The sequence below is a fragment of the Desulfofundulus luciae genome, assembly GCF_030813795.1.
Lineage (GTDB): Bacteria > Bacillota > Desulfotomaculia > Desulfotomaculales > Desulfovirgulaceae > Desulfofundulus > Desulfofundulus luciae.
Window position 1 is genome coordinate 1 of the sequence record NZ_JAUSUX010000018.1, and the last position, 53,655, is coordinate 53,655.

56 protein-coding genes, 1 rRNA gene and 1 other RNA gene are annotated in these 53,655 nt (G+C 55.7%); 11 read left to right on the forward strand and 47 right to left on the reverse strand.

The features are described 5' to 3' along the window. Positions 1-97: 97 nt before the first annotated feature. Positions 98-538 (reverse strand): Fur family transcriptional regulator, encoded by a 441-nt coding sequence (locus J2Z49_RS10490; protein WP_307402882.1) that lies wholly within the window; start codon positions 536-538, stop codon positions 98-100. A 402-nt stretch (positions 539-940) separates the two neighbouring features. On the opposite strand from J2Z49_RS10490, the gene J2Z49_RS10495 reads away from it, so the two are divergent. Continuing rightward, positions 941-1,984: a potassium channel family protein gene (locus J2Z49_RS10495; RefSeq protein WP_307402883.1), complete on the forward strand. Its 1,044-nt coding sequence runs from the start codon at positions 941-943 to the stop codon at positions 1,982-1,984. 139 nt (positions 1,985-2,123) lie between these two features. Here J2Z49_RS10495 and J2Z49_RS10500 read toward each other — a convergent pair whose 3' ends face one another. Next, complete coding sequence (locus tag J2Z49_RS10500) at positions 2,124-2,819, reverse strand: DUF554 domain-containing protein (RefSeq protein WP_307402884.1); 696 nt, start codon at positions 2,817-2,819, stop codon at positions 2,124-2,126. Positions 2,820-2,950: 131 nt separating this feature from the next. Next, on the reverse strand, positions 2,951-3,403 hold the full coding sequence (locus J2Z49_RS10505) for a ferritin-like domain-containing protein (RefSeq protein WP_307402885.1): 453 nt from the start codon (positions 3,401-3,403) through the stop codon (positions 2,951-2,953). Positions 3,404-3,499: 96 nt separating this feature from the next. Here J2Z49_RS10505 and J2Z49_RS10510 point away from each other — a divergent pair, with 96 nt between their 5' ends. Next, positions 3,500-3,736, forward strand: coding sequence for a glutaredoxin family protein (locus tag J2Z49_RS10510; RefSeq protein ID WP_307402886.1), 237 nt, complete (start codon positions 3,500-3,502; stop codon positions 3,734-3,736). Positions 3,737-3,828: 92 nt separating this feature from the next. Here J2Z49_RS10510 and trxA (J2Z49_RS10515) read toward each other — a convergent pair whose 3' ends face one another. The 21 genes from trxA (J2Z49_RS10515) to J2Z49_RS10615 all read right to left on the reverse strand — a co-directional run bounded on the left by trxA (J2Z49_RS10515) (position 3,829) and on the right by J2Z49_RS10615 (position 22,872). Continuing rightward, complete coding sequence (trxA, locus tag J2Z49_RS10515) at positions 3,829-4,146, reverse strand: thioredoxin (RefSeq protein ID WP_307402887.1); 318 nt, start codon at positions 4,144-4,146, stop codon at positions 3,829-3,831. A 66-nt stretch (positions 4,147-4,212) separates the two neighbouring features. Continuing rightward, positions 4,213-4,410: an FmdB family zinc ribbon protein gene (locus tag J2Z49_RS10520; RefSeq protein WP_307402888.1), complete on the reverse strand. Its 198-nt coding sequence runs from the start codon at positions 4,408-4,410 to the stop codon at positions 4,213-4,215. A 38-nt stretch (positions 4,411-4,448) separates the two neighbouring features. Next, the gene (locus J2Z49_RS10525; RefSeq protein ID WP_121451128.1) at positions 4,449-4,622 is read right to left on the reverse strand and encodes an indolepyruvate ferredoxin oxidoreductase subunit alpha; all 174 of its coding nucleotides are present in this window, start codon (positions 4,620-4,622) and stop codon (positions 4,449-4,451) included. Between the two features lie 181 nt (positions 4,623-4,803). Further along, positions 4,804-5,571: a helix-turn-helix domain-containing protein gene (locus J2Z49_RS10530; protein WP_307402890.1), complete on the reverse strand. Its 768-nt coding sequence runs from the start codon at positions 5,569-5,571 to the stop codon at positions 4,804-4,806. 92 nt (positions 5,572-5,663) lie between these two features. Continuing rightward, complete coding sequence (locus J2Z49_RS10535) at positions 5,664-7,364, reverse strand: peptidoglycan D,D-transpeptidase FtsI family protein (RefSeq protein WP_307402891.1); 1,701 nt, start codon at positions 7,362-7,364, stop codon at positions 5,664-5,666. A gap of 47 nt (positions 7,365-7,411) precedes the next feature. After that, a complete protein-coding gene (locus tag J2Z49_RS10540; protein ID WP_307402893.1) occupies positions 7,412-8,641 on the reverse strand; it encodes a peptidase U32 family protein in 1,230 nt (409 codons plus the stop codon). Between the two features lie 31 nt (positions 8,642-8,672). Next, entirely contained in the window at positions 8,673-9,704 is a 1,032-nt protein-coding gene (mltG, locus tag J2Z49_RS10545; RefSeq protein WP_307402895.1) for an endolytic transglycosylase MltG, read from the reverse strand. An 80-nt stretch (positions 9,705-9,784) separates the two neighbouring features. After that, on the reverse strand, positions 9,785-11,356 hold the full coding sequence (locus tag J2Z49_RS10550; RefSeq protein WP_307402896.1) for a VanW family protein: 1,572 nt from the start codon (positions 11,354-11,356) through the stop codon (positions 9,785-9,787). 203 nt (positions 11,357-11,559) lie between these two features. Next, entirely contained in the window at positions 11,560-11,859 is a 300-nt protein-coding gene (locus J2Z49_RS10555) for a DUF1292 domain-containing protein (protein WP_307402897.1), read from the reverse strand. A gap of 99 nt (positions 11,860-11,958) precedes the next feature. Then, positions 11,959-12,396 (reverse strand): Holliday junction resolvase RuvX, encoded by a 438-nt coding sequence (gene ruvX, locus J2Z49_RS10560; protein ID WP_307402968.1) that lies wholly within the window; start codon positions 12,394-12,396, stop codon positions 11,959-11,961. Positions 12,397-12,445: 49 nt separating this feature from the next. Then, complete coding sequence (locus tag J2Z49_RS10565) at positions 12,446-13,393, reverse strand: aldo/keto reductase (protein ID WP_307402899.1); 948 nt, start codon at positions 13,391-13,393, stop codon at positions 12,446-12,448. A 27-nt stretch (positions 13,394-13,420) separates the two neighbouring features. Further along, on the reverse strand, positions 13,421-13,690 hold the full coding sequence (locus tag J2Z49_RS10570) for an IreB family regulatory phosphoprotein (protein WP_121452497.1): 270 nt from the start codon (positions 13,688-13,690) through the stop codon (positions 13,421-13,423). 176 nt (positions 13,691-13,866) lie between these two features. Continuing rightward, complete coding sequence (gene alaS, locus J2Z49_RS10575) at positions 13,867-16,503, reverse strand: alanine--tRNA ligase (RefSeq protein WP_307402901.1); 2,637 nt, start codon at positions 16,501-16,503, stop codon at positions 13,867-13,869. Between the two features lie 292 nt (positions 16,504-16,795). Next, positions 16,796-16,984 (reverse strand): YtxH domain-containing protein, encoded by a 189-nt coding sequence (locus J2Z49_RS10580; RefSeq protein ID WP_121452496.1) that lies wholly within the window; start codon positions 16,982-16,984, stop codon positions 16,796-16,798. 29 nt (positions 16,985-17,013) lie between these two features. After that, the gene (locus J2Z49_RS10585; RefSeq protein WP_013823098.1) at positions 17,014-17,187 is read right to left on the reverse strand and encodes a hypothetical protein; all 174 of its coding nucleotides are present in this window, start codon (positions 17,185-17,187) and stop codon (positions 17,014-17,016) included. 98 nt (positions 17,188-17,285) lie between these two features. Continuing rightward, the gene (mnmA, locus tag J2Z49_RS10590) at positions 17,286-18,407 is read right to left on the reverse strand and encodes a tRNA 2-thiouridine(34) synthase MnmA (RefSeq protein WP_307402903.1); all 1,122 of its coding nucleotides are present in this window, start codon (positions 18,405-18,407) and stop codon (positions 17,286-17,288) included. Continuing rightward, entirely contained in the window at positions 18,408-18,797 is a 390-nt protein-coding gene (gene nifU, locus J2Z49_RS10595; protein ID WP_307402905.1) for a Fe-S cluster assembly scaffold protein NifU, read from the reverse strand. A 17-nt stretch (positions 18,798-18,814) separates the two neighbouring features. Further along, a complete protein-coding gene (gene nifS / locus J2Z49_RS10600) occupies positions 18,815-20,041 on the reverse strand; it encodes a cysteine desulfurase NifS (protein WP_307402907.1) in 1,227 nt (408 codons plus the stop codon). A gap of 26 nt (positions 20,042-20,067) precedes the next feature. Further along, positions 20,068-20,505 carry an RrF2 family transcriptional regulator gene (locus J2Z49_RS10605; RefSeq protein ID WP_307402909.1) on the reverse strand — a complete coding sequence of 146 codons (438 nt, stop codon included), beginning with the start codon at positions 20,503-20,505 and terminating at the stop codon, positions 20,068-20,070. Positions 20,506-20,628: 123 nt separating this feature from the next. Further along, complete coding sequence (locus J2Z49_RS10610) at positions 20,629-21,915, reverse strand: replication-associated recombination protein A (RefSeq protein WP_307402911.1); 1,287 nt, start codon at positions 21,913-21,915, stop codon at positions 20,629-20,631. A gap of 201 nt (positions 21,916-22,116) precedes the next feature. After that, the gene (locus tag J2Z49_RS10615; RefSeq protein ID WP_307402913.1) at positions 22,117-22,872 is read right to left on the reverse strand and encodes a carbonic anhydrase; all 756 of its coding nucleotides are present in this window, start codon (positions 22,870-22,872) and stop codon (positions 22,117-22,119) included. 454 nt (positions 22,873-23,326) lie between these two features. Here J2Z49_RS10615 and J2Z49_RS10620 point away from each other — a divergent pair, with 454 nt between their 5' ends. The 4 genes from J2Z49_RS10620 (at position 23,327) to J2Z49_RS10635 (ending at position 25,717) form a co-directional block, all read left to right on the forward strand. Further along, positions 23,327-24,094 carry a sulfite exporter TauE/SafE family protein gene (locus J2Z49_RS10620; protein WP_307402915.1) on the forward strand — a complete coding sequence of 256 codons (768 nt, stop codon included), beginning with the start codon at positions 23,327-23,329 and terminating at the stop codon, positions 24,092-24,094. Positions 24,095-24,175: 81 nt separating this feature from the next. Beyond that, positions 24,176-24,667, forward strand: coding sequence for a DUF3159 domain-containing protein (locus tag J2Z49_RS10625; protein ID WP_307402916.1), 492 nt, complete (start codon positions 24,176-24,178; stop codon positions 24,665-24,667). Then, positions 24,664-24,969, forward strand: coding sequence for a hypothetical protein (locus J2Z49_RS10630; protein ID WP_307402917.1), 306 nt, complete (start codon positions 24,664-24,666; stop codon positions 24,967-24,969). Before J2Z49_RS10625 ends, J2Z49_RS10630 begins: the two co-directional genes overlap by 4 nt. A 7-nt stretch (positions 24,970-24,976) precedes the next feature. Further along, positions 24,977-25,717 (forward strand): phytoene desaturase family protein, encoded by a 741-nt coding sequence (locus J2Z49_RS10635; protein WP_307402919.1) that lies wholly within the window; start codon positions 24,977-24,979, stop codon positions 25,715-25,717. Positions 25,718-25,742: 25 nt separating this feature from the next. Here J2Z49_RS10635 and J2Z49_RS10640 read toward each other — a convergent pair whose 3' ends face one another. Together J2Z49_RS10640 and J2Z49_RS10645 are read right to left on the reverse strand one after the other, a co-directional pair. After that, on the reverse strand, positions 25,743-27,134 hold the full coding sequence (locus J2Z49_RS10640; protein ID WP_307402921.1) for a sensor histidine kinase: 1,392 nt from the start codon (positions 27,132-27,134) through the stop codon (positions 25,743-25,745). Then, positions 27,135-27,830 (reverse strand): response regulator transcription factor, encoded by a 696-nt coding sequence (locus tag J2Z49_RS10645; protein ID WP_307402923.1) that lies wholly within the window; start codon positions 27,828-27,830, stop codon positions 27,135-27,137. Positions 27,831-28,101: 271 nt separating this feature from the next. Between J2Z49_RS10645 and J2Z49_RS10650 the strand changes: the two genes are divergently transcribed. Then, positions 28,102-28,521, forward strand: a complete 420-nt coding sequence (locus tag J2Z49_RS10650) for a PepSY domain-containing protein (RefSeq protein ID WP_307402925.1) — start codon at positions 28,102-28,104, stop codon at positions 28,519-28,521. A gap of 23 nt (positions 28,522-28,544) precedes the next feature. Then, the gene (locus tag J2Z49_RS10655; protein WP_307402927.1) at positions 28,545-29,003 is read left to right on the forward strand and encodes a phosphatase PAP2 family protein; all 459 of its coding nucleotides are present in this window, start codon (positions 28,545-28,547) and stop codon (positions 29,001-29,003) included. Between the two features lie 340 nt (positions 29,004-29,343). Here J2Z49_RS10655 and J2Z49_RS10660 read toward each other — a convergent pair whose 3' ends face one another. The 7 genes from J2Z49_RS10660 to J2Z49_RS10690 form a co-directional block, all read right to left on the reverse strand. Then, positions 29,344-29,619 carry a transcriptional regulator gene (locus J2Z49_RS10660; protein ID WP_307402928.1) on the reverse strand — a complete coding sequence of 92 codons (276 nt, stop codon included), beginning with the start codon at positions 29,617-29,619 and terminating at the stop codon, positions 29,344-29,346. A gap of 182 nt (positions 29,620-29,801) precedes the next feature. Next, the gene (gene trxA, locus J2Z49_RS10665; RefSeq protein ID WP_407650085.1) at positions 29,802-30,131 is read right to left on the reverse strand and encodes a thioredoxin; all 330 of its coding nucleotides are present in this window, start codon (positions 30,129-30,131) and stop codon (positions 29,802-29,804) included. A 106-nt stretch (positions 30,132-30,237) separates the two neighbouring features. Continuing rightward, complete coding sequence (locus J2Z49_RS10670) at positions 30,238-30,954, reverse strand: tRNA threonylcarbamoyladenosine dehydratase (protein ID WP_307402931.1); 717 nt, start codon at positions 30,952-30,954, stop codon at positions 30,238-30,240. A gap of 70 nt (positions 30,955-31,024) precedes the next feature. After that, positions 31,025-31,209, reverse strand: a non-coding RNA gene (gene ssrS, locus J2Z49_RS10675) — 6S RNA. A gap of 63 nt (positions 31,210-31,272) precedes the next feature. After that, positions 31,273-33,075, reverse strand: a complete 1,803-nt coding sequence (gene aspS / locus J2Z49_RS10680; protein WP_307402934.1) for an aspartate--tRNA ligase — start codon at positions 33,073-33,075, stop codon at positions 31,273-31,275. Between the two features lie 16 nt (positions 33,076-33,091). Further along, positions 33,092-34,375, reverse strand: coding sequence for a histidine--tRNA ligase (hisS, locus tag J2Z49_RS10685; protein ID WP_307402936.1), 1,284 nt, complete (start codon positions 34,373-34,375; stop codon positions 33,092-33,094). Positions 34,376-34,633: 258 nt separating this feature from the next. Continuing rightward, positions 34,634-35,392, reverse strand: a complete 759-nt coding sequence (locus tag J2Z49_RS10690; RefSeq protein ID WP_307402937.1) for an AAA family ATPase — start codon at positions 35,390-35,392, stop codon at positions 34,634-34,636. Positions 35,393-35,517: 125 nt separating this feature from the next. Between J2Z49_RS10690 and J2Z49_RS10695 the strand changes: the two genes are divergently transcribed. Beyond that, complete coding sequence (locus tag J2Z49_RS10695) at positions 35,518-35,793, forward strand: DUF896 domain-containing protein (protein ID WP_307402939.1); 276 nt, start codon at positions 35,518-35,520, stop codon at positions 35,791-35,793. Between the two features lie 37 nt (positions 35,794-35,830). Here J2Z49_RS10695 and acsA read toward each other — a convergent pair whose 3' ends face one another. From acsA to J2Z49_RS10735, 8 genes are all read right to left on the reverse strand, one after another. Beyond that, a complete protein-coding gene (gene acsA / locus J2Z49_RS10700) occupies positions 35,831-37,522 on the reverse strand; it encodes an acetate--CoA ligase (protein WP_307402941.1) in 1,692 nt (563 codons plus the stop codon). Between the two features lie 159 nt (positions 37,523-37,681). Continuing rightward, positions 37,682-38,311, reverse strand: coding sequence for an MBL fold metallo-hydrolase (locus J2Z49_RS10705; RefSeq protein ID WP_307402942.1), 630 nt, complete (start codon positions 38,309-38,311; stop codon positions 37,682-37,684). 39 nt (positions 38,312-38,350) lie between these two features. Next, positions 38,351-38,800 carry a D-aminoacyl-tRNA deacylase gene (gene dtd / locus J2Z49_RS10710; RefSeq protein ID WP_307402944.1) on the reverse strand — a complete coding sequence of 150 codons (450 nt, stop codon included), beginning with the start codon at positions 38,798-38,800 and terminating at the stop codon, positions 38,351-38,353. A 23-nt stretch (positions 38,801-38,823) separates the two neighbouring features. Then, positions 38,824-40,992 (reverse strand): RelA/SpoT family protein, encoded by a 2,169-nt coding sequence (locus J2Z49_RS10715; protein WP_307402945.1) that lies wholly within the window; start codon positions 40,990-40,992, stop codon positions 38,824-38,826. A 38-nt stretch (positions 40,993-41,030) separates the two neighbouring features. After that, a complete protein-coding gene (locus J2Z49_RS10720) occupies positions 41,031-41,549 on the reverse strand; it encodes an adenine phosphoribosyltransferase (RefSeq protein ID WP_307402947.1) in 519 nt (172 codons plus the stop codon). 1 nt (position 41,550) lies between these two features. Next, positions 41,551-44,418 (reverse strand): single-stranded-DNA-specific exonuclease RecJ, encoded by a 2,868-nt coding sequence (gene recJ / locus J2Z49_RS10725; protein WP_307402949.1) that lies wholly within the window; start codon positions 44,416-44,418, stop codon positions 41,551-41,553. Positions 44,419-44,534: 116 nt separating this feature from the next. Continuing rightward, positions 44,535-46,244 carry an FAD-dependent oxidoreductase gene (locus J2Z49_RS10730; RefSeq protein ID WP_307402951.1) on the reverse strand — a complete coding sequence of 570 codons (1,710 nt, stop codon included), beginning with the start codon at positions 46,242-46,244 and terminating at the stop codon, positions 44,535-44,537. A 134-nt stretch (positions 46,245-46,378) separates the two neighbouring features. Further along, positions 46,379-46,657, reverse strand: coding sequence for an acylphosphatase (locus tag J2Z49_RS10735; RefSeq protein WP_307402953.1), 279 nt, complete (start codon positions 46,655-46,657; stop codon positions 46,379-46,381). 416 nt (positions 46,658-47,073) lie between these two features. On the opposite strand from J2Z49_RS10735, the gene J2Z49_RS10740 reads away from it, so the two are divergent. After that, the gene (locus J2Z49_RS10740) at positions 47,074-47,427 is read left to right on the forward strand and encodes a hypothetical protein (RefSeq protein WP_307402955.1); all 354 of its coding nucleotides are present in this window, start codon (positions 47,074-47,076) and stop codon (positions 47,425-47,427) included. Here J2Z49_RS10740 and J2Z49_RS10745 read toward each other — a convergent pair. Then, positions 47,405-47,599, reverse strand: coding sequence for a DUF6485 family protein (locus tag J2Z49_RS10745; RefSeq protein WP_307402957.1), 195 nt, complete (start codon positions 47,597-47,599; stop codon positions 47,405-47,407). The two genes, J2Z49_RS10740 and J2Z49_RS10745, sit on opposite strands and share 23 nt — an antisense overlap. Before the next feature lie 163 nt (positions 47,600-47,762). Beyond that, positions 47,763-49,298: a YifB family Mg chelatase-like AAA ATPase gene (locus J2Z49_RS10750; protein ID WP_307402958.1), complete on the reverse strand. Its 1,536-nt coding sequence runs from the start codon at positions 49,296-49,298 to the stop codon at positions 47,763-47,765. 233 nt (positions 49,299-49,531) lie between these two features. Between J2Z49_RS10750 and J2Z49_RS10755 the strand changes: the two genes are divergently transcribed. Then, positions 49,532-50,146, forward strand: a complete 615-nt coding sequence (locus J2Z49_RS10755; RefSeq protein ID WP_307402961.1) for a hypothetical protein — start codon at positions 49,532-49,534, stop codon at positions 50,144-50,146. 10 nt (positions 50,147-50,156) lie between these two features. On the opposite strand, the gene J2Z49_RS10760 is transcribed toward J2Z49_RS10755, so the two are convergent. From J2Z49_RS10760 to rrf, 4 genes are all read right to left on the reverse strand, one after another. Further along, a complete protein-coding gene (locus tag J2Z49_RS10760) occupies positions 50,157-50,927 on the reverse strand; it encodes an acyl-CoA dehydratase activase (RefSeq protein ID WP_307402962.1) in 771 nt (256 codons plus the stop codon). Positions 50,928-50,954: 27 nt separating this feature from the next. Next, entirely contained in the window at positions 50,955-52,226 is a 1,272-nt protein-coding gene (locus J2Z49_RS10765) for a double-cubane-cluster-containing anaerobic reductase (protein WP_307402965.1), read from the reverse strand. A 112-nt stretch (positions 52,227-52,338) separates the two neighbouring features. Next, complete coding sequence (locus J2Z49_RS10770) at positions 52,339-53,289, reverse strand: glycosyl hydrolase family 18 protein (RefSeq protein ID WP_307402966.1); 951 nt, start codon at positions 53,287-53,289, stop codon at positions 52,339-52,341. A 274-nt stretch (positions 53,290-53,563) separates the two neighbouring features. Next, positions 53,564-53,655 (reverse strand): 5S ribosomal RNA (gene rrf, locus J2Z49_RS10775); the annotation flags it as partial.

Sequence of the window (53,655 nt, forward strand, 5' to 3'; positions counted from 1 at the left end):
AGCTTGATTTTTGGTGTTTTTTGGGCGCGTGAGGTCTCATTTCTTTTTCAGGGGGCTGATCCCCTTCTGGTGCCTACTGAAATTTTACACGGCCAACCTATTTTTGACATGCAGGGCAGAGGCCGTAAAAATCAACGGTAAAGGTTTCAACCCAGAAGCCTTCTATTTTTTTGGGAGGCGTTAGAGCTGGCAACCCGACTGGCAAATCGTAAACCCTGCCGCAGTTACGGCAAAGAAAATGATTGTGAGGTTTAGGATTCGGATCAAAACGCTTCCGCTCAGAGTCGATAGTAAGCTCCTGGATTCCCCCCTCCCGTCGAAGCACTTCTAAAGTTCCGTAAACCGTAGCCAGGGAAATAGAGGGCAGGCGCGGCTTAAGCTCCCGGAAAATTTCCTCTGCCGAAGGATGAGAAGTATTTCCTTCCAAAAAAGCCAAAATGGCCAGCCGCTGCGGGGTAGCACGCAAGCCGAAGCGCTTGAGCTTTTCGGCCAGGGCTGGTATGTATTCTTTTCTTCCCTTGTAGCTGCCTCGTTCCACAACCCTCGTCCTTCCCGAAGACAAGAATTGGTGAAAAAAACCCAGCGTTCGGCCCCAGTTTTGTTAAAGATTCATCTGCCGGATCTTTTTTGAAATGATTTTAATTTTAAATTCATTCCATATTATAAAGTTGACTCCTTCTTTTGTCAAGCTCATTTTCCGCAGTGATTCGCATTAACATTTTAAATGCTATAACCCATCGGCCTGAACGGCAGAACTGATAATCACCGCATACACGTTAAGAGAATTACCACGTTTCACGCCGAACACCTCCTGGAAAGGAAAAACCCGGTAAAATAGTCGGGCGTACGGATATTTTGCGGTTCCTGTTGCCGAAAAGGAAGGGAAATGTGGTGATGTGTGCAGAAAAAAATTATATTTCAGGTATGAGGAGGTCGACGAATGCGCCGCCCGAAACATACCAGTAGCAGTCATGCGGGAAGCGACGAGCGTATCGTCGCCGGGGCGCTGCGTTTTCTCGCGTACATTTCTGCTCTTGAAACCGTCATTTTTGTTATGGGCGTTCTCTTACTCACGCGTTTTGAACACTTAAGCCCGTTCGAAGCCTTTTACCTGGCTATCATTACTCTTACCACCGTTGGTTACGGTGATTATTATCCCGTGTCGGAACCGGGAAGGCTGGTGGCCTTAGTCCTGGCCGTTACCGGGGTCGGTTACCAGTGGCTTTCCTTATCAACAGTCGTGGCCATCCTGGTGGAAGGACACATCATCCGTTTTTTGGGGGAAAAACAAATGGAGCGCAAGATCGCCAGGCTTAAAAACCACGTGATAATTTGCGGCCTTGGACGCGCCGGTATGAGTGCCGTGAGACAACTCGAGCGCGAAGGAGTTCCTTTCGTCGGTATTGACCTTAACGAACGGCAGGTGGAATCCTTGCGGGAACACGGCCACCTGGCCATACCTGCCGATGCCACTGAGGACGAGACCCTCAAGGCAGCCGGCGTGGAACGGGCCAGGAGCCTCATTGCCGCGCTACCCCACGACCCGGACAACATTCTCATCGCCATGGCCGCCAAAGATCTTAACCCCAGCATCCGGGTGGTGGCCCGTGCCGACCGGCCAGAGAACATCAAACGCCTTAAGCGCGCCGGTGCCGACTGGGTTACCGCCGTAGGTGTTCCCGGTGGCACGCGGCTGGCTCTGGCCGCGCTCAAGCCTGCCGCGGTGGATTTTGTCTCCAGCATCCTCGAGCATCGCAACACTGATTACAAGCCGGAGGAATTGCTGATTGACGAAAGCTCACCGCTGGCCGGATGTTCCATTCGCGAGTCCCGTTTAAAAGAAGATTACGGCGCGCAGGTCTTAGCCATCATCCGGGAAAACGCCACCATCGTTAACCCTGAGGCTACAGAGAAGATCCAGCCAGGGGACATGATCATCGTTTTTGGGGACATAGAGAAGCTGGCTCCCCTTGCCTTTGGCTAGCAGACTGGTGCGCCTCGCCTGCACCTGCCTTTTACCACCAGGTCAACGCCCCTGCCGGGCGCACAAAAAAAACCGTTGAAAACGGTCTTCCACGAAAACCCTGCCTCCGTTCATCCCCTGATTGAAATCAATCCTAATTTTAATACTGCCTTGTCATTTCAATAACGGCTGTGATAATGGCTGCAATAAAAATGGCGGGTAAAAGGTTTCCTACTTTAATCCGGGCAGCCTTGATCATATTCAACCCAATAGCCACAATGAGGAGGCCACCGGTAGCGGTAAGCTCGGCCACCACCCAGGGGCTTAAGCCTGCACCGGCAACACGGGCGGCAAGGGTTATAGCACCCTGGTAGAGAAACACCGGAATAGCGGAAAAAAGCACCCCGATGCCCATAGTGGAGGCAAAAATTGCAGCGGCAATACCATCAAGCATTGCCTTGGCGATCAGGGTTTTGGGGTTGCCGGTCAGCCCGTCCTCGATAGCGCCCATTACGGCCATGGCGCCAACGCAAAAAATCAGGCTGGCGGTAACAAAGGCATAAGCTATGCCGCTCTCCCCGGAGCGGCCAAATCTGGCCTCGATGCGTTTCCCCAGGGACTCCAGCCTGCCCTCAATGTCCAAACCGGCTCCCACCACACCGCCCAGCGCAAGGCTGCCAATGACAATAAGCGGGTTTCTGGTTTGCAGGGCCATCTGGGCCCCAATCAGGATGACGGCCAGGCCGAGCCCCTGTATGACCGTATCACCCACTCTCTGCGGTATGCCTTTTTTAAGTAAGACACCGAGCAACGCACCTGCACAAATAGCTGCCGCGTTAATTAATGTGCCAACCAACTACAGTAGCTCCTTTCCGGTCAAAAAATAAGTTCGCTATATTTGAACAGGGTTCCTGCCAGAATGGAAAAAAAAGAACCGGCCTTTTGCATAGGGCCGGTTCCTTTAAGGAAATCCCGACTATACTTAACTTAACTGCAGTAGCACCCCATACCTTCCTTATTACCAGCAAAATACCGGTCTATCAGGCCGGCCAGAGTACGGGCGTGCCTGGCCTCATCCCGGGACGATTCGTCCATAATATCATGCACCGGGTCCAGATTTAACTCCTTGGCCCGTTTGGCCACTTCCTTCTTGCCCCGGTTGGCTTCCTGCTCCCCTTTAAGCATTTTAAGCAGATTTTCCCTGGTGCTTTCGAAAATCTTCCCGTTTAACTCGGCAAAATGGGCTGCATGCCAGGCCTCATCCATGGCAATGGATTTGAGTGCTTCTGCTACCTCGGGGTAGCCCTCCCGTTGCGCCTGCCGGGCCATGGCCAGGTAAATGCCCACCTCCCAGGTTTCACCCCGGAACTCCTTATCTACCGCCTCTTCCACTTGAGTGCCTCGAGCCACACCAAGCCGGTCCTCATTGAGTAGTTCCAACGGCCATTCCTCCTTCACCTGCGTATATAATTTATCCCAGGCTCAAAAAATAGAATTACCCGCAGGGGAAAAATCTATCCACCGGGAGGTATTTAAGTGACTACGGAACCAGTAACGGTGTATACCACCCCCACCTGACCCCACTGTCGCACGGTGAAAGAGTTTCTTTCCCAAAAAGGCGTGAAATTCACGGAAAAGAACGTGGCCGAGGACGAAATGGCCCGCAGTGAAATGGTACGTAAAACCGGCCGCCTGGCCGTGCCCACCATTACCGTGGGAGAACGGGTAGTGGTAGGGTTTAACCGGAGTGAACTGGAAAGGTTGTTGCATTAAATGCAGAAAAAAATGGCGGTGACCACCCATCCTGCGGCAGGCATCCGCATGACAGGCCACCGCCATTCCGGCTTTGAGTTTAAAAATCCGTTCTACAGCAGGCTTTCAAGCTTTTTAGCAAGGACCCCCTTGGGAGTATAGCCGACCATCTGGCCCACCACCTGTCCGGCCTTAAACATAATTAGCGTGGGAATGCTCATGACACCGTAACGGCCGGCCAGGACCCGGTTTTGATCCACGTTTACCTTGGCCACCTTTACCCGGCCGGCAAATTCGGCGGCCAGTTCATCAATAATGGGAGCCATACTGCGGCAGGGACCACACCAGGGCGCCCAGAAATCCACCAGTACCGGCAGGCTGGATTGTAAAACTTCCCTGTCAAAATTGCTTTCATTCAACTCCAGGGCCATAAAATTTTCACTCCTATCCTTGGATGATAGATTAAGAAGGGCTGCCAGCCCTTTAGATTAAATCCCTCAGCCGCCGGCAGAACCAGAACCGCTTTGCCCGCTACCGCAACTGCCGCCCTTTATGCGAACGGCACAGCCGGTAATCAACTGGCGTACATCCCGGCTCTGGCACTGGGGACAGGTAACCTTGTCCCGGTCATCAATCCCCACCAGCAGGGTAAATTTGTGGCTGCAACTGTTGCACTGGAAGTCGTAAATGGGCATCTATATACACACCTCCCTGAAAATTTTTGCTTCACAAATCAGGCAGCCGTAATGGCTCCGTTGGGGCAGATAAAAACGCATTCTTCACAATCCCGGCATAACTGGGGGTCAACCGTTGCCAGCCTGGCGGCAACGGTTATAGCTTCATAGGGACAAACGTGAGCACACGCCCCGCAGCCGGCACAAAGATCCTTTACTACATAGGCAGGCATGGATAAGCTGCCCCCCGTTTTTCTTCTATTATACTATATAATATTTTCGCCTGCAATATATAATTTTGGCTTAGATATGTTCACCATAGTTTACCATTACTCAAATAAGTCGTCAAGCTTTCCTTTACAGGCGAAAAATAAAAGGGGACGGCACCTGCGTAAAAGCAAAGCCGCTCCCTTCTCAGCATAAATCAGAGCGCTTAAAGAGTTGAATGAAATTCAAGACAAACTGTAACTCCTTCTGGGTGAGGTTGCAGACCAGGCTCAGCACCGACTGCACGTTAGGGTGCATGAGCAACTCGCGCAGTTCGGGGTTCATTAAACTGAGCATTTGATCCACTGCACCCGGTTCCATAATAAAGTAGCACGGGGAAACACCCATTACCTCGGACAGTTTTTCCAGCGTTTTGAGAGAAGGCTGCACTTTTCCCTGCTCGATCTGGCCAATTAGCCCGGCTGTAACCCCCGCCAGGTTGGCCAACTGGGCCTGGGTAAGCCCGTACTCTTCCCGGAGGGCCTTCAGCTTGTGGCCCAGAGAACCCTCCTGCCCCATGATGGAAGTGGGTGGCACTTCCAGTGCTTCGGCAATGCGCTTTAAGGTGCTTAAAGCTGGATAAACGGTACCGCGTTCAATTTCACTCAAGTAAGACAGGGAGATGCCCGCCCGGGTGGCCAGTTCCTGCAGGGAAAGGTTTTTTTCGCTGCGCATGATGCGAATCTTATCGCCCAAAGAAAGGCCGCTGTCCGCAACATCTCCCTCAATGAGCTTCGCCCTGGGTACATTCAGGGCGGCGGCCAGTTTCTCGATAGTTTTCAAAGAAGGGCGTTTGGAACCCCGCTCAATTTCGCTTAAATATGACAGGGAAAGATTCGCCCGCCGGGCCAAATCCTGCAGTGTATACCCCCGTTCTTCCCGCAGGGCACGTATTTTATCCCCCTTCACAATCATCCACAACACTCCCAAATCAAATTATACTATTATCCTACTATACTTTTACTAAGCAGTCAATGTATGAGGTAAAAATGATGAAGACGCCGGCCTTATTCCAGCGGTAGGGTGAGAATTTTCTCCATGATCTCCCGGAACACCGGGGCGGCCGTTTCTCCCCCGCTGGTCCCTTCCTCCACCAGAACCGTTACTACATAACGGGGATCTTGCAGGGGAGCATAACCGGTAAACCAGGCATTTACCTTACCCCGGCCGTCCACCTGGGCAGAGCCGGTCTTCCCGGCACTGCCGTAACCGGGCACATAGGCCTTGCGGCCAACACCTTCCGTGGTCACCAGCTTCAACATCTCCTTTACCTGGGCGGCCGTGGAGGCGGGAATGGCCCTGTGACCGGGCCCCGGGGGGAAAGAGCGGGTCACCTGGCCGACATCGTTGCGCAACTCTCGGACCAGCCGCGGCTGCACATACACACCGTCGTTAACAATAACATTCATCATGGCCGTGATCTGTACCGGAGTAGCCAGCACCGGCCCCTGACCCAAACTGCTATTGACCAGGTTGTGGGGTGCGGCAACCACCTGCCAGTTCTGCCGCCCATCCCGGGGTACAGGATAACCGGTAATCGTTTGATTATCCAGCCCGAAACGGCCGGCATAGTCGATCAGTTTCCCGGCCCCCAGTTTTAATCCCACCCGGGCAAACACCGGGTTGCAGGATTCGGCAAAGGCCTGGCTAAAACTAACGACACCGTGACCGGGATCATACCAGCAGCGTACAGGCTGATCCAGACTCCCCCGGCAATTAAACTGGCTGTCGGGTTTAACAATTCCTTCCGCCAGGGCAGCAGCGGCCACCACCACCTTGAATACTGAACCGGGAGTAAACAGGGCCGTAGTTTGATCGGTGAAGGTACCTGTCTCGCCCAGGGTAAGGTACCTGGCCAGGCCACCGGGACGGGGATCGTAACAGGGGCGGCTGGCCAGGGCCAGGATATCCCCGGTATGGGGCTCCATAACCACCACTGCCCCTTTCTTTATCCGCCGATCCATTATTTCCTCCACCACCCGCTGGATCCTGGCGTCCAGGGTGGTAACCAGGTGCTGCCGTCCCGGATCCATCGACTGGAGATCAACGGCAACGCCCAGTCCCGGTATGGGCCTGCCGGCGGCATCAACGAAGAGCCGGGCGGCACTTTTGGGCCGGGTGGCCTTGAGTTCACCTTCGTAATATTTTTCCAGGCCGGCCTGGCCGACCCAGTCGCTCAAACTGTAGCTCTTCCGGCTTTTGACACTCAAGGCGTCCAGCACTTCTCTTGACTGAACCCGTCCCAGGTAACCGACCACCCCGGCGGCCAGGGGTGCGGGACCGTAGCGCAGGTGGACCGGCAACACCAAAACACCGGGCCATTGGTGCTCCCGGATGGCCTTTACCTGGCCGGGGGTTAGGGAAAAGGGTAGATAACAGGGCTGTCCGTCAAAATATGGGGCTATTTTTTCCACCGGCAACCCCAAAATCCCGGCCAGGGAAGTAATGACCGCCTGCCTGTCCCGGATCAGCCCGGGAAAAACCACCACCCGGTTGGCATCAAAACTGCCGGTCAAAGGTTGTAAACGCCGGTCCAGGATTTCTCCCCGGGGATATTCTTCCAGAAGTACCGGCTGAGTTTCCCTTTCCAGGGCTAAAAAGGCATAGTCACTCCCCCGGCCCATCTGAATAAAGGCCAGATGGATAAGCAAAAAGGCAAAGCAAAACAGGAAAAGGGAAAAAAGGATGACCAGGCGCCTTCCCTGCACAGTTCCACATCCTGCACCATTTTTATCCAATAGCATGGCCCGGCGAACTAATTATTATACTCTTCCCGGCGGCGCAAAAGGCTCCAGGGCTGAACGGGCCGGGGCAGGGAGAGAAAAACCCTTTGCCGGGGATGGGGTGCCGCATCAATGGGGCTCACTTCTTCGTCGTATAAACCGGTCAATACAAAGGAAAATGTCTGCCCGCCGGGAAGCAGCACCTCCAGCTCTTCACCCCGGGCAAAACGGTTCCGTTGTTCCACCAGGGCCAGTCCCCTGGCGGGGTCATACTCCCGTACCACACCGACAAAAGTATAGGGCCGGCGGTAAATGGAGTCCACCGCACCCTGGGCCGCTTTTGCCGGCTTACCGGTGAAAAAACCGGTGGTGTATTCCCGGTGGCTGACCTTGCCCAGTTCTTCCAGCCACCGCTCCTGAACCTGAAAGCGGGCCGGATCTGCCCGGCAGTCGTCCAGGGCCTGGCGGTAGACGCTGACCACGGTGGCAACATAATGCACGCTTTTGACCCGGCCCTCAATTTTTAAACTGTCAACTCCGGCCTCCACCAATTGGGGAATATACTCCAAGAGACAGAGATCCCGGGAACTCAAAATATAGGTGCCCCGGGAACCCTCTTCTACGGGAAAGTACTCCCCCGGCCGCTTTTCTTCCACCAGGGCATAGCGCCAGCGGCAGGCCTGGGCACAGTCCCCCCGGTTGGCATCCCGACCGGTCATGTAGTTGCTCAACAGGCAGCGTCCGGAATAGGAGATACACATGGCCCCGTGGACAAAAACTTCCAGGGGCACCTGCACCTGCCGGCGAATTTCCCGGATTTCCTCCAGGGTAAGCTCCCGGGCCAGGACAATCCGCGACACTCCCTGCTCCTGCCAGAAACGGGCGGCCATCCAGTTGGTGGTACTGGCCTGGGTGCTCAGGTGCACCGGTAATTCGGGGGTTATTTCCCGGACCAGGGCCAGCACACCGGGATCGGAAACAATCACAGCATCCACCCCGATTTCCTCCAGTTGCCGTAGGTACGCGGGCAGGTCATCCAGATCCCGGTTGTGGGCAAAAATATTCACCGTAACATAGACCTTCACTCCCCGGGCATGGGCAAACTCCACTCCCACAGCCATTTCCTCCAGGGTAAAGTTCCCGGCCCTTTCCCGCAGGCCGAACTGCTTCCCGCCCAGGTAAACGGCATCGGCGCCGTAAATCACGGCTGCCTGCAGTTTTTCCAGATCCCCGGCCGGAGCCAGGAGTTCCGGAACAGCCATACCAGAATCACCTTCATTCAGTGCCCCTATCTTAGCGTATGTATTTTCGCTTATTGGCGTTATGCTCGTCCAGGGTACTGGCAAAAGCATGGGTACCGTCGGGTCTGGCTACATAATACAGGTAACTGGTTTTGGCCGGCTGCACGGCGGCCAGCAGGGAGGCTTCCCCCGGACAAGCTATGGGACCTGGAGGAAGACCCCTGATCAGGTATGTGTTATAGGGGGAATCCACCTCCAGATCTTTATAGTACAGTTTTGCCCTTTGACTGCCCAGGGCATACTGTACCGTGGCATCGATCTGTAAAGGCATGTCCCGCTTTAAGCGGTTAAAAATAACGCCGGCTATCAGCGGGCGCTCCCGGTCCACCCGGGCCTCCCGCTCCACCATGGAGGCGATGATCACTGCCTGATGCAGGGTTAAGCCGGCTGCCTTTACCTTCCGGTAATAATCCATTTCCTTTAACTTCCGGTCAAAACGGGATAACATGAGATCTATGACTTCATGGGCGCTGGTGTTGCTTCCCACCCGATAGGTATCAGGGAACAGGTACCCCTCCAGCCGGTTCGGTCCCGCCGGAAGACCATGCAAAAAGGGATAGTCAAACGTGTCCCCGGCGGCTGCAGCCAGGAAATCCCGGCGGGTTACCAGACCCTCCCTTTCCAACAGTTCGGCAATTTGTTTCAGGTTAAATCCTTCGGGAATGGTAAAAACACGCCCCTCATCGGGTCCTTTAACCAGTTCGTTAACAATCTCCGGCAGGGATTGGGCGGTGGAGAAAGTGTAAGGGCCCGCCTTGAGCCTGCCGTCAACACCTTTTAGCCGGGTATAAAAGTTAAAAAACCAGGCACTGTGCACCAGTCCCTCTTCATGAAGAATACGTCCGATGTTACTGCTGGAAGCAGACCGGGGAATGGTTACGTTTACGGATCGACCCTGACCGGAGGTCACCGGGGATAACATTCCGAAAATGTATATCAATACAAAAAGCCCCCAAAGAGCTATACCTCCGGCCAGCAGCCGCTTTTTTTCCCTTTGCTTGAAGACACTTTGCAAGTCTTTCATTTTGCTACCTGCCTGTTTTAATTACCACATTATATATCAATCCCCGTGTCGATACAATGGCCCTGAAAACAAGCCGGGTTTTACAGGGAACCGGCCGGGGGGGCTACTTCGGGTTCGCTGCCGTTACCCTCCGGGGATTGTTGTTCCGGTGGAACCGTACCCTCACCATTGGCCGGCTCCGGTGATTTTTCCGGGGGCTTTATATCTTCCCCACCCGCAGGTGTTTTTCCGGGGGAAGCGCCTGGAGCCGGTGGCTCTTTATCCGGCCGTGGTTTCTGTCCGGGTGAAGGCGGGGGAACCACCGGTCCGGTACTCGGTTCCCTGGTACCTATAGCCACCACCTGGTTCACCGGCTCATAAAAACTACCCGGGAGCCGTTCAGTATACAAACGGCCGTTTTCCCTCACTACACGCTCGGTTACTACCCGGTAACCCCGGACACCCTTTTGCTTGACCACCTGTTCTCCCCGCTCCAGATTGGGGTCAGGCTCCCGTACAACCTTTGGCTCCAGAACCTCCGTTATCCGGGTGCGGATTTCCACCGGTACCTTGTAATCGGTATTTCCGTAAATTTTGAAAGTTAGCCGCCCGCCGTTAACGACGGAACGGATATAAACATAACTTTCAGTATTATTGCGGAAGCGAAAATCAATGTCCCCGTAAACCACCGTCGCATCCCGGCCCACGGGAACATAGGAGACGGGCAGGGAATGGTTGGTACGCTCCAGTACCTCCAGGTTCGCCAGCAGGACCGCATTGTACAGGGTGCTGCTTACCTGGCACACTCCTCCCCCAAGGCCATCCACCAGCCGGTTGTTGACAATCACCTTGGCGTTTTTATAGCCGGCTTCGGAACTCCTGGGTCCGACCACCCTGTTAAAGGAAACTTCCTGCCCCGGCGGGACGAGCAATCCATCAAGGGCCGCCGCAGCCACCCGGATATTATAAGCCCGCTCTGTATAGGAAGCATCAAAACGAGTGGTATAGGAAGAAAGAAGACCTTTAAGCCCCATAGCCTGGACCTCTTCCGTGGTGGTCCGGGGCTTCACGTGCACCATGTTAAGTTGAATTTCCGGTTTTTTACCGGCGGAAAGGGCAGAGAGCAAATCCCGGTAGGCCCGTTCTTCATCCACTTTCATCCCGTCGCGGCCGGGAATGATTTCAATGCGCTCATCGGGCAGAACCCGAAAGGCGGCGTCCCGGGGCGGGGTGGCGATTTCTCCGGCCAGGGCGTTGAGTTTTTGACTGAATTTCTGCCTGCTGAGAACCACCATCAGAGGAAGCTCGTAACCTTCCTTCTTGATTTTCCACTGCCTGTACCACTGCAACCACCATTGTGCATCCCGGCCGGCCTGCAGTGCCCCGGTTAACATGGCCTGCGTGTCCAGACGCAAACCAATTTCCGGTGGGGAAAAGGTCCAGCTACGGTCCCGGTAATGAAAAACAACCGGCGTGGTATTCAGCTTTTCCTCCAGGGAAGCCAGGGCCCGCCGGCACGCTTCCCTGTCCATACCAGACAGGTCTATACCGGCTGCCCGGACGCCGGGGACAACCCGCTCACGGCTGTAAACAGAGGTGGCACCGACGGCGCCGGCCGCCAGAAAAATACAGATAATAAAGCCGACGATGATAAGAAGATAAGTCCTCCTCATTTTCTCCCCCCTGTCTTAAGACGACATAAAGGGCAAAAAAGTTCCATCCACACGTTCATGATATTTAAAATATAAGCTACCTGTGAAGGGGGACAGTGTGTAACATGCCGGCGATAAGGGCAGGTTGAAAATAAAAAAGCTGGATGATCCAGGTGTCCCTGTCCCCAGCTCTTCTCTACCTGTGGTGAACTACCCTGTCCCAATCAGGAATCCTCACCGGCAACCATTTCCTCCCAGTAGTCTGCTACCTTTTCCCATTCCTCGTCATCTTCAATATCGACCAGGATTTCGTTCCCGTCCTCATCTGTTTCAAACTTGAGGATAATGGCCTCTCCTTCTTCCTCATCCTCCCCCTCATCGTCAGCGGCCGCTTGAAGGGGGAGTAAGATGGCGTATTTTGAACCATCCAGATGTACAATATCGATAACCTCAAAATCCTGCTCCTGGCCGTCTTCATCCACCAGCGTGATTACCTCTTCCAGTTCCAGTTCTTGATCGGCCATATCCCTCACCTCTTTTTAACAAGTTGTGCCTATTCTATATCAAGAGCAACCTTTTTGTCAAGAAACGAGCTACTAAAAGCTTCACTGGATCATATAGAGTTAATTTTCCCCATTTTGGAGCTTTTTATTCCGGGAATCCAAATAGTTCTGCAAAATAACCGCCGCTGCCATTTTGTCAATGATTTTCTTGCGCTTGGCCCGGCTGACATCGGCGGCCAGCAAAATCCTTTCCGCACTTGCTGTACTGAGACGCTCGTCCCAGGTTTCCACCGGCAGGCCCAGTTCGGCACCGATTTGGTGGGCAAAATCGAGCACCATTTGACCCTGCCTGCCGAGGGTACCGTTCATATTACGGGGCAAGCCCACCACTATTAGCTCCACCTGGTAATCCTGAACCAGTTTTTTTAATTCCGCCGTCACGTGGCCTTCTGGCCGGTCCCGGCGAATAACCCCTACGCCTTGAGCCGTCCACCCCAGGGGATCGCTCACCGCCACCCCAATAGTTTTCTCGCCTACGTCCAACCCCAGTATACGCAAAGGCAAAAGCTATTCCTCTCTTTCCTGTGACCATGGATAAGTCTTTAGATTAGATTACCTTTATACAGAAATCGGGGCAAACGGTTCCACAGTATCCACATAGGCGGCACTTTAAAGGATCAACCGCCGCCCGCCCGCCGGTCAGGAACAACGCCCCCGCCCCGCACCTTTCCACGCAGCGCCCGCAGCCGCTGCACCAATCCTCAATATGCAAACGGCGTTTTTGACGCCCTACCCTGGCCCAGAGCCCGGATGGAACCGGCATCCCGCTGAAAACTGCCACGTTGAAATCCACTTCCGCCACGGTCCGCATTCCCACGGCCACACTGGCCAACTGGGGAATGCCGAGGACAAAAGCAAGCGCTTCCTGCGCCCTGGGTATGAGATGCCCTCCCCCTAAAGCCTTCATGCCGTATATACCCTTGCCAAAGCTGGCGGCCTCGGCAATGGCTGCCAGCATATCCTCTCTGGTTCCTCCCTGAATGCCAATCCCGGCTATATTGATAATTGGATGGATGATATCAAATTCAGCTATGCGGGCCGCCGCCCGTACACCCTCCACACTGTGGGTGGAGACGCCGATGGCCCTTACCAGTCCTTCTTTCCTGGCCTTTAATAGATACTCCACCGCTTCCCAGTGCCCCCGGATGGTCAGGGCCGATTCCTGCTCGTGGAGGAGAAAAATATCGATATATTCCCTGTGAAGGGCCCTCAATGCTCCTTCCAGGCTCTGCCGCATCCCCTGCCAGGTATAAGCATAGGATTTGGAGGCAACTACTATTTCTCCCGCCCAGCCCCTGGTGGCTTCATAAATATAAGGGTAGGTCTGGTAATACTCGGCTGTATCAATAAAATTCACACCTGCTTCCAGCGCCCGGCGGATCACCGCTGCACCCTTATCCACCGGGAGGGCGGCCTGCAGTGGGCCAACTGTAAGGGCACCGAAACAAAGGCGGGATACTTTTATCCCCGTTCGACCCAGTATCCGGTACTCCAAAAGGTGTTTCCTTCTTTCTAAAAACCTCTAAATAGCTTCTGCATCCTTTAAATAGCTTCTCACCAGCTCTTCCAGCAGTTCGTCCCGTTCCAGCCGCCTGATTTTGCTGCGGGCATTGTTGTGGCTGGTAATATAGGCCGGGTCCCCGGACAATAAATAGCCTACAAGCTGGTTGATCGGATTGTATCCTTTTTCTTTCAGCGCGGCATACACCGAAAGCAGTATTTCCTTCGCCTGGTTTACTTCCTCCGCTTCAACTTTGAACATAACGGTATTTTCGGAAGTTTCCCTGCTCACGGCCAAAGCCCCCCCTTTTTAAAATATAACCCCGTCTGGGATCTATATTCGTTGGCCCAACCCTTTTTCCTCTATTGTCAAAAAACTACTGTCCTGAAAATAGCATTTGCCTGCCGTTTGCACGCGCTCGCTCCGTTCCCCAGCACTCAGACGAAAAAAAGCGGGTCAAAGCCCGCTTAGTTCTTTAATTGCCCTGCTGCCACGGTGTAGGCTTTTTGCAGCGCCTCCTGGAGACGGGAGGCATCCTTGCCTCCGGCCTGGGCCATATCCGGCCTTCCGCCGCCTCCACCGCCAAGCATGGAGGCCACTTCTTTAACCAGCTTGCCGGCATGTAATCCCCTGGGCAACAGATCTTTCGTCACTGCCGCCACCAGGTTGACCCTTTCCCCTACCGGGCTGGCCAGGAGGATTACCGCCGAACCAAGCCGCTCCCGCAGGAGGTCCACCATTGCCCGCAGGCTGTCCATGTCGGGAGCGCTGGTTTTAGCGGCCAGGAACTTGGCGCCGTCCAGGTCTTTTACCTGCTCCAGCAGCGTCTGCACTTCGTAACGGGCCAGCCGGGCACGCAACCCTTCGCTTTCCCGTTCCAGTTCTTTTACTTCCTTCACCAGGGACTCCACCCGGTGTACCACTTCTGCCGGGGTAGCCCTGACCAGGGACGCGATCTGGGCCAGCTGTTCCTCCCGGGCCCGAACATAACGCAGTGCCCCGGCACCGGTCACCGCCTCCACCCGGCGCAGCCCGGCACCCACACTGCCCTCGCTAATTAATTTAAAAAGCCCAATTTCAGCGGTGGATCTCACATGGGTACCGCCACAAAGTTCCAGGCTGAAGTCCCCCATCTTAACCACGCGGACCTGTTCCCCGTATTTCTCGCCAAAGAGGGCAACCGCCCCCATGGCCTGCGCCTCTTCCAGGGAGGTAATGAAGGTCTGGACCGGGAGATTTTCCAGCACCGCCTGGTTGACCATTTCCTCTATGCGGTGCAGTTCTTCCAGGGACACCGGAGCATAATGAGTAAAGTCAAAGCGCAGGCGGTCAGGTTCCACCAAAGAACCGGCCTGATTCACGTGGGAGCCAAGGACTTCTTTCAAGGCCTTATGGAGCAGGTGGGTCGCCGAGTGATTGCGGGCAGTGTCGCGGCGGCGCTTACCGTCAACCACTACCAGTACGCTGTCATTTTCCTTCAAAATCCCGTTCTGGACTTTGCCCCGGTGAACAATGAGTCCTTCAACAGGACGGGAAACCTCCATCACCTGAACCTCCAGTTCAGGGGCGCTGATCCGGGCGTGGTCTGATACCTGCCCGCCCGATTCAGCGTAACAGGGAGTTACATCCAGGATAAATTCCACTTCCTCACCGGCAACCACCTTGTCCACCGTACGCCCTTCTTTAAGCAAGGCCAGAACCTTACCCCGGGCTTCCAGGGTATCGTAGCCCACAAAACGGGTTTCCCCCAGCTTATCCCGCAGTACTTGATAAAAGGCGTCCTTCTCGGAAAGATATTCCGTTTCCTGGCGCGCGCGGCGGGCCCTTTCCCGCTGCTCCTCCATAGCCCGGGCAAAGGCCTCCTCATCCACGGTTAACCCTTCCTCGGCAGCCATTTCCCGGGTTAACTCCAGGGGAAAACCGTAGGTGTCATAAAGGCGGAAGGCATCCTCTCCCCGGATGACCGTGGAGCCGGCGGCCCTTGCCTCCTGAACCAGGCGGTTCAAAATTTCCGTACCCTGGGCCAGGGTTTCTCCGAAACGTTCCTCCTCACTACGGATTATTTTCAGCACGTGCCCTTGATTGGCCGGCAGTTCGGGATAGGCACCGGCCATCTGTTTGATCACCGCCCCGGCCACCTGGTAAAGGAAGGGTTCGTGCAGTCCCAGCACCCGTCCAAAACGCACCGCCCGGCGCAAAAGCCGCCGGAGCACATAACCCCGCCCCTCGTTGGAAGGCAGGGCCCCGTCGGAGATGGCAAAAGTGACCGCCCGGCAGTGATCGGCAATTACCTTCAGGGCCATGTCTGTTTTGCTGCCGGCACCGTATTTTACGCCCGCCAGGCCGGCAGTAAAGTCCATGATCTCCCGGAACAGGTCGGTATCGAAGTTGCTGGGCACTCCCTGCAGCACGGAAGCTACCCGCTCTAAACCCATACCGGTATCAATACCCTTGCTGGCCAGTGGCGTATAATTCCCGGCTTCATCCCGGAAAAACTGGATAAACACCAGATTCCAGATCTCCAGGTAACGGTCACAGTCGCAGCCCACCCCGCAGCCGGCGGAGCCGCACCCCCGCTCTTCTCCCAGGTCAACGTAGATCTCCGAACAGGGGCCGCAAGGACCAACCCCAATTTCCCAGAAGTTGGTGTCCTTGCCCATGCGCACAATGCGTTCGGCGGGGACACCCACCTCCCGGTGCCAGATGTCAAAGGCCTCATCATCATCCAGGTAAATGGAAATCCACAATTTTTCCTCCGGCAACCCCAAAACCCGGGTGGTGAACTCCCAGGCCCAGGGGATGGCCTTTTCTTTAAAATAATCTCCAAAGGAGAAATTGCCCAGCATCTCAAAGAAGGTATGATGCCGGGCCGTACGGCCAACCGACTCAATATCCGGCGTGCGCAGGCACTTCTGGCAGGTGGCTACCCTCCGCACCTCCGGTTTGGCAGCACCCGTGAAATAAGGCTTAAAGGGAACCATTCCCGCGGCCGTCCATAAAAGACTGGGATCGTTCGTGGGAATCAAGGAAGCGCTGGGCAGAATGCGGTGCCCCCTGGCTTCAAAAAATTTAAGAAATTTTTCCCTGATCTCCTTCCCGGTCACGATACTTTACCTCCCGCTTAAAAAGAAAAACCGCTCTTCGCCGGTGTAAGGAAAGCCCATCATATTTCGGAGTAATTATACAAAAAGTGCCTGTACGGTGTCAAGGGAGGGGCTTTGAACGTTCGTATTAAGATTCAGCAGGTAACTCTGTAGTCGCCTGCTGTTTTGCACACGCAAAGGACAGTCCGGCCTAAAGCCGGGCTTTTTATTTTTATTTTTATTTTTTTTGCTCACACGCATCCACCAGATATCAGGGGCGGTCTCTATAAAAAAAGTGAGGGGTTTCCTCACTTTAGCGGATAATATCGCTGACCCTGCTGGTCACTCCCCGGAGTATCCTTTGGGTCCTGGACCCGGGACGGCTGCTCCGCACAATGCGAAAAATACTCCTCTGCTCCGGTTTTCTTTGTGGGGGGGCCATGAGAATACCGATCACTGCTCCCAGTACACTGCCGGCAATGACACCGCGCCAGAAGCCCATACGCACCACCTTCACCCCCTGGCGAAAAATTAAAGCAGGAATTCGTTATGTGGATCAAAGGCCACCAGGCTGCCATCTTCAGCCAGTTCGTAAATCTGCACACCTTCTTTATTGATGCGGTATTCTACGCAACAATCCCAGCAGTAATACTGGTCCTGGCCCACTTTCCCGGTAGCTTTACCACCACAAACCGGGCAATTCAAATGGCATTCGCCTCCTGTATCATCCTTTACACCTGCATTATGCCCGGCCGGAACAAAAAAAATACGCCGTCACGGCTCGCCATTTGTCGCAACAAACCCTAAATACTGGAAACATCCTGGCCGTTATGTGGGCCAGAGCACCTCCGGGCAATAATCCCACCACCAACCACGTAGTCGCCCTGGTAGTAGACCACCGACTGGCCGGGGGTGATGGCCCGCTGTGGTTTGGCAAAACGAACCAGTACCCGGTCACCATCCAGGGGGCTGATCACCGCCGGTGCCGGGCGGGAATTGTAGCGGATCTGGGCAGATACCTCCATTGGTACGGTCAGCTTTTCAATTAAAATAAAATTATTGTCCTCCGCCACCAGCTCATCCCCCAGGACGGCATCCTCCGGCCCCAGCACAACAGCATTGCGCTCGGGCTCGATGTCCACTACATAGAGCCTTTGCCCCGCGGCGATGCCCAATCCCCGGCGCTGGCCGATGGTATAGAAGGGTATACCCCGGTGCCGGCCAATAACGTTACCCTGGAGATCGAGGAAAGGCCCCGGCTTAATTTCCGCCCCCGTCCGCTCTTTTAAAAAATTATGGTAATCATTATCGGGAATAAAGCAGATTTCCTGGCTTTCAGGCTTTTCCGCCACCGGCAGGTCCCTTTCCGCCGCCATGCGACGCACCTGTTCTTTGGTATAATCCCCTAAAGGCATCAACGTGTGCGCCAGTTGCTCCTGGGTCATGTTGTACAGGACATAGGTCTGGTCCTTGCGGGCATCGGCCGCCCGTTTCAAAACATAACGCCGCCGGTCCTCATCGTAAGTTATCCGGGCATAATGGCCGGTAGCCACATAACTGGCTCCCAGGGAGCGGGCCTTTTGCAGCAGGCTTTCAAACTTAATATAGCGGTTGCAGGCAATGCAGGGGTTGGGTGTCCGCCCCCGGAGGTACTCCGCACAAAAATAGTTTACCACCCTGTCTTCAAAAATTTCACGGAAATTAAGCACGTAATAGGGAATACCCAGCCGGTGGGCCACCCGGCGGGCGTCTTCAACGGCGGCCAGGGAACAACAGCCCACGTGTTCCCCGGCCACCTCTGTGACGCCGGGATCCCAGATTTGCATGGTCACCCCGATTACTTCATAGCCCCTTTCAACCAAAAGGGCGGCGGTGACCGAACTGTCCACGCCGCCGCTCATGGCCACGACAACCCTTGGCTTCATCTAATTCACCTGTTTATCTTCTTTTTTCTTTTTGCTGAGGTAATCCTGGATGGCCGCATGCAGGGCATCAGCGGCCAGGTTGGAACAGTGCATTTTCTGGGGAGGCAGCCCGTCCAGAGCCTCGGCCACCTGCTTGTTGCTCACCTGCATGGCCTCTTCCAGGGTCTTCCCCTTGACCAGTTCGGTTACCATGCTGCTGGTGGCAATGGCCGCCCCGCAACCAAAGGTTTTAAACTTAATATCCTCGATAATATTATCTTTTACTTTAATATAGATTTTCATGATATCCCCGCACACCGGGTTGCCCACCTGGCCCACGCCATCGGCATCGGGAATTTCTCCCACATTGCGGGGATTGGTAAAATGGTCCATTACCTTTTCTGAATACATCGCTTTGGCGACCCCCCTTAAGCACGGCAGGTATGGCTGATCCGGCAACCGTTGCACCGGTCGGAAAGGGCAAATTCTGTCTCCTGATCCAGGGGAGACATGGCCCGTAACCTTTCCACAATCGGCGGCATTACCTCCAGGAAGTAGTCGATATCTTCTTCCGTATTATCCCTGCCCAGGGTTATACGGATGGAACCGTGGGCCACCTCATGGGGGATGCCCATGGCCAGCAAAACGTGGGACGGCTCCAGGGAACCGGAAGTACAGGCGGAACCGCTGGAAGCGGCAATACCCTGCAGGTCCAGGCTTAAAAGCATGGACTCGCCTTCAATAAATTCAAAACAGAAACTGGCATGGTTGGGCAAACGTTTGGTGGGATGGCCCGTTAGACGCACGTGATCTATTTTTTCCGTCACCTCACGAATGAGCCTGTCCCGCAACCTGGTGAGGTAGGCCGCCTCCTGCTCCATATTGGCCATGGCCAGCTCCACCGCCTTGCCCAGGCCAATAATTCCGGGAGTGTTCTCCGTCCCCGCCCGGCGCAGCCGTTCCTGGGCGCCGCCATGGAAGAGGGTCTGTCTCCAGCGGGTACCTTTACGGATGTAAAGGGCGCCAATGCCCTTGGGGCCATAGATCTTGTGTCCGGAGATGGTCAGCAGGTCCACATTTAATTCATCGACATTGACGGGAATTTTACCAAAACTCTGTACCGCATCGGTATGGAACAAAATGCCCCTTTCCCTGGCCAGGCGACCAATTTCGGCAATGGGCATGATGGTACCCACTTCGTTGTTGGCGTGCATAATGGTAATTAAAATGGTCTTGTCGGTAATGGCGGCGGCCACGTCTTCCACGCTGACCATGCCGTACTGGTCTACCGGCAAAATGGTAACGGTAAATCCCTGCTTGCCCAGGGCTTTCACGGTATTGAGGACGGCATGATGTTCCACGGCTGAAGTAATAATGTGGTTGCCGCGGTTGCGGTTGGTATAGGCCACCCCGTGAATGGCCATGTTATCGGCTTCCGTACCGCCGCTGGTGAAAACAATTTCGGCGGGATTGGCACCAATGGCCGCGGCCACCTTTTCCCTGGCTTCTTCCACCGCCTTCCGGGCCTTCTGGCCAAAGTAGTGCAGGCTGGTGGGATTGCCGAAATTATCTTTTAAAAAGCGGCACATTTCCTCCACCACTTCCGGGTGCACGGGAGTGGTGGCACTGTGGTCGAAATAAACTCGACGGGTCATACAGCGTCTAGCCTCCTCTTTTTTGGTCAAAGCTCCCTGGTCTGGCGGATCTTTGCGGCGTCGCGGCACATATCAGCCAGGCTGATGGAATCCAGTACCCCGGCGATACTGTCCCGTACCCGGGCCCAAACAGTACGGCTAATGCAGTAGTCAGCCTGGTCGCATTCTTTCGGGTCCACTTCCTTGACGCATTCCACCGGCGCAATGGGTCCCTCCAGGGCCCGGATTATATCTCCCACCTTAATATTCTCCGGCTCCCGGGCCAGGATATACCCCCCCTGGGCTCCCCTGACACTTTTGACTAAACCGGCCTTGCGGAGCCTGGCAATCAGTTGTTCCAGGTAGTGCTCGGAGAGGCTTTGTCTTTCGGCCACACTCTTTAAAGGTATGGGTTCCGTCCCGTAATGTAGAGCCAGGTCGAACATGGCCTTGAGACCGTAATGGCCCCTGGTGGACAGGCGCAAATCGTCACCTCCCCCGGGTTATGAATCCATGTCCAAATCATACTAAATTACTCGGATTTCATGGGATGATTTTAACATATCTCATCAAGCGGTGTCAATGAAAACCGAGCAAAATACTAAGAATTACTCTTTCTCCTCCCCCTGCCCGGAAGGCTCGTAAAACACCGCACCGGTTAATTCCGGGGGAAGGTACTGCTGGGGCACATGGTGGCCGGGGTAGTCGTGGGGGTATTTGTAGCCCTTCCCGTGACCGAGGGCAGCGGCACCAGGATAACTGGCATCCCGCAGGTGAACGGGCACCGGGTGGGATCTCTCCTTTTCCACCACGGCCATGGCCCGGTCAATGGCCCGGATCACCGAATTGCTCTTGGGCGCCCTGGCGATATACAGGGCGGCCTCGGCCATAATAATGCGGGCCTCCGGCAGTCCCACCCGCTCCACGGCCTGGGCCGCGGCGGTGGCCACCAGGAGGGCCCGGGGATCGGCCAGGCCCACATCCTCGGCGGCATGGATCATCATCCGCCGGCAGATAAAGGCGGGATCTTCCCCGGCATAAATAAGGCGGGCCAGCCAGTAGACGGTGGCCTGGGGATCAGAACCCCGCATGCTTTTAATGAAGGCGGAGACCACATCGTAATGCTCATCTTCCCGGTCGTATTTGAGCACCAGGCGCCCTGAGGCCTGTTCTGCCACCGCCAGGTCAATGCGCCGTATCCCCTCCCCGTCGGGGGGAGTAGTCAGCACCGCCATTTCCAAAAAGTTCAGGGCTGCCCGGGCATCACCGTTGGCCGCCCGGACGAAATGCCGCAATGCTTCCGGCTCAATTTCAACCCGGTACTCCCCGAGGCCCCGTTCCTTATCGGCAAGCGCCCGCTGCAGGATGCGGTAAATGGCTTCATCGGAGAGGGGTTCCAGGCGGTAGAGCTGTGAACGGCTTAACAGGGGTCGGTTGACGGTAAACATGGGGTTTTCCGTGGTGGACCCGATCAAGGTAATCAAGCCGTTTTCCACCGAGGGGAGGAGGGCGTCCTGCTGGGCCTTGTTGAAGCGGTGAATTTCATCTATGAACAGGATTGTTTTTTGACCGTAATAGGCCCGCCGGTCCTTTGCCTCCTGGACCACCCGGCGGATATCGTTTACCCCGGCCATGACCGCGTTGAGACTGACGAAATGTGCCCGGGTCATGCGGGCGATAATACGGGCCAGGGTGGTTTTCCCCGTCCCCGGCGGGCCCCAAAGGATGATGGAACGCAACTGGTCGGCTTCGATGGCCCGGCGCAAGGGCGTGCCCCTGCCCACAACGGCAGCCTGCTCTTCAAATTCATCCAGGGTGGTGGGGCGCATCCGCTCGGCCAGGGGAGCCTCCCGCTCCAGCGTGTGCTCCAGGGACCGGGTAAACAGGTTGTCCATTCAAAACTCACCTCTAACTAGATTATACTAAAGAACCGCCGGCCATACCGCAGAATCCAAGCCCCGGTGAGGAACATTTACTTAAGACTTTTCGAGCGACAAAAAATTATGACACGGTATTTTGGTTACCACATTCTGGTGGATATGAATAAAAGGACCGGTCGTAATGGCCGGTCCTACGATATGTCGGCATCATTTATGTTACTTGGCATCGAAAAATACGACTTCGCCGGAACCAAGGTGGTACTTGGCACCTATAACAGTAAGTTTGCCGCTTTCTTTCAGATGCTTTACGATGGGGCTCTTTTCCAGGTCGGCTATTGCCGCCTTGATATTTTCATCAGTGGCCTTTTCATAAAGGTCGTTGCCGGTGGCCCCTGCGGCTTTTACTTTTTCAACTGACGGTTTAATTTTAGCAACGATCGAGCCAAGGCTTCCGGGGGCTTCCCCGCCGTCAGCGGTTGCCTTGACGGCTCCGCATTTCTCGTGGCCCATTACGACCACCAGGGGAGTGCCGAGGTGCTCAACGGCATACTCAACGCTGCCGATTGCAACCGGGTCGAGTACGTTGCCTGCGACACGGATGACAAACAGGTCACCCAGACCCTGATCGAATATTAACTCCGGCGAGACACGGGAGTCCGAACAGGTGACTACCACGGCGAAGGGTTTCTGACCTTTGACGGCCAGTTCTTCGCGTTTTGTGCTTCCCAGATCTTTGTTAGCTAACTTGCCCGACACAAATCTTTTGTTTCCTTCGATGAGCAGTTGCTTGGCTTCAGAAGCTGATGCCACCACCTCGGGCCTCTTATAGACCGAGGCCTGCTGCGAATCGTTGCTTGCTGCCTTTGACGCAGAGGTCTCAGCCGCTTTTTGTTGGGTGGCACAACCCGGCATTGCTACTATCGCAAGGATAAACAATGCCACCAGGGTAAGACATACTACTTTTCTCCTCAACAAACCTAACCCCCCTAAAAAATTTTTTATTCTTATTTGCTAAAAAATTTCTAATTCCTTCTAATATCAAAATAATTGCCAACATTTTTTAAATAGGTAATGCCCTAACGTCGAATACTGAATTATCTACTACCTCTGCCCCTGGCAAAATTAATTTGCCGGAAGACATTTTTTATGGCTCCTCGCTATTTCGAGTGGGTAGACTAGAATTATATGTTATCAGAAACAATATTTGGGTAATCCGTAGTCAAGACGACTCCCGATAATGTAAGCAATGAGAGTTCTGACGCAATAAAAGCAGGGGATATGTCACAGCACATGGTTTCAATGTGCTCCGGACCAGTCTACTTGATTAACAGATAAATGTATAATATAATATAATACCTCCCGGAGGGGTAAGTATAGGGCAGCGCTGGCGCGCTTATAAAGTGAGATTTTACTGGAGCAGCAAAAAATGATTAGTTTATTGATAGGATTGGCGGCAGGTTTCTTTGGAGGGCTTGTTGGCCTCGGCGGCGGAGTAATAATGATCCCCCTGATGGTGAGCATCCTGAAGATGGGCCAGCATAAGGCCCACGGCACAAGCCTTGTAGCACTCGTCTTCACCGGAATTTCGGGGGCTGTTACCTATGCTTTAAATGGTTCGGTGGATATACTGGCCTCCGTCCTGCTGGCTTCCACTGCCATATTTACCGCCAGGGCAGGAGCGCACTTTGCCAATGCTCTTCCCGAATGGAAGCTCAAAAGGTCTTTCGGCGGGTTTTTAATCCTAGTCTCCCTGCTGTTGCTTTTAAAACCTTACCTGCCCCACGTATGCCGGCATATCACAGGTTGGTTAGAAACTCTTATCCTCTTATTAACAGGTATTTTTACCGGCTTCCTCTCCGGGATGATGGGGGTCGGCGGGGGTACGATAATGGTGCCTTCCATGGTGCTGCTCACCGGCTTCACCCAGTATACCGCGCAGGGCTGTTCCCTCCTCGCCATGGTTCCCGTGGGAACAGCCGGTGCTTATACCCACTGGCGTTTGGGAAATGTCAGCGCAAGTATCCTGCCGGGATTGGTACCGGGCATCCTGATTGGTACATATCTGGGCGGCTCCCTGGCCCATATCCTGTCTGAAGGAGCTTTGCGTATTATATTCTCCGCCGTGCTGATCTGGACGGGTGTAAGATATTTAAGAACACCAAAACCTCAGGCTGGTGAGGTTAATTACAGTTGAACAAGGGGAAAGGAGCGGCTAAGCTCGCTCCTTTTTATTTATAACTGTTAAAGGATATTGCTTTACAGGAGAATGGATACCATGTTGAATAACGGTGATGCTCCCCGCCCGCGGCGGGGGATGATGGGCATCATACTGGCTTTCGTTCCCTGGATTCTGTACTGGAGCTTCCCGGCTCCCTGGGGTTTGACGGGCGGGCTGGCGGGTTCGGCCCTTCTTTTAGCCCGGCAAGTGGGCCGGGGAAAGCCGAAGTTAATGGATGGGGTAACCCTGGCTTTTTTCGTGGCGGCCGGGATCATGAGCTACGGCCTGCACTCCCCCTGGTTTGCCCGCTGGGAGGGAGTACTGGTTTTTGCCGTCCTGGCAGCCATGGCCCTGGTTTCCCTGGCCGTCCGCTCCCCTTTTACCCTCCAGTACGCCCGGGAGGACTGGCCCCAGGAATTCTGGCAAGAACCCCTGTTTGTCCGCACCAACGTACATATCACCCTGGCCTGGGCCCTGGCCTTTTTATACGGCGCCGGGGCGGCCGCTTTTAATACCCTTAACCCCCGGGTATCTATGCTCCCCTGTTGACCCACGCCGGTACGGCTCTGGCCCTGGCGTTTACCATCATCTGGCATGAATATTACTACCCGCGCCGCACCATTGGCCGCATGCTCCGGGAAAAGGAATGCCGCCGCCCCAGGTGGCCAAATCCCGACCTGGCCTCCTGGCAGCATATCAGGCAAATCAAGGCGGGTGAGAATGACCCCCCCGGGCCCGGCCGGGATTCACCCATACCCCTGTCCCTTGTATATAAGGTCCACCCGGAGGACCGTTTTGATGTCATTGTCATTGGCGCAGGCATTGGCGGCCTTACCGCAGCCGCCCGGTGAAGTACGTTTGAATTCACCGGTTGCCAGGATCCTCCTGGCGGAAGGCCGGGCGGCTGGGGTCCGTCTTGAAGACGGGAGCGAATTGCTGGCCCCCGTGGTGATCAGCAACGCCGATCCCCAGCAGACCTTCCTCCGGCCGGTGGGCACCGGGCACCTGCCCGCGGATTATGTGGCCCGGGTGAAGAGCTTACGGCCTTCCCCTTCGGCCTTTGTCCTCTATATGGCTCTGGAGCGGCCATCTGGTTTGCCGGAACGGGTTTTTGTCTTACGGGATCGCCCGCTTCCCCGGGACACCTTTGGCATCGGCAGCTTTCTTCTGGTCAGCAATGCTTCCCTGGACCCCGGAATGGTACCGCCCAACTGCGGGGACCTGACCATGATCACCCTGACCCGGCTGACGGCGGAACATCTGAACTGCATGGCCCGCTCCGACTACCTGGCCTTCAAGGAACAGTTGGCCCGCACCATGCTGGATTACGTGGAAGAGGTGGCCCCCAGGATTCGCAGGTACATCGTGCACGTGGAGGCGGCCACCCCGCGCACCTTTTACCGCTACACATGGAACAGCCAGGGGTGTATCTACGGCCTGGAGCCCGAAGCCGGTCCGAAAGGACCGGTATGGCTGGACCGCAAAACACCCATCCCCGGCCTCTGGCTGGTGGGCGCCTCGGTGGAGCCGGGGCCGGGCATTGAAGGAGTGGTCATTTCCGGCACCTACTGCGCCGATGAGATCTACACCGGGTGTTAATGTAAACGTGAAAATGAAGCTACATTTAGCAACCTGCTTGCTGGAACAACAGGGGCATTACTATAGTAAAACGGCTCCCCTGGCCGGGCCGGCTTTCCACTGAAATGCGCCCCCCGTGAGCTTCCACGATCTCTTTGGCCAGGGGAAGACCCAGTCCGAAGCCCCTGACCTGGCCGCGCGACGGGTCTGCCCGGTAAAAACGGTCGAATATTCTGGGTAAATCTCTCTCGTCAATACCCGGCCCGGTATCAGTAACAGAGATAGCGGCTTCATTTTGAGCCCTATTGATGGTCACAGTTAGCGTTACTTCGCCACCGGGCCGGTTATACTTGATGGCATTGTCCACCAGTGCCCACAGGGCGCGGCGAAGGTAATCTTCGTCGGCAGCCACCACCGCCCGCTCCACGGGACCCAGCTTCACCGTTACATCGTGAGACAACGTCCTGGCCTCCTGTACCGTTTCTTCAGCCAGTTCGTCCAGGGCTACCGGTGCAGGATCAAGAGATGGCCCGGCCTGCATGCGGGCCAGAAGCAACAGGTCATTGACCAGCCTCTCCATAACCCCTACCGCTTTAGCCATGGCCTGGACGGATTCCTCCACCACCGCCGGGTCATCCTTTCCCCACCGGTTCAGCAAATCAGTATAACTCTTAACCACCGTCAGGGGCGTACGCAGATCATGGGAGGCTGCAGCCACAAACTCCTGCTGACTGCGAAACCCCTGCTCCAGCCTGTCCAGCATTTGATTAAAGGTTTCCGCCAGGGTATACAGCTCATCCCTTGGACCGCACAACTTGATTCGGCGGCTGAGGTCAGTTGTGCTGATCTGCCTGGCTGTTCTGATCAGACCATGCACCGGTCTTAAAGCTGCCCGCGTAATTACCCACCCCCCGGCTACGGCCAGCCCCAGCCCCCCCAGGGCCAGCAATCCGAGAACCCCGGCCAGTATCTCCAGAAACATTTTCTCCCTACCCAGCGGACGGGCCACCTGAACCAGTGCACCACCCGTTAGATGTGCTCCGGCCAGGATTACTTCTTGTCCGTTCAACTCGGTCAGGACGGGTGGACCGGCATAACCCGGAGCCAGAACAACATCCCTCAAAGCCCTTGAACTGTTCAATACCCGCCCGTCCGGAGTAGTGATTTGCACCCAGAGTATACCGTTATCGGCTGAAGCCGTTAATTCCGGGTCATCCAGGTCCACATGATTATAATTGCCGTTTTCATCATTAATACCGTTTTCCTGTTCGGGATTGGTCATATTCTGGATTCTTACCACGGCCGCCTGCACTTCCCGAATCGCTTCTGTGAAGAGCAGGTAACGCATCACCCAGAACACAGCCATGCCGCAGATAATTAAGATAGCCATTAAAATTCCGGCGTACCAGAAAGTGAGCCGCCAGGTAATGGAACGCACTTATTTTTCCTCCCGCAGCGTGTAACCCACCCCGCGCACGGTGTGCAACAACCGGGTGGGAAAAGGTTCATCTATTTTAGCCCGCAGATAACGTATGTAAACGTCCACAACATTGGTATTTCCGCAATAATCAAATCCCCAGACCCGGTTTAAAATGGTCTCCCGGCTCAAAACGAGCCCGGCATTCTCGGCCAGGTAGGCCAGCAGGTCAAATTCCCGCCTGGTCAGGGGAATGATCTGGCCGCTCCTGGTTACCTGTCGCGTACCCCGGCGAATGACCAGGTCGCCTATGACCAGTTTGTCCCCCTCCTGCCGTGCTGTACCCGCACGGCGCAGCTTTGCCCGGATCCTGGCCAGCAGTTCCTCCACCGCGAAGGGCTTGGTAATGTAATCATCTGCTCCTGTATCCAGACCCTTCACTTTGTCCAGCGTGGCATCCCGGGCCGTAAGCATGATGATGGGTACGTCCGCCTGTTCCCGAATCCGGCGGCAAACCTCAAAACCGTCCAATCCCGGCAACATCAGGTCCAGAAGGACCAGGTCCCATCCTGCCTCACCGATCCTGCCCAGTGCCTCATAGCCGTTTTGGGCCGTTTCCACCTGGTAACCCTCGTGGTTCAGTTCCAGTTGAAGAAAACGGGCCAGACTGGCCTCATCTTCCACCACCAGGATGCGCGGCTTAACCTTCTCATCCATGGCATAATCACCCCGATTATTCTACCAGTAATAGATTAAAGAATCCTTAGAACCTATTCTAATCCATTTTTAAGATAAGTTTAATGGATTTCCAATGTAAAGGGGTTAAATTGTTTACAGACCGGAAAATGATTCTGGCAATAAAAAGAAAGGAGGGAATAGGTCATGGCCGGCGCACCAGGAGGATAAAAAGGACCTCAACAAGAGGAACTGGAAGCAAAACAATAACAGAAGGGCCATAACTATTAATTATTTTCAGGGGGAATTCCAGATGAATAAGAAATTAATGGCTTACCTGGCTTCCGGCATCCTGCTCCTGGGAGCAGCCGCCGGCCTGGGCACCTATCAGGCCCGGACGGCGCAGGCGGCAACTACGGCGGTTCAAGCCACCGCACCGGCGGCCGCCGCAACTCAAATAGACACCCGGCAACAGCAGCAGCAACGGGATTTGCAAAATCCATCCTATACCGCCTCCATCCGCACGGCAAATCCACAGAACGCCGGCGAAAAAAAGGGCCAGGACAACGAAGCGGCGGAAAGCAGTTCCCTGCAGTCGCTGGCAAAAATTACCCCTGCACAGGCCAGGGCCAGCGCTTTACAGGCGGTACCCGGCAAAGTAATCAAGGTGTCCCTGGACAATGAAAACGGCAATGTGGTATACAGCGTGGAAGTACAAACGTCACCATTATAGGGTCTGCCGGCTCAATATTCCTGATGGCCCTGGGGATAATCATCACCCTTCTTATCCTGCGGCGGCCACTGTGGGAGCCGTTATTCCTTACTGCTGCCACAACCGGAAGCTGGTTTATGGAGGAGCTTTTAAAATGGGGCTTCCACCGTCCCCGGCCAGCCGTGGACCAATTGGTGCACGCATCAGGCTACAGTTTCCCCAGTGGCCATTCTACGGTAGGCATGGCCTTTTTCGGAGCCGTTGCCTTTTTACTCTGGACCCACGTGCACCAGGCCCGCCTGCGCCTCTTAACAACGGGTATATTCGCCCTACTCATCCTCTGCATCGGCATCAGCCGGATCTACCTGGGCGTGCATTACCCCAGCGATGTGCTGGCTGGTTTTGCAGTCGGTGGAACCTGGTTAACGCTGTGTACAATGGCTCTGGGGATTGCTGCCGGCAATATAAAAAGGCCGCCGGATCGAGAAGGAGGAGGCGGCTAGCCCCCGTCCCCTAACACACCACCGGACACGCGGGTCCGCATCCAGCGGTTTTACCAGGCTTGACGAAGACCTTGATAGCGTCCGGTTAAGATCACTAAGCCCTGGGATTACCAGCAGGCGATGCCCAGGGCTTTGTTCCTGGGCCCATGGGCCATGCGCCACGGCCCCTTTGCTGATGCTGGCAAAGTTCTTGAAAACGCCGGGCGTACCGGCCAGGGCTCCCATCCATCCGCTTAAACAGGCGTTTAAGCGCTCTACGCGTTCGGCCATGCTTACGGGCGCACGCAAACAAAACGCCGGCATCCAAGCCGGCGCCAACCAGTCAGTTGAACGGCCATGTTTAGCTGGCCTTCTTGATCAGAGTTAAAAAGTCTCCGCCCAGTTTGGTCACACTGCAGATTTTACTCTTGCCTTCGGTGGAGACATCAACCAGGCCCAGGGCATAGAGCTGCATGACCACGTGGTCTAAAACGGCCCTTTTTACTTTCGCCGTCAGGGAAAGTTCCTCCTTGTTCATGCTGCCCTGTTCCATCAGGGCAAGAAGGACCCTTTCCGCTTCAGTAGGCAGGCGTTCACTCACTTTCTGAAAGTACTCCACCAGACTGATTCCCGTCACAGATTTCACCTCCCTTTGAAATCGCCGACCTTTCTAATAGTATGGTCATTTCTTTAACGAGATAATACGGGTTTATAGAAAAAAATCTTTAAGAAAAATAAAAACCTGTGAACGAGAAAAATATTAAGGCACGTTCGTTGCAGAACGTGCCTTAATTCTTTCCAGCGCGGAATTACGAGATTTTATAAGTGCTTGTCAAGCAGGGCCTTGATCTCCTTTTTAGTTTTGAAACCAATGGAACGCTCTATTTCCTGTCCATTCTTAAAGACGATCAGAGTAGGGATGCTGATAACTTTATAGTCTGCCGGTGTTTTCTGGTTTTCATCTACGTTCAGCTTGGCCACCTGCACCTTGCCTGCATATTCCGCAGCTATTTCCTCCACCACCGGGGCAATCATCTTACACGGGCCGCACCACTCAGCCCAGAAGTCCACCAGTACGGGAACCTGGGCCGCTGCCACAAACTCTCTGAAAGTAGCGTCTGTTAAGGTATGAATATTCTCGCTGGCCACACCTTTCTCCCCTTTCCCAGATAAACTGTAATTCCCCTCACTCTCCCACAGGGACAACTGACTACCTTCTAAATTATAATACCCGCCAAAAGTCCCTGTCAATTCGTTACACAGTATAACCATTACAGGCCAACAGACCGCGTACGACCAGCCCGGCCAGGATAAACCCGGCTACCGGCGGCACAAAGGAAATGCTCCCCGGCACCGCAGGGCTTTTGCCCCCGGACCCGCACCGCCTGGGAGGCTCCGTAGAAAAAACCACGGTTACCCCGGAAGTAATGCCCAACTGGCGCAAGCGGCGCCGGACTACCCGGGCCAGGGGACAAACGGCGGTCTGGGAAATATCCGCCACCTTAAAGGCAGCAGGGTCAAGCTTATTGCCCGTCCCCATACTGGAAACCACCGGAATGTTCGCGAGAACACAACTGGCAATGAGATCAACCTTGGCGGGAACATCGTCAATGGCATCGACCACATAATCGGGTGCAGGGTTGAAAAACTGCTCTGCCAGTCCGGGCAAATAACGTTCCACTCTCGCTTCGACCTGGATGTACGGGTTAATGAGCTTCGCCCGTTCCGCCATTAACAGGACCTTGGGTTCTCCCACGGTAGAAGTCAGGGCGTGAAGCTGGCGGTTTATGTTGCTGGGGCAAACCCGGTCAAAGTCCACCAGCACCAGATTCCCCACCCCGGCCCGGGCCAGGGCCTCGGCAGCGTGGGAACCCACCCCGCCCAGGCCGAAAACGGCCACCCGGCTCCCGGCGAGTATTTGCAGACCTCTTTCCCCGATTAGCAGCCCCGTGCGTGAAAAACGCCCTTTCACCGCACACCTCCGGAACACGAGAAAAGGTTTCCGGCATCAGGGCCGGAAACCTTCTTGCAGGTAACGTTACAAAAACCCCACTAATGCCGTGAACCCTCAAGTTTCTTGAACCCGGTCTCACAAGGTGGGTGCCCTCCTGGCTGCTTTTTGTGTCCTCTCTCGTGTGAGGCATACAAGCCACAGCCAGAGGCCGGGCTCCCTTTGTATAGGTGTTGGCTCAAAACTTCAAGGAGTCCACGTACATAGCAGGGTAATTTGCCTTTGCAGCTATTATGTTAACACAAACCGCGGCCTTTGGCAAGTGCCTTGTGGCTTTCGTTACTTTACTTTTACTTCCGGCGGCAGGTGAACCCGGATGTGCAGCTCCTTCAACTGCTCCGGGGAAACCTCCCCGGGCGCATGAGTCATCAGGTCGGTGGCGCTTTGGGTTTTGGGGAAGGCAATCACGTCCCGGATAGTTTTCTTTCCGGCCATAAGCATAACCAGCCGGTCAAAACCAAAGGCAATGCCACCGTGGGGAGGCGTACCGTATTCAAAGGCTTCCAGCATAAACCCGAATTTTTCCCGGGCCTCTTCGGGGCTCAGCCCGATCGCGGCAAACATTTGCTCCTGCACGTCCCGGCGGTGAATGCGGATGCTGCCCCCACCCACCTCCATACCATTTAGAACCAGATCATAGGCCCGGGCACGCACCCGCCCCGGCTCCGTCTTTAAGAGAGGAATATCCTCTTCCCGGGGGGAAGTGAAGGGGTGATGAACGGCGACGAAACGTTTTTCCTCCTCGTCATATTCCAGGAGGGGAAAATCCACCACCCAGAGGAAGTTAAAGGTATCCCCGGGGATCAGGTCCAGGCGCCGGGCCAGTTGCAGGCGTAACGCCCCCAGGGAAGCGGCCACCACCGCCGGCTGATCCGCCACGAAAAGCAGCAGGTCCCCCGGCTCGGCTTCCAAACGTTTTAAGATGGCCTCGATTTCCTCACCGGTAAAAAACTTGGCGACAGGCGACTTTACCCCCTCTGGGGTAACGAAAAAGTAGGCCAGGCCCCGGGCACGGTAATTGGCCACAAAGGCGGTTAAATCGTCAATGTCCTTGCGGCTGAAGAAATGGGCGCAACCTTTGGCGTTAATCCCCTTCACCTGCCCGCCGGCCGCTACCGCCGAAGCAAAAACCTTGAAGCCGCACCCGGCCACGATGTCTGTCACGTCCCTCAATTCCATCCCGAAGCGTGTGTCGGGCTTGTCGGTGCCAAAACGATCCATGGCTTCCTGATAGGACAGGCGGGGAAATGGCCGGGGCACCTCCACCCCGATGGTTTCCCGGAACAGGTAAGCCATCATTTCCTCCATCAGTTCCAGGACATCGTCCACATCCACAAAGGACATCTCAATGTCGATCTGGGTAAACTCGGGCTGGCGGTCGGCCCGCAAATCCTCGTCCCGGAAACAGCGGGTGATCTGGAAATACCGCTCCATGCCGGCCACCATCAGGATCTGCTTGAAAAGCTGGGGGGACTGGGGAAGGGCATAAAAGCGTCCCGGGTTTAAACGGCTGGGTACCAGGAAATCTCGAGCACCCTCGGGAGTGCTCCGGGTAAGCACGGGAGTTTCAATCTCCAGAAAACCATGCCTATCCAGAAAATCCCGCACCACCTTGGCCGCCCGGTGCCTTAAAATGAGAGCCCGCTGCATTTCCGGACGCCTCAGATCCAGGTAACGGTAACGCAGGCGCACGTTTTCATCCACATCCACCCCGTCCTCAATGTAAAAGGGCGGGGTTTTAGCCTGGTTTAAAATGCGCATGTCCCGGGCCACTACCTCAATTTCACCGGTGGCCAGGTTTGGGTTTTCCGTGCCGGCAGGGCGGGCCTCCACCTGCCCGACCACGGCCAGGACGTACTCATTGCGCACGGCCTCGGCTTTTGCAAAAGCCCGGCCGGCCCGGTCCGGGCTGAAGACCACCTGCACCAGGCCGGAACGGTCCCGCAGGTCAATAAAGATCAGGCCCCCGTGATCCCGGCGGCGCTGCACCCAGCCCATCAACACCACTGTCTGGCCGGCGTGCTCACGACGCAGCAGGCCACAGTGATGGGTGCGTTTCAAACCTTGCATCGTCTCGATCATGCCACCATACTCCCCTTTAGCTATACTGTAACTTGACTTCAGAACAACGTTGTTTGATCTCTTCCACCAGGCGGTCCAGGGGCACCTCTTCCTGGTTGCCCGTAGCCATATCCCGCAGGGCGACCACTCCGCGCTTCAGCTCCTCGCTCCCCAGGATGGCCACCAGACCGACCTCCATTTTGCCGGCATATTTCATCTGGGCTTTTAAGCTCCGCCCCAGGTAATCCCTGTCGGCAGCCAGCCCTTCCCGCCGCAGTTTCTGAACCAGCACCAGAGCCCGGTCCTGAGCCGCCGCGTCGGCCGTAGCCAGGAAAACGTCGAGTTTCGGGAGCCGGGGAAAGGCGACGCCCTGCTGCTCCATGGTGAGAAGGATGCGCTCCAGGCCCAGGGCAAAGCCAATCCCGGGGATGTCGGAGCCGCCGCAGTCTTTCACAAGACCGTTATAGCGTCCCCCGCCGCCAATGGAGTTCTGGGCCCCAATGCCCCGGGCGATAATCTCAAAAGCCGTATGGGTATAATAGTCCAGCCCACGCACCAGGCTGCGGTCCACCGTGTAGGCAACCCCCAGATTGTCCAGGTGCTTTAATACTGCCTGAAAATGATCGCCGCACCCCGGGCAGAGATAGTCCAGGGAAGTGGGAGCTCCCCGGCCTGCCTCACGGCAGCTTTCCTCCTTGCAGTCAAGGATGCGCAGGGGATTGCGCTCCAGCCGGTCCCGGCAATTGGGACACAGCCTGTCCAGCCGGGCCCGGAAAAAATCCTGCAGTTTTTCCCGCAGCACCGGCCGGCAGCGGGGGCAACCTACACTGTTGATATGCAGTTCCAGTTCCCTTAAACCCAACCGGGAATAAAGGTCCATGGCCATGGCCACCACCTCGGCATCCAGCGCCGGGTCGTGGGAGCCCAAAACCTCCACCCCGAACTGGTGGAACTGTCGGTAACGCCCGGCCTGGGGGCGGTCATAGCGAAACATGGGACCGATGTAGTAGAGCTTTACCGGCTGGGGGCCGGCATAAAGTTTGTTTTCCAGGTAGGCCCGCACAACCGCGGCGGTGCCTTCGGGCCTTAAAGTGATGCTGCGTCCCCCCCGGTCCCGGAAGGTGTACATTTCCTTCTGAACAATATCGGTAGTCTCACCCACACCCCGCTCAAAAAGCTCCGTATGCTCAAAAATGGGCGTGCGGATCTCCGAATACCCGTACTCCCGGCAAAGTTGGCGGATCACCTGCTCCAAATACTGCCACTTTTCAACCTCACCGGGTAATATATCGCTGGTCCCCCGGGGTCGGGTGGTCAACATGGCTTCCCCTCCCAATCTTCTATGTTTTGCTTAAAACCAAAAACAGAATAAACTCCCGCCCAGCCGGGACGGGAGCATTTCCCGTAACTTCCTGCCCTTCATTGTATGCAAAAGGAAAAGTTTTGTCAACCGCGCCGGAAAGGCCTTTTATGCAAAACGACCCTGGTGCGGCCGGTCCTGCCCCTGGAAGATGGACCAGGACGACCCACCTTGCCCTTTTTAGCCTGCTACCCGGTTTCTGAAAACACCGTGGGAATACTACTCCAGACGCTCAATTAAGTCGTTCATCGCATGAGTATAGTGATCCACAACTTCATGGGATAAAATCTTAGTACCACCGCGCTGCTGGCGTAGTTCCGGATGTTCGGGCAACACGCCCGCCAGGGGCAGCCTTAAATCGGCAGCCGCTTCCCCGGGAGATTCGTCCACCACGGAAGGCATGCGGTTATACACAAGCTGAAAATGATCTGTCTTCACGCCGGCTTCCCGCAGGCGCTCCAGAACTTCAGCCACATGCTGAATATGATAGTGATAGCCGTCTTCCACCAGAAGAATTACATCCACCATGGACAAAATACGCAAAATGTACTCCCGGACGCCCGAACGGGTATCAAAAATAACCACTTCATAGGGCAGGCTTCTCAGGTGGGTGACCACTACTTCCACCATTCCCGCCGCCTGTCCAGGAAAATCCACGGGGCTGGTGGCCAGAACGTCCAGCCCGGTATAGTGGCGCTGGATATAAGAAGTTATCTCCTCCGGAGAAAAACGCAGTTCAAAATAGGGAAGGCCGCTGTTTATTCGCCTGTCAATTTCCTGGAGCCACTGGCCCAGGTTTGGCTCGGGTGACAGTCCCAGAGCCCGGGTCACCTGACCGTCCCCCAGAACCATATCCACCAGCAGGGTTCTCTTCCCCCGCAGGTGAAAAGCCCCGGCCAGCTCCCGGGCCACCACGGTTTTGCCACTTCCTTCTCTAGCGCCGTATACGGCAATCATTTTTTGCGCCAACGACCGCACCCCCGAAAAAATCACTTGAAAGCTATTCTTCTCCTCCTATAATTAAAAATCCTGCCCGAAATAGTAATTTTTAAGGATTATTAAACAGAAATGCATGGTATAATTGAGGATAAGGAGTGAAGGCCATGATTACCAGGGAACTGGTGGACAGGATTAATTTTCTGGCCCGCAAGCAACGCACCGAGGGGCTGAACGAAGCGGAAAAGGAAGAGCAAAGGCAGTTGCGGGAACGCTATCTGGCCGGTATCCGGGCACAGGTGATTCAATCCCTGGAGGCCGCAGGTTTTAAACCCCGCACAGCCAGCCACCGCCCTTTAACGGGAGAGGTCCGCTGGATCTCCCGAAAAGGCGGCCGGCGCTGCAGCTGTGGCGCCGGCCACCCGAAACATCACGACCATTAGCCCTTTCACGGCCCGAAAGGGTTGGTTTGCTTCTGCCTTACCCGTCATTCAAACCTAAAACCCACTCCCGCAGCACCCGGCGGTCCACCCGCCCGTCCCTGGTCAGGGGGATGGATTCCTTAACTTCAAACTCCCGGGGGGCGGCGTGGGCTGCCAGGCCCGTCTTGACAAACTCACGCAGTTCCGCAGCCAGCTCAGTGGACCAGGTATAACCGGGATTGAGGACAATAAAGGCCTTGACTATTTCCCCCCGCAATTTGTCGGGCTTTCCGGCTACCCCGGCCCGGGCCACTGCCGGGTGTTCCTCCAGTTTGCTTTCCACCTCCGCGGGGCCTACCCGCTCACCGGAGGTATTAATTACACCGTCCAGGCGCCCCTGGAAATAGAAGTAGCCATCTTCATCTCTGTATGCGGCGTCACCGGAAATAAACCAGGGTTTGCGACGGAAATATTCCCCGTAACGCGCCTGGTCGTTCCACACCGCCCGGAACTGGGCCGGCCATCCGGCACGAATGGCCAGGTTGCCGATCTTGCCCGGGGGTAATTCCCGGCCTTCATCATCCACTACGGCCGCTTCGACTCCCGGGAAGGGAAGGCCAATGGAACCCAGCTTGATGGGCATGCAGCGGTAATTGCAAATCATGTTCATGCCCGTTTCGCTCATCCACCAGGTATCGTAGATGGGCTGCCCCAGTTTTTCCAGGCTCCACTCCATGACTTCTTCGGTGAGGGGTTCACCAACACTCAGGATGTGACGCAGGCGGCTTAAATCGTACCGGGACAAAAGCTCATCGCCGCCGGACATGATCATGCGGAAAGCCGTGGGGGCGCTGTACCACACCGATACCCGGTATTTGGCCAGGGTAGCGCACCAGTCTTCGGCATTAAACCGGCCCCCCCGCACCACCACCGGAATCCCCAGCAGCCAGGGAGCCAGAAAACCGTAGGCAATGCCGGTGACCCAGCCCGGGTCGGCGGTGCACCAGTAAACGTCGCCGGCCCGCAGGTCGTGCACCCAGCGGGCGGTGATCAACAGGCCGACCATGATGTTGTGCACGTGTACCAGTCCCCGGGCCTTGCCGTCGGCGCCGGAAGCATACAGGATAAATAAAGGATGCTCCCGGCCCACCCACTCCATGGGGGGCGTTTCCGTGACCAGGGACATCTCCTTGTGCCAGTCCACCGTACCGGCCGGGACGTTTTCCCCCACCACAAAAACGTGCTTTAAAGCCGGCAATTGTGCCAGGGGCAGGCGGGGATAAAGTTCGGGTGTAGTTACCACGGCCACCGCCTCGCAGTCCCCCAGGCGGTCCTTCAGGGCTTCAGCCATAAATGCCTCAAAGAGGGGCACAACCACCACGCCCAGCCGGGCGGCCCCCAAAAAGCTGATATAGAGCTCCGGACTGCGGGGCATAAAAATACCCAGCCGGTCACCCTTTTGCAGGCCGTATTTTTTTAACACCGCGGCAAACCGGGCCGCCTCCCTCTGCAAGCGGCTGAAAGTATACTCTTCCCGTCTTTCTCCCGATTCGAAATAAAGGGCAACCTGGTGCTCCAACCCCTTTTCTTCTACCTGCCGGTCCACGGCCTCATAAACAATATTCACCCGTTTTGTAGTAAACCAGCTAAACTCCGGCTCCACACTGGCAAAGTCAAACTCTTCCCGCGCCCGCACGTAATCTTTCAAATTGTGTTCACCCGGCCGGGCGGGAATGATTTTCCCTTTCATGAAAAGCCTCCTCTCCCATCATTTTTTGGACATTAGCGCATTTACCCTTGTATATTTCGCCCTGCTGTCTGAATTTTCCTGCATGATGCAATATTTAATCAAAGGGTTCTATATTAAAGCAATCAAAAAGATAAAGGCCGGAACATTTCCGGCCATTGGTTACCACCGCCCGTTCAGGAAGGGATTGTACCTGGCTTCTTCACCAATAGTGGAAGCCGGCCCGTGGCCGGGGAGCACTTTGGTTTCCGGCGGGTAGCACAGGAGTTTTTCTTTAATCGATTTGATCAACTGCTGGTGGCTGCCCCCCGGAAAGTCGGAGCGGCCCACTGAACCGGCAAAAAGGGTGTCCCCGGTAATGAGACTGTCTACCACCTCCAGGCATATGCCGCCGGGAGTGTGGCCAGGGGTATGTATAACCCGCAGGGTTTGCCTCCCCACGGTAATCATATCTCCGTCCTCCAGAAAACGATCTGCCGGGGGGTAACTGATGGATAAACCCATGTAGAGGGAAAGGTTGCTGCCAGCGCTGGTAAGCATGTGGGCATCATCCCGGTGGATGAGCACCTCGGCCCCCGTAGTCTCTTTAACCTGTCCCAGGGCACCGATGTGATCTACGTGGCCGTGGGTTAAAATGATATAGCGGCATTTCAAGCCCAATTGTTCCAGGCGGCGTAAAATGCGACCCCCCTCGGCCCCGGGATCCACCACGGCAGCTTCTTTGGTTTCCGGGCAACCGATGATGTAACAGTTGGCTTCCATAGATCCTACGGGAAATCCCTCTAAAATCAACAAGCATACCTCCTTGTTTTCTTGACTTACGTCGCTCCACTAGAATTCCTTCTTACTGTCCAGGAGCATGGTCACAGGGCCGTCGTTGATGATCTCCACCTGCATGTAAGCACCAAAAACGCCGGTGGCCACTGCCAGGCCCTCTTCCCGCAGCAGGCGGACAAAAAGCTCGTAGAGCTCCTGGGCCTGTTCCGGCCTGGCGGCCCGGTCGAAACCGGGCCGCCTGCCCTGCCGGCAGTCACCGTAAAGGGTGAACTGGGAGACAATGAGCATTTCACCCCCGGTATCCAGCACCGAGCGGTTCATTTTCCCCTGTTCGTCCTCAAAAATGCGTAAACGGGCCACTTTTTGCGCCAGGTAACGAGCATCACCGGCGTCATCTTCCCGCCCGACCCCCAGCAGCACCACGAGCCCGGGACCGATAACCGCCACCCGTTTCCCATCAACCGTGACCGAACCCCTGGTTACCCGCTGCACTACTGCCCGCATGATCAATCCCTCTTTTAGCGCTTTTAGCTGGTGCGCCTGACTTCGTATATATCCTTTACCCGGTTAATGCGATTGACAATTAAATCAAGCTGCTCCTTGCTTTTCATTTCCAGCAGCAATTCAATTATGGCCTGCTGGTTTTTCAGCCCCCGGGCATTTACCCAGTTGGCACTGATCTTCAATTCGCTCAAGATAGCCATGACATCGCTCAAAAGCCAGGCCCGGTCCATACCGGACACTTCCAGTTTAACCAGGAAAGGAGACTGGAAATCCCCATCCCAGGCTACTTCCACCAAACGATCCTTTTCGCCCTGCTGAAACAAAACCACATTGCGGCAGTCTACCCGGTGAATGGACACTCCCCTCCCCCGGGTAATGTAGCCGATAATGGGGTCTCCGGGTATGGGGTTGCAGCAGTGGGCCAGCCGGATGAGGAGGTTGCCGGTCCCTTTAACCCGGATCCCCTGGGCGGATGTGGAGTCCTGGTGGGATTTCACCCTTACAGGCTGGGTTGTTCCGGGCGGAACCTTTGGTTTTTTGATTTCTTCCTTTGGCTTCTTGATTTCTTCCCTGAGGCGGTTTATTACCGCCTGGGCGGTGAGGGTACCGTCGCCCACGGCCGCATACACATCTTCGACGGTGACCAGGTTGAACCGCCGCCCGAACTGTACAACCTTCTCCCCTTTGAGTAATTCCACATCCACACCCTGCTTGCGGGCCTCCCGCTCCAGCGCCTCCCGCCCTTTGAGGATGTTCTCCTCCCGCTGTTCCCTTTTAAACCACTGGCGGATGCGGTTCTTGGCCTGGGAGGTCTTGACCACGTTGAGCCAGTCCCGGCTGGGTCCCACGGCGTTTTTGGAAGTGAGAATCTCGACAATGTCGCCGTTTTTCAACTGGTAGTCAAGGGGTACAATGCGCCCGTTGACCCTGGCCCCCACGCAACGGTGCCCCACCTCCGTGTGCACCCGGTAGGCAAAATCAATGGGCACCGATCCCGCCGGAAGTTCCACCACATCTCCCTTCGGCGTAAAGACAAACACCGAGTCGGAGAACAGGTCGATCTTTAAGCTTTCCATGAATTCCCTGGCATCCCGCAACTCCCGCTGCCATTCCAGAATCTGCCGCAACCAGGCCAGCTTTTGATCCAGGTCCCGGTCCGTTTTGCCGCCTTCCTTGTACCGCCAGTGAGCGGCAATACCGTACTCGGCCGTACGGTGCATTTCCCAGGTGCGGATCTGGATTTCCAGGGGTTCTCCCTGCGGGCCGACAACGGTGGTATGGAGGGACTGGTACATATTTGATTTCGGCATGGCAATGTAGTCCTTAAAACGCCCGGGGATGGGCTTCCAGAGGGTATGCACTGTACCCAGGACGGCATAGCAGTCCCGTATTGATTCTACAACCACCCGTACAGCCATCACATCGTAAATTTCACTAAGATCCTTTTGTTGTTTTTCCATTTTGGTATAAATGCTGTACAGATGCTTGGGCCGCCCCTGGATGTCGGCAAAAATACCTACTTCGGCCAGCTTCCGCCGTAAAATCTGAATGGCTCCCCTGATATATTCTTCCCGCTTCCGCCTGGTGCGGGACACCCGCTCGGCCAGCTCGTAATACTTTTCCGGCTCCAGGTAACGGAAGGACAGATCTTCCAGTTCCCATTTCAAATGATATATACCCAGGCGGTGGGCCAGGGGAGCGTAGATCTCCAGGGTTTCCCTGGCTATTTCCTTTTGCTTGATTTCAGTGTGGTATTTCAAGGTGCGCAGGTTGTGCAGACGGTCCGCCAGTTTAATCAGGATTACCCTGATGTCCTGGGCCATGGCCAAAAACATTTTGCGCAAATTTTCCGCCTGATGCTCCTCCTTGGACCGGTACTCAAGGCGGCTTAACTTGGTCACTCCGTCTACGAGCAGGGCCACCTCGTCACCAAAGGCGGTCTTGATTTCCTCCAGGGTGACGCTGGTATCTTCCACCACGTCATGGAGCAGGCCGGCAACCAGGGTCTGCAGGTCCATCTCCAGGTTCGCCAGAATATGAGCTACCGCCACGGGGTGGGTGATGAAGGGTTCTCCCGAGATGCGCTTCTGGTCCCGGTGGGCCTGTTCCGCAAAACGGTAGGCCTTGCTCAAAAGGGCCACGTCTGCCTGTGGATGATATAAAATTACCCTGTGTACCAGATCCTGGAGCATGTAAGTCACTTCCCTGAAGTTAAGCAAAAACTGTTCCTTTAATAATTATACTGCACCAGGGAGATTGTGTCATAATTTCTTAGTTTAACCCGGCCCCCAAGCCCGGTTAGTTCAATCAAAAAGACTGCCCCCACCACTTCTGCTCCCAGTTCCTCCACCAGCCGGATGGCATTGTAGGCCGTACCGCCGGTGGCCAGAAGTTCATCGGCCACCAGCACCTTCTGCCCCGGCCGGATGGCGTCCCGGTGCACTTCCAGGGCATCGCCGCCAAACTCCAGGTCGTAGTGCCAGGTAAAAACTTCTCCGGGCAGTTGGCCCGGCTTGCGCAAAACCACCAGCCCAACTCCCAGGATGTAGGCCAGTGGTGCGCCGATCATTAAGCCGCGGGCCTTGGGACAGACCACCAGTTCTGACCCTTTATTTTTGCACTCGGCGGCCAGGGATTGGACGGCATAGCGGAAGGCCTGACCGTCCCGCAACAAAGGAGTAATGTCTTTGTAGCTGATTCCTTCCCGGGGATAGTCCGGAATCACGCGAATTTTCTGTTTCACGTCCATCTTACCGCCTCCTTTCTGTTAAAGAACCGGTAACAATTTCCCGGACGGGGGCTTCCAGGGCGTGTTTTTGCCAGGCCAGGGCCTCTTTTTTGAGCTGGTGCAGCCGGCGGTAAGTGGGGGATGCGTCCAGGGACAGCTTTTGCCCGCACGCAGGACGCAAAGAAACCGGCCACCCGCTTCCCGGGGGCGACCACTCCACCAAACCCAGCTCAAAAAAGACCTTCAAACCCAGTCCCACCGTGAAATCCTGCACCCAGGGGCAGCCGCCGCGACGCAACAAGCCGGCCATTTGGCGGGAAAAGCTATCCCCATCCGTTTTTACCGGTCCGGCCTCCCGGGCAATCAGGCGAACACCGTTCCCCCTGGTAAGCCGGTGTAAAAGAGCATACAACCTGGCCAGGGGATCCCTGTCCGGCGCCAGGGCCGCCAGGTAAAAACGGGCCTCCTGCATGTCTTCCGCACCAAAGGGCAGCCAGAGGGACCCGGCTTCCCCCGCCAGGGCCGCCGCCAGCAGCAGGTCCCACTCCTCCCGGTGGTAGGGCAGGTTATAAACCACCAGGTGGTCGGTCCCGGCACCGGCCAGGGCAGGAGCCAGAGCCGGTGTGGTCAGCAATACGTTTATCTCCCCACGGGCAAAAAGCTGGCGTAACGCCTCCTGCTGCTGCCGGTTCAGCCAGGGGTGGCAAAAGGCCACCTGCCTACCTGGGCCGGAACAAGCCCGCCGCAGGTAAAGGGCCAGCTCCACCGTGCGGTGGGCCGAACCGACTACCACTAAAAGACGCTGCCTCGCGTCGGCCAGCCCGGCGAGCCACGATGGCCGGGCCGATTGCCCACGTAGATCCACTATCCGAAAGGGGAGTTCTGCGGTTTGCTGCAGTATATCCGTTACCCCTTCTGCAGAGCAGGCAACCCGTGGAGCAGTGGCGCGGTGATCCAGGCTGCAAGGAATTTTCAGTACCGCCGCAAGAGAGACCGCCGCAAGAGAGCCAGACACTTTTTGCTCATGTTCTGCCAGTTTACGCTGGATAAATTCAGGTAAAAAGAAATAAGGGCTCCGGACTGGAGATTTTTCAGCTTCCGTATGCAGGGCAACCAGAAAATCATCCATCCCACGGTCCGGGGATATGCCAGGTTCCTGCCGTGTTGATACTTCTTCCCATTCTCCGGCCCGTCGCAGATCCCTGATTTCCAGTTGCACCCGTACATTGCCGTTCCACTGGTCGAGAGAAGGCACAAACGCCAGATCCACGGTTTCCCCCGGAGCAAGATTCTCCAGATAACCGACGAGATCAAAACCAATGCTGTCCCGTACCGTTCCATTCTCCCGCACCAGCAGTTTCAGGTGGCGGCCGTCCCGCCCCACTTCCCGGCAATTAATTACCGCCACACCGCAGCAGGCCAGCAACGGCTCTGGGTTGCCGTGGCCGTAAGGGCTCAGGTTGTCCAGCTCGGCCACCACTTCACAGGGAATGTCTTCCAGGGAAACCAGGGCGTCTATGTCCAGCCCGGGGCGCAGCAAGTCCGGGGACATAACGCCGGCGGCATAATTATTAATCGCTTCCCGCAAGGCGTCCACCCGGTCGGCAGCTATTGTGAAACCCGCCGCACCCTCATGCCCCCCAAAGGCCAGCAAATGCTCCCGGCAGGAAGATAAAGCCTGGTACAGGTGAAAACCGGGAATACTGCGGCCGGAACCCTTCCCCTGGCCGCCATCCAGGGATACCAGCAGCACGGGCCGGTATAAAATTTCCACCAGCTTGGAGGCTACAATGCCAATCACCCCCGGATGCCAGCCGGGTGAAGCCAGTACCACCACCAGATCCCGGGTGCGCCCCAGGGCATCCAGCATACCCAGGGCCTCCGCCAGAACCCGGGACTCCACCTGCTGGCGCTCCCGGTTCTCCCGGTCCAGTTGTGCCGCCAGTTCCCCGGCCCGTACCGGGTCCCGGCAAAGCAGGAGTTCCACGGCCATCCGGGAGTCACCCATGCGGCCGGCAGCATTCAACCGGGGAGCCAGGGCGAAGCCCACCTCCCTGGTGCCTATTTTTTCCGCCTTCACGCCGCTTACCTGCATCAGGGCCTGCAGTCCGGGATTGGCGGTAGCCGCCAGTTTGGGTAAACCGTGCTTTACCAGCAGGCGGTTTTCCCCCGTAAGGGGAACAATGTCGGCTACCGTCCCCACGCAGGCCAGGTCAAGGTAATCATGCCAGGCAGTTTCTCCCTCGCCGGCGGCCTGCAAAAGCGCCTGGGCCAGTTTCAGGGCCACCCCTACCCCGGCCAGTTCCTTGAAGGGATAGAAGGAGTCCCTCCTTTGCGGGTTAATTACCGCCAGTGCGGGAGGGATTTCCTCCGGCACCTGGTGGTGATCGGTGATGATGATCTCCGGCCCGCCGGCCCTCTTTGCTGCTTCCACCTCCTTTTTTGCGCTGATACCGCAGTCCACGGTGACGAGGAGATCCACCCCGGCCTGCCGCGCCCAATGCAACGCCCCTTCATGCAAGCCGTAGCCCTGGGTCAGGCGGTGGGGTATGTAGTAATCCACCCGGGCACCCAGCCGTTCCAAAACCTTCACCATAAGGGCGGTGGCGGTAACACCGTCGGCATCATAATCTCCGTAAACCAGGATATTCTTCCGGTTCTTTATGGCCGCGAGAATTATTTCTACCGCCCGGTGCATGTCCGGCAGCAGGTATGGATCTCCCGCCTGATTTAAATTGCCCTTAAGAAAAAGCCGGGCATCTTCAACCGTCAACACTCCCCGGTTGACCAGTAGACGGGCAAGCAGCGGCGAGATTCCCAATTTCCGGGAAAGGATTTGCTGCAAAACCGGATTCTCTTCTTTAACACGCCAGACCTTTTCTTTTACCATTTTTTGCATGCTTCCTACCTCAAGTAGATTATAAATGAACTCCCACAAGCCTGGCAATGGAAAAAGATTAAGGCGCCCGGATGAGAAAACCACCGGGCGCCCGTAGTTATTAAGCCTTATGACTGGCGCGGGCTGGTATCCAGCTCAAAGGGCCAGGCGGCAATGCCTCCTTCAAAGAAGCTCACGTTTGTAAAGCCCAGGCTTTCCAGAATGGTCTGCGCCTCCCAGCCCCGCAGGCTCACCTTGCAGAAAACAATGATTTCCCGGTCTTTGGGCAGTTCCTTAGCCCGCTCCCGCAGCTTGCCCAGGGGTATGAATACCACATTGGGATAGGGCAGGCGTACTTCATTAAACTCCGCCGGGGTACGCACATCCAGAAGCACAAAATCCTCCCCCGCCTCCAGGCGTTTCTTCACCTCCAGGGGATTGATGGATCTGGCCCGCCCGTCAAGCTTGTTGCGCAGGCAATTGGCAGCATGGGTAAGGGGATCCAGGGCGGTGGAGAAGGGCGGCGCATAGGCCAGGTCAAAGGTGGCCAGTTGATCCACCGTGGCTCCCATGCTCAGGGCTGCCACCATTACATCAAGACGTTTATTAACATCCCCTGGCCCCAGGATCTGGGCACCCAGAAGCTTGCGGGTGGAAGCATCGGCCACCAGCTTGATGATAATGGGCTTGCTTCCCGGGTAAAAATGGGCCCGGTCGGGCGCAGGACAGATAAAGGACTCTACATGGTAACCCAGGCGGCGGGCTTCGCTTTCGGAAAGGCCCGTACGGCCGATATTCATTTCAAAAACTTTGAGAATGGCCGTTCCCAGCACACCGGGGAAAGTGTCCCGGCCTCCGGCAACGTTATCGCCAATTACCCGGCCGTGACGGTTGGCCACGGAACCCATGGGGGTGTATACCGGCCGGCCGGAAATGAGGTGGATGTTTTCCACGCAATCCCCGCCGGCATAGATATCCGGGTCCGAAGTCTGCAGATACTCATTTACTTTAATGGCTCCCGTTTCCCCGAGCTCAAGCCCCGCTTCCCGGGCCAGTTCTACCCGCGGCCTTACCCCCGCCGCCACAACCACCAGATCCGCGTCAAAGGAACCGGCGGTGGTGACGACCCGAACCACTGCACCATTCCCATCACCTTCAATGCGTTCCACCCTGCTGCCCAGGATTAATTGCACACCTTTGCCGCGCAGAACCCTTTCCACAAGGATGGAAAGCTCCGGGTCTAAAAGGGTTGATAAAACGTGGTCCATCATCTCCACGATAGTGATTTCGGCTTTTGTTCCCAGGACATCAGCCAGTTCCAGGCCAATCAAGCCGCCGCCAATAATGACCACCCGGCGGGCACCCTGCTCAACCGCCTGGCGGACGGCCCGGGCTTCCTCCAGGTTTCCCAGCGTGTACACTCCAGCCAGATCCATACCTGGAATGGGTGGCCGGACCGGTTTGCTGCCGGTAGCCAGAACCAGCTTGTCGTAGGGGAGGTCGCAAGTTTCACGGGTGGCTAAATTGGTCACCCGGACGGTCTTATTTTCCCGGTCGATGGCTTCGGCCCTGGTGCCCGTGAGTACGTTAATGTCCTTGACGTTGCGGAAAAAGGCTGCATCCCGGACAACTCCCACCGGCGTGGCCATAAGCTCCTCATGCTTTTCCACCATGCCTCCAATGTAAAAGGGCATGCCGCAACCGGCATAGGAAAGAAAACTTCCCTCTTCAACAATAGTTATTTCCGCCCCGGGATCGCAGCGCCTGGCCCGGGCAGCCGCTTTCGGCCCCGCCGCCACGCCTCCGATAATTAATATTCTTTTCCTTTTTTCATCCATGGTTGATCCCCCTTTTTACAATTGAGTTGCTATATTGTTATTTCGCGATAATACGATGGATTCCTTTTTTACTGAAAAGAAAAAATGCTTGAAATAAAAAATAAACCCCCGCGGTAAAAAGGAGCTCTAAAAAGCTAGACCGTAGAAGCAATGGTAAATTCATTGAATTCTCCCCGGTATGGTTCATCAATCACTTCCACTTTTTCCACCCGGGAAGAAGGCGACCCTTCCCAGCACCAGCGGAGCATTTGCTCTACCGCCCCATCTTCACCTTCGAAGACGGCCTCCACCCGGCCGTCTTTGAGGTTACGCACCCAGCCGGTTACGCCAAATTTGACGGCCGCATCCCGGGTATAAACACGAAAGTACACGCCCTGCACTTTGCCGCTGATATAAACGCGCTTGCGTACCAAAAAATCACACCCCCCTTATGGCTCACACAAGATCCTTTACTGTTTCCACGACCTTCCTGGTGTAATGCTTCAACTGTGTATGGGTACACATCATACATGGCCTACATAGTATACAGCAAAAGCGCGACACAAAGGCTGAGGTATCCCCACTTTTTTCGTCAAGCGTGATTTAGCTCCCGCTCGCTCCATGAGCCTCGCGGACCAAACTAGCGCTCAATTTTCGGACTCCGGCGGGGTTCCCGGCTCATTCGGCTTCCGTGCCTCAGGAGCCGGCCTCCGCCATCCAGGGCCTTGGCCCCGGCCTCAGTCCTCAATTTCGCTAAGTTTGATCTTCCGATTGGCTCAAGTCGCTTGCTTTCGAGCTAAATCACGCTCTTAAAACTTGAGGATAACTCAGACACAAAGGAGGAAACCCAATGCCTGAAATCCCCCATGAATTCTTTACCGTAGAAACTTTAAGCACATTTGGCGGGCTTGTTCTTTTTGTTTCCATAGTTACCGCCCTGCTGAAAACTCCCATAAAGGAGCGGTGGGGGGACTGGGCGGTTCGCCCTCTGGCCATCGCGGTCGCTTTTTTCACCCAACTGTTTGTGCTGGCCGTCCGTGGAACCTTAAGCCTGGAAACGGTGGGGTTGGCTCTGGTAAACGCTTTTTTAGTGGCGGTAGCCGCCAGCGGTACTCATGAATACCTCTCGGACCCCCTGGCCAGAAAAAAACGGCCCGAGGAAACGGGTTTATTGGAAGTTTTTAACCGCGGTAAGACTGAATAAACCGGGCGATGGAACGGTCGTACGTCCTTTCAACATCCGGGGGGAAGAAACAACCGGGCAACTGGTTTTGTTTACGGTGATAGGCGATACACTCACAACACTTTCCTTTCCGGGAACAGGGCTCATAAGTGCAGGTACATTGACTTTTGTTTTTTTCCATATGGCATTCCATTCGCAATACCTCCCCTCAAAGAATAAGTTATAACTTCAGCATTATCTTATCCCATGGGATCTTAATTTGGCAATCCGCCAGGCCGTATTCCAGGATCAACTTCTGGGCAAGCGAAGCCAATTTCTGTATGGAACTGGTAATCTGTTGAATTGTTGCCAGTTCCCTATCCTGGCCAGTATCTCGCCTCCAGGCTGCGGTATTGCACCGCTTCGGCCAGGTGGGCGGCTTCAATGACATCGCTCCCGTCAAGGTCGGCAATAGTACGGGCCACCTTTAGCACCCTGTCATGGGAACGGGCGCTCAGGTTCAACTGGCGGAAAACGGATGAAAACAATGAGCGGGCTTCCCGGGTGAGGGAACAATAACGGCGAACCTGGGCCGGGGTCATCCGGGCGTTGCAGGTAATCCCGGAAGAATCAAAGCGCCGGCGCTGTATGGCCCGGGCCTTTTCCACCCGCTTTTTGATCTCTGACGACGGTTCGCCTGGCTCCCGGCGAGCCAGGTCTTCGTAATCCACCCGGGGAACCTCCAGGTGGATATCAATGCGGTCCAGCAGGGGGCCCGAAATGCGCCCCAGGTAACGCTGCACCTGATAGGGGGTACAGGTGCATTCACGAACAGGATCACCAAGGTAACCACACGGGCACGGATTGGCAGCGGCCACAAGCATTAAACTGGCGGGATAGGTCACCGCACCGCTTACCCTGGAGATGGTTACCACACCATCTTCCAGGGGCTGGCGCAAAGCCTCCAGCACGTCCCGGTGGAATTCCGGCAACTCGTCGAGAAAAAGGACGCCGTGATGGGCAAGGCTGATTTCCCCGGGACGGGGATGGCGCCCGCCTCCGACCAGGCCCACCGCCGAAGCACTGTGATGGGGCGAGCGAAAAGGCCTTTGGTTCACCAGGGGCTCCCCGGGCTTTAGCAACCCGGCCAGACTGTATATTTTGGTAATTTCCAGGGCCTCGTCAAAGGTAAGATCGGGTAAAATGCCCGGTAACCTCCTGGCGAGCATGGTTTTACCCGAGCCGGGGGTTCCCACCATCAGCAGGTTGTGTCCCCCGGCGGCCGCCACCTCCAGGGCCCGGCGTGCCGTGGTCTGGCCGCGCACATCGGCCATGTCCGGCCCGTTTTCGCCAGCCCCGTTCATCAACACCGCCTGGTCCACCTTATAGGGTAAAATCTCCTCTTCCCCAAGCAGAAAACGGGTTAGCTGTCCCAGGCTCTGTACCGGGTAAACCTGCACATCCTTCACCAGAGCAGCTTCGGCGGCATTATCCAGGGGCACTACCACCGCCTGCAGACCCTGTTCCCGGGCGGCCAGAACATTGGGCAGCACGCCGGTCACTCCCCGCACCTGCCCGTTCAGGGATAGCTCACCAAGAAACACATAGCGGTCTACGGCGGACTGATCCAGTTGCCCTGTAGCGGCGAGAATGCCCACGGCAATGGGCAGGTCATAAAGGGGACCTTCCTTGCGCAGGTCGGCCGGGGCCAGGTTCACCGTTATGCGCCGCGCCGGGAACTCAAATCCGGAATTTTTCATGGCGGCCCGCACCCGGTCCCGGGATTCCCGGCAGGCCAGATCAGGCAACCCCACCAGGTCAAAGCAAGGGAGCCCGTTACTTACGTCAACCTCTACCTGCACCACCTGCCCGATCAGTCCGTAAAGAGCCGTGCTTTTCACAATGGCCAGCATGAGCAAGTCCTCCGTGGATATCAGGAAACAAAAAGTACCTGTTGTCATTTTTCGCCAGCCAGCAGCAAGTTCCTCCTGTAAAAGGGAAAGTTTTTATAAAGCGGCGGGAAATCTGGGATTTACCTTGGTGGTTGCCCTTCCACCGCAGGGGATAGTTTGTAGCGGCTGGCAAAAAGCACGGCGATATGCTATATTCAAAGGGGACAAGTTCCGGTAACGAGGAGGTCGCGGTTATGTCTGAAGTGCTCGGCAGGATTGAAAAGCCTTCCATTGATAATTTTCAGGCGGGCAGAAAAATTTATCTGGTGCCTTTAATTTATACCCCCAGGGAGATGCCGGAAGATCTCTCCGAAAAGGTCAATGCTTACTGGCAGCAGGTAGAACAGCATTTAAACGGCCTGGAACAGAAAATGGGGCCAATCAAGAAAATTTATCATGAATCCCTTACCGTAAGCGGGGAAACTGGATTAAGCATTATTGAGAATTTTCACGAGAAAAGCTACCGGATCATCAAGGAAAAATACGACCGGGGAGCCAGCCTGGAAGCCACCGAGGACATGGAACTATTTACCGAAAGTATGGATTGGGGCAATTGCCTTTCAGTAGTTATGAGCCAGAAAACTTTTGATATCATCAGCAAGTTCTACCGGGAGGCCAGCGAAAAAAGATTTGCCCATATCTCCAGCCGCATTGATGAAACCCTGGGGGACGGGGAGGCAGGATTGCTTTTTATCCGGGAAGATCACGGGGTCCAGTTCCCCGCGGACATCCACGTGTTTTACGTGGCACCCCCGGCCCTGGATGACATCCACCGCTGGTTCCGGGAAAAAATGAACACACGTAAATAAGCCACGGGCGCTATCCCGTGGCTTTATTTACCTTTATCCCGTACAGGGCCGCACCCAGGGCACCCACCAACTGGGGACGTGTGGGCACGAGCAAATCTGGCAGGCCCATGCGCCGGGCAAAATAAACGGGCAAACCGGGGATGGCCGCCACCCCGCCGGTGAAAACCACCGGGGGTTCAATGCCTAAGCGTAAAAGCAGGTTTTGGGCGCGATCACAAATGGAGTTGAGCACGGCCCGGGCCACGGCCCCCACGGGCTGGCCCGCGGCCAGCAGCGATACCACCTCTGATTCGGCAAAAACGGTGCACATGCTGTTTAAGGTAACTCCCCCATCACTTGCAGAAGCAGCGGCTACCATTTCCTCAAGAGGCAACCCCAACCCCTGGGCCATGATCTCCAGAAATTTACCCGTTCCGGCGGCACAGCGGTCGTTCATGATAAAGTCCACCACCCGGCCCTGTTCGTCCAACCGGATCACCTTGCTGTCCTGGCCGCCGATATCAAGCACGGTGCGGCAGGAGGGAAAGAGGTGACTGGCACCCAGGGCGTGGGCCTTGATCTCGGTAATCAAATCGGTGGCAAAATCCGCCCGGGCGCCGTGGCGCCCGTAACCCGTGGCCACTACACGCCGGAATGACGACAGGTTCCCGGCCATCTCCCGGGCACGCTCCAGGGGGCTGGGCCCGCTGTCCGCTACCTGGCCGGCCAGCAGCTCTCCCTTATCATTTAAAATGGCAATGGCAATGGTGCGGGACCCAATGTCAATTCCCAGGACGGTCATTAAGTTCTTTCATCCTTTCCAGGCCGCCTAGCGCAACATTTCAAGGAAAGCTTCCACCCGGGTGCGCAGCTGGCCGGTATCTTCCTCGCTATAGTCCGTTTCCACTTTTATCACTGGAATACCCCGCGCTTTTAAGGCCTTCTCCACGGCATAATATTCGACCGCATATCCGTGGCAGAACTGCAAATTGTAATAGATGACACCGTCAACCTGGTAAGCTTCAACCAGGCGGAAAATATCTTCAAGGCGCCCCGGGTTGGGAGTAAAGCAGGAACAGTTTATTTTCAGGTATCGCTCGGCCAGGGCCTGCAACTGCTCTTCCAGGGTCCGTCCGGTTTCATCCACTTGATGCTCGAAAAAGCGGGTACCGGTGCAGGTTTCCTCGCAAACCACCGCGGCGCCGGCTGTTTCGATAATGTGGTGCAGCTTCCAGTTGGGAATAGCCATCGGGGTGCCGGTTACAAGAATACGCGGGGCCCCGGATGGAAATACCCCCTGCCCGGAGGCAATGCGTGCCTCGGCTTCCGCGGCCAGGGCTTCCGTTTTATCAATGAAGCGACGGGGATCGTCGTAAAAACTGACCTGGGTAACCAGCAGGGCATCCTTCCCGCTTATGGGCACCGGATCGGCCTTGCGGGTATGGTAAAGGCGTTCCAGTGCTTGACGCAGCCGGTTCTGGAGGCGGATTTCTTCCGCCAGCCTCTCGGGGGTCACCCGGCAGCCGGTTAACTCTTCTATTCTGGCCAGGAACAACTCGATCTCCCCGCGCCAGGCAGCCAGGTCCCGGGGCCGTTTCATCTGGGGCAGGTCCATTACGTAAACGGGAGCATATTCACCCAGGACTTCCCAGGCTTTCTTTTTGCCGTCGCAGGTGGTTTCGCCAATTAAGAGATCGCAGGACTGGAAATAGGGACAGGTACCGCTAAGGCGGGCACCTACCGACGCTTTAATCAGCGGGCAAAGGTTGCGGGGCAAAACCCTTTCCCCGTCGGGAACCCAGAACTGGGAGCCGCCGCACAGGCCGACGGCAACGGCTCCGGCGGCACGAATAATCTCCACGGGTACGAACACGCAAAAGGCCCCGCAAACTTTGCCTCCCCGCCGGCGGTGCTCCACCAGCTCGGCGATCCTCAGGCTGTGGATTTCGGCCACCACCAGGTCGAAGTACTCCATAGCCTGCGGGCGGTCCGGCTGCTGCAGGTAAACCTCTTCATAAATTAGAGGCAGGGCACTGGTCAACCGGTCATGCTTTTCCAGGTCCATTCCCAAATCAGACCATAACTTGCGATAGTCAGTCATAAAAAAAGACCTCCTGGTGTTTTGAGGTCTTACATTTCTTTACCTGGTTACACATTTCCTTTATCAAATCGATTTAATTATTTTATAGACAAACCCTGTGTGATAACAAAATTTAAAGCGTGCCAACCAGAGACCAGGTACGGGGGTCCTCAAGGCCCAGGCGCCACACGCCAATTCCCCGTAAGTTTTCCCGCCGCACCAGGGCCAGTTTGGCGGCAAAGCTGCGGGCATCTTCAAACCACACGACGTGGGTTTCGCCGTCCACCTGGTAGGTATAGGTCCATTCCTGGGCTTCTTCGTCATAACGGGGGGTAACCCCTTGCTCCCTGGCCCGCTCTATGGCCTGACCGTAGGAAAGTGTTTCCGGTATGTTCACCCCTTCGGTCCAATCATATCCGTAGACTGGAATGCCCAGCCGGATTTTTATGCGCGGGATTACCGAAAGGGCATAAGTTAAAACCCGCTGCACAAAACCGATGGAGGCAACCGGCCCCGGCACGGCAAAGTGTTCATCATAAGCCAGCAGGTACACCTGGTCGCTCACCGCACCCAGTTCCGGGTAGCTAAAAGCCCCGGAAAATGGATGGCGGGGATTGTCTTCCAGCTGGGCCGGTACGGAAATGGTGGTTAAAAACCCTTCCGGCTTCAGGACCTGGTAAAGTTCGGTCATAAATCTGGTTAGATATGGCCGGTCCTCGGGGGGCACAAATTCAAAATCAATATTCACCCCGGCAAACCCGGTGCGCCGGAGCATGTTTAAAATGCTGTTGACCAGTGCCCGGCGCAGGGCATCATCGGTCAACAGGGCGTGAATAAGGGTGCGGTATTCCGGGCTGGCATAGTTATGCACGATAGCCAGAACAGGCAGATTTAAGCAGCGAATGAGGTCCAGGGAGCGGGGGTCGGATTGATCGGCAAGGCCGCCTTCCCAGGTCACGCCGTACCAGAAGGGGATCAGGTAAGTAATCAGCCTGCCGTGCTCCTGCAGGCTCTGGAAACCCAAAGGATCGGTTACATAATACCAGTTGTTCTCGAAAGGCTGTTTATAACGAAACGGGTACACCAAAAACCCTCCGTCACTAAACATTTCCTAAACCATGCTATGGGAAATTAATCCAATATGTGACGGGGGTTGATGAAAACCTTTCGCCTCCTCTTAGTTTGGCTACTTCTCGCTCAAGTCATTCTTACTGCTGCGCAGACGATAAACCTTTTCTCTTTTCAAATTTGATGGGCAGATTATATGGCTAAGGGTAACGTAGCCTGTTATACAAAAGGCAAGTCAATCAGGCAAACTAAAAACCCCCGGGTTATAGACCGGGGGTATGAAAAATATTTTCCGGCAGCGACCTACTCTCCCGGGGGTAGACCCCCAAGTACCATCGGCCCTGGAGGGCTTAACTTCCGTGTTCGGGATGGGAACGGGTGT

What these genes read in the sequence shown, in the direction of transcription:
- J2Z49_RS10620 (WP_307402915.1), top strand. Translation starts at nt 23,327, where the DNA reads ATGATTAGTTTATTGATAGGATTGGCGGCAGGTTTCTTTGGAGGGCTT.
- mltG (WP_307402895.1), bottom strand. Translation starts at nt 9,704, where the DNA reads ATGAAAGACTTGCAAAGTGTCTTCAAGCAAAGGGAAAAAAAGCGGCTG.
- J2Z49_RS10540 (WP_307402893.1), bottom strand. Translation starts at nt 8,641, where the DNA reads ATGGCTGTTCCGGAACTCCTGGCTCCGGCCGGGGATCTGGAAAAACTG.
- J2Z49_RS10695 (WP_307402939.1), top strand. Translation starts at nt 35,518, where the DNA reads ATGATTACCAGGGAACTGGTGGACAGGATTAATTTTCTGGCCCGCAAG.
- nifU (WP_307402905.1), bottom strand. Translation starts at nt 18,797, where the DNA reads ATGTATTCAGAAAAGGTAATGGACCATTTTACCAATCCCCGCAATGTG.
- acsA (WP_307402941.1), bottom strand. Translation starts at nt 37,522, where the DNA reads ATGAAAGGGAAAATCATTCCCGCCCGGCCGGGTGAACACAATTTGAAA.
- J2Z49_RS10525 (WP_121451128.1), bottom strand. Translation starts at nt 4,622, where the DNA reads ATGCCTGCCTATGTAGTAAAGGATCTTTGTGCCGGCTGCGGGGCGTGT.
- hisS (WP_307402936.1), bottom strand. Translation starts at nt 34,375, where the DNA reads ATGTTGACCACCCGACCCCGGGGGACCAGCGATATATTACCCGGTGAG.
- J2Z49_RS10610 (WP_307402911.1), bottom strand. Translation starts at nt 21,915, where the DNA reads ATGGACAACCTGTTTACCCGGTCCCTGGAGCACACGCTGGAGCGGGAG.
- J2Z49_RS10555 (WP_307402897.1), bottom strand. Translation starts at nt 11,859, where the DNA reads ATGGCCGATCAAGAACTGGAACTGGAAGAGGTAATCACGCTGGTGGAT.
- J2Z49_RS10495 (WP_307402883.1), top strand. Translation starts at nt 941, where the DNA reads ATGCGCCGCCCGAAACATACCAGTAGCAGTCATGCGGGAAGCGACGAG.
- J2Z49_RS10745 (WP_307402957.1), bottom strand. Translation starts at nt 47,599, where the DNA reads ATGGAATGCCATATGGAAAAAAACAAAAGTCAATGTACCTGCACTTAT.
- J2Z49_RS10720 (WP_307402947.1), bottom strand. Translation starts at nt 41,549, where the DNA reads ATGGACGTGAAACAGAAAATTCGCGTGATTCCGGACTATCCCCGGGAA.
- J2Z49_RS10650 (WP_307402925.1), top strand. Translation starts at nt 28,102, where the DNA reads ATGAATAAGAAATTAATGGCTTACCTGGCTTCCGGCATCCTGCTCCTG.
- J2Z49_RS10755 (WP_307402961.1), top strand. Translation starts at nt 49,532, where the DNA reads ATGTCTGAAGTGCTCGGCAGGATTGAAAAGCCTTCCATTGATAATTTT.
- aspS (WP_307402934.1), bottom strand. Translation starts at nt 33,075, where the DNA reads ATGATCGAGACGATGCAAGGTTTGAAACGCACCCATCACTGTGGCCTG.
- J2Z49_RS10760 (WP_307402962.1), bottom strand. Translation starts at nt 50,927, where the DNA reads ATGACCGTCCTGGGAATTGACATTGGGTCCCGCACCATTGCCATTGCC.
- J2Z49_RS10765 (WP_307402965.1), bottom strand. Translation starts at nt 52,226, where the DNA reads ATGACTGACTATCGCAAGTTATGGTCTGATTTGGGAATGGACCTGGAA.
- J2Z49_RS10645 (WP_307402923.1), bottom strand. Translation starts at nt 27,830, where the DNA reads ATGGATGAGAAGGTTAAGCCGCGCATCCTGGTGGTGGAAGATGAGGCC.
- trxA (WP_307402887.1), bottom strand. Translation starts at nt 4,146, where the DNA reads ATGGCCCTGGAGTTGAATGAAAGCAATTTTGACAGGGAAGTTTTACAA.
- nifS (WP_307402907.1), bottom strand. Translation starts at nt 20,041, where the DNA reads ATGACCCGTCGAGTTTATTTCGACCACAGTGCCACCACTCCCGTGCAC.
- J2Z49_RS10715 (WP_307402945.1), bottom strand. Translation starts at nt 40,992, where the DNA reads ATGCTCCAGGATCTGGTACACAGGGTAATTTTATATCATCCACAGGCA.
- J2Z49_RS10750 (WP_307402958.1), bottom strand. Translation starts at nt 49,298, where the DNA reads ATGCTGGCCATTGTGAAAAGCACGGCTCTTTACGGACTGATCGGGCAG.
- J2Z49_RS10520 (WP_307402888.1), bottom strand. Translation starts at nt 4,410, where the DNA reads ATGCCCATTTACGACTTCCAGTGCAACAGTTGCAGCCACAAATTTACC.
- dtd (WP_307402944.1), bottom strand. Translation starts at nt 38,800, where the DNA reads ATGCGGGCAGTAGTGCAGCGGGTAACCAGGGGTTCGGTCACGGTTGAT.
- recJ (WP_307402949.1), bottom strand. Translation starts at nt 44,418, where the DNA reads ATGGTAAAAGAAAAGGTCTGGCGTGTTAAAGAAGAGAATCCGGTTTTG.
- J2Z49_RS10550 (WP_307402896.1), bottom strand. Translation starts at nt 11,356, where the DNA reads ATGAGGAGGACTTATCTTCTTATCATCGTCGGCTTTATTATCTGTATT.
- J2Z49_RS10530 (WP_307402890.1), bottom strand. Translation starts at nt 5,571, where the DNA reads ATGATTGTGAAGGGGGATAAAATACGTGCCCTGCGGGAAGAACGGGGG.
- J2Z49_RS10730 (WP_307402951.1), bottom strand. Translation starts at nt 46,244, where the DNA reads ATGGATGAAAAAAGGAAAAGAATATTAATTATCGGAGGCGTGGCGGCG.
- J2Z49_RS10740 (WP_307402955.1), top strand. Translation starts at nt 47,074, where the DNA reads ATGCCTGAAATCCCCCATGAATTCTTTACCGTAGAAACTTTAAGCACA.
- mnmA (WP_307402903.1), bottom strand. Translation starts at nt 18,407, where the DNA reads ATGAAGCCAAGGGTTGTCGTGGCCATGAGCGGCGGCGTGGACAGTTCG.
- J2Z49_RS10625 (WP_307402916.1), top strand. Translation starts at nt 24,176, where the DNA reads ATGTTGAATAACGGTGATGCTCCCCGCCCGCGGCGGGGGATGATGGGC.
- J2Z49_RS10580 (WP_121452496.1), bottom strand. Translation starts at nt 16,984, where the DNA reads ATGGGCTTCTGGCGCGGTGTCATTGCCGGCAGTGTACTGGGAGCAGTG.
- J2Z49_RS10655 (WP_307402927.1), top strand. Translation starts at nt 28,545, where the DNA reads ATGGCCCTGGGGATAATCATCACCCTTCTTATCCTGCGGCGGCCACTG.